The organism is Deltaproteobacteria bacterium (genome assembly GCA_030690165.1).
Classification (GTDB): Bacteria; Desulfobacterota; GWC2-55-46; order UBA9637; family UBA9637; genus JACRNJ01.
Genome location: JAUYHF010000055.1, coordinates 1 through 57671 on the forward strand (window position 1 = coordinate 1; position 57671 = coordinate 57671).

Annotated in this window: 61 protein-coding genes and 1 tRNA gene (1 of these 62 running past the window's edge); 24 read left to right on the plus strand and 38 right to left on the minus strand. The window is 43.9% G+C overall.

Annotation, left to right across the window (positions count from 1 at the left end; genetic code table 11):
* From Q8P28_08960 to pabB, 6 genes are all read right to left on the minus strand, one after another.
* Positions 1-127: transposase (locus tag Q8P28_08960; protein MDP2682915.1), on the minus strand; the 127-nt coding region annotated here is incomplete at its 3' end.
* Between the two features lie 16 nt (positions 128-143).
* Positions 144-1085 carry a DUF255 domain-containing protein gene (locus tag Q8P28_08965; protein MDP2682916.1) on the minus strand — a complete coding sequence of 314 codons (942 nt, stop codon included), beginning with the start codon at positions 1083-1085 and terminating at the stop codon, positions 144-146.
* A gap of 72 nt (positions 1086-1157) precedes the next feature.
* The gene (locus Q8P28_08970) at positions 1158-1520 is read right to left on the minus strand and encodes a hypothetical protein (GenBank protein MDP2682917.1); all 363 of its coding nucleotides are present in this window, start codon (positions 1518-1520) and stop codon (positions 1158-1160) included.
* A 19-nt stretch (positions 1521-1539) separates the two neighbouring features.
* A complete protein-coding gene (locus Q8P28_08975; protein ID MDP2682918.1) occupies positions 1540-2640 on the minus strand; it encodes a sensor domain-containing diguanylate cyclase in 1101 nt (366 codons plus the stop codon).
* A 35-nt stretch (positions 2641-2675) separates the two neighbouring features.
* On the minus strand, positions 2676-3533 hold the full coding sequence (locus Q8P28_08980) for an aminotransferase class IV (protein ID MDP2682919.1): 858 nt from the start codon (positions 3531-3533) through the stop codon (positions 2676-2678).
* 2 nt (positions 3534-3535) lie between these two features.
* Entirely contained in the window at positions 3536-4951 is a 1416-nt protein-coding gene (gene pabB / locus Q8P28_08985; GenBank protein MDP2682920.1) for an aminodeoxychorismate synthase component I, read from the minus strand.
* A gap of 148 nt (positions 4952-5099) precedes the next feature.
* On the opposite strand from pabB, the gene Q8P28_08990 reads away from it, so the two are divergent.
* From Q8P28_08990 to Q8P28_09055, 14 genes are all read left to right on the plus strand, one after another.
* Complete coding sequence (locus Q8P28_08990; protein MDP2682921.1) at positions 5100-5438, plus strand: hypothetical protein; 339 nt, start codon at positions 5100-5102, stop codon at positions 5436-5438.
* A gap of 129 nt (positions 5439-5567) precedes the next feature.
* Complete coding sequence (era, locus tag Q8P28_08995) at positions 5568-6485, plus strand: GTPase Era (protein ID MDP2682922.1); 918 nt, start codon at positions 5568-5570, stop codon at positions 6483-6485.
* On the plus strand, positions 6482-7804 hold the full coding sequence (gene der, locus Q8P28_09000; GenBank protein MDP2682923.1) for a ribosome biogenesis GTPase Der: 1323 nt from the start codon (positions 6482-6484) through the stop codon (positions 7802-7804). Before era ends, der begins: the two co-directional genes overlap by 4 nt.
* 1 nt (position 7805) lies before the next feature.
* Entirely contained in the window at positions 7806-8630 is an 825-nt protein-coding gene (locus Q8P28_09005) for a YihY/virulence factor BrkB family protein (GenBank protein ID MDP2682924.1), read from the plus strand.
* A gap of 241 nt (positions 8631-8871) precedes the next feature.
* Positions 8872-9381 carry a gamma carbonic anhydrase family protein gene (locus Q8P28_09010; GenBank protein MDP2682925.1) on the plus strand — a complete coding sequence of 170 codons (510 nt, stop codon included), beginning with the start codon at positions 8872-8874 and terminating at the stop codon, positions 9379-9381.
* A 33-nt stretch (positions 9382-9414) separates the two neighbouring features.
* The gene (locus tag Q8P28_09015; GenBank protein ID MDP2682926.1) at positions 9415-10389 is read left to right on the plus strand and encodes a Ppx/GppA phosphatase family protein; all 975 of its coding nucleotides are present in this window, start codon (positions 9415-9417) and stop codon (positions 10387-10389) included.
* A 54-nt stretch (positions 10390-10443) separates the two neighbouring features.
* A complete protein-coding gene (gene guaB, locus Q8P28_09020; protein ID MDP2682927.1) occupies positions 10444-11910 on the plus strand; it encodes an IMP dehydrogenase in 1467 nt (488 codons plus the stop codon).
* Positions 11911-11930: 20 nt separating this feature from the next.
* A complete protein-coding gene (locus Q8P28_09025) occupies positions 11931-12137 on the plus strand; it encodes a hypothetical protein (protein MDP2682928.1) in 207 nt (68 codons plus the stop codon).
* Entirely contained in the window at positions 12113-12664 is a 552-nt protein-coding gene (locus tag Q8P28_09030; protein MDP2682929.1) for a nucleotidyl transferase AbiEii/AbiGii toxin family protein, read from the plus strand. The genes Q8P28_09025 and Q8P28_09030 overlap by 25 nt, the downstream gene beginning before the upstream one ends.
* 60 nt (positions 12665-12724) lie before the next feature.
* Positions 12725-13153 carry a hypothetical protein gene (locus Q8P28_09035; protein ID MDP2682930.1) on the plus strand — a complete coding sequence of 143 codons (429 nt, stop codon included), beginning with the start codon at positions 12725-12727 and terminating at the stop codon, positions 13151-13153.
* A 197-nt stretch (positions 13154-13350) separates the two neighbouring features.
* A complete protein-coding gene (gene guaA / locus Q8P28_09040) occupies positions 13351-14910 on the plus strand; it encodes a glutamine-hydrolyzing GMP synthase (protein ID MDP2682931.1) in 1560 nt (519 codons plus the stop codon).
* Positions 14911-14915: 5 nt separating this feature from the next.
* On the plus strand, positions 14916-15629 hold the full coding sequence (locus tag Q8P28_09045; GenBank protein MDP2682932.1) for a TIGR00730 family Rossman fold protein: 714 nt from the start codon (positions 14916-14918) through the stop codon (positions 15627-15629).
* On the plus strand, positions 15626-16246 hold the full coding sequence (gene pncA / locus Q8P28_09050; protein MDP2682933.1) for a bifunctional nicotinamidase/pyrazinamidase: 621 nt from the start codon (positions 15626-15628) through the stop codon (positions 16244-16246). The genes Q8P28_09045 and pncA overlap by 4 nt, the downstream gene beginning before the upstream one ends.
* Positions 16246-17418: a nicotinate phosphoribosyltransferase gene (locus tag Q8P28_09055; protein MDP2682934.1), complete on the plus strand. Its 1173-nt coding sequence runs from the start codon at positions 16246-16248 to the stop codon at positions 17416-17418. Before pncA ends, Q8P28_09055 begins: the two co-directional genes overlap by 1 nt.
* Positions 17419-17493: 75 nt before the next feature.
* On the opposite strand, the gene Q8P28_09060 is transcribed toward Q8P28_09055, so the two are convergent.
* Together Q8P28_09060 and Q8P28_09065 are read right to left on the minus strand one after the other, a co-directional pair.
* Positions 17494-18549: a CapA family protein gene (locus Q8P28_09060; protein ID MDP2682935.1), complete on the minus strand. Its 1056-nt coding sequence runs from the start codon at positions 18547-18549 to the stop codon at positions 17494-17496.
* Between the two features lie 2 nt (positions 18550-18551).
* The gene (locus Q8P28_09065; protein MDP2682936.1) at positions 18552-19106 is read right to left on the minus strand and encodes a DUF4124 domain-containing protein; all 555 of its coding nucleotides are present in this window, start codon (positions 19104-19106) and stop codon (positions 18552-18554) included.
* Positions 19107-19124: 18 nt separating this feature from the next.
* Here Q8P28_09065 and Q8P28_09070 point away from each other — a divergent pair, with 18 nt between their 5' ends.
* The 3 genes from Q8P28_09070 (at position 19125) to Q8P28_09080 (ending at position 20911) form a co-directional block, all read left to right on the plus strand.
* Complete coding sequence (locus tag Q8P28_09070) at positions 19125-20108, plus strand: metal-dependent hydrolase (protein ID MDP2682937.1); 984 nt, start codon at positions 19125-19127, stop codon at positions 20106-20108.
* An 81-nt stretch (positions 20109-20189) separates the two neighbouring features.
* The gene (locus Q8P28_09075) at positions 20190-20483 is read left to right on the plus strand and encodes a type II toxin-antitoxin system prevent-host-death family antitoxin (protein MDP2682938.1); all 294 of its coding nucleotides are present in this window, start codon (positions 20190-20192) and stop codon (positions 20481-20483) included.
* The gene (locus Q8P28_09080) at positions 20480-20911 is read left to right on the plus strand and encodes a type II toxin-antitoxin system VapC family toxin (protein MDP2682939.1); all 432 of its coding nucleotides are present in this window, start codon (positions 20480-20482) and stop codon (positions 20909-20911) included. The genes Q8P28_09075 and Q8P28_09080 overlap by 4 nt, the downstream gene beginning before the upstream one ends.
* 116 nt (positions 20912-21027) lie before the next feature.
* Here Q8P28_09080 and Q8P28_09085 read toward each other — a convergent pair whose 3' ends face one another.
* A complete protein-coding gene (locus tag Q8P28_09085; GenBank protein MDP2682940.1) occupies positions 21028-21390 on the minus strand; it encodes a plastocyanin/azurin family copper-binding protein in 363 nt (120 codons plus the stop codon).
* 39 nt (positions 21391-21429) lie between these two features.
* Positions 21430-22656: an ABC transporter permease gene (locus Q8P28_09090; protein ID MDP2682941.1), complete on the minus strand. Its 1227-nt coding sequence runs from the start codon at positions 22654-22656 to the stop codon at positions 21430-21432.
* A gap of 233 nt (positions 22657-22889) precedes the next feature.
* Between Q8P28_09090 and Q8P28_09095 the strand changes: the two genes are divergently transcribed.
* Positions 22890-23297, plus strand: coding sequence for a bacteriohemerythrin (locus Q8P28_09095; GenBank protein ID MDP2682942.1), 408 nt, complete (start codon positions 22890-22892; stop codon positions 23295-23297).
* Between the two features lie 35 nt (positions 23298-23332).
* Here Q8P28_09095 and Q8P28_09100 read toward each other — a convergent pair whose 3' ends face one another.
* The 15 genes from Q8P28_09100 to prfB form a co-directional block, all read right to left on the minus strand.
* Positions 23333-24022: an ABC transporter ATP-binding protein gene (locus Q8P28_09100; protein MDP2682943.1), complete on the minus strand. Its 690-nt coding sequence runs from the start codon at positions 24020-24022 to the stop codon at positions 23333-23335.
* Positions 24023-24024: 2 nt separating this feature from the next.
* Positions 24025-25218 (minus strand): efflux RND transporter periplasmic adaptor subunit, encoded by a 1194-nt coding sequence (locus tag Q8P28_09105; GenBank protein ID MDP2682944.1) that lies wholly within the window; start codon positions 25216-25218, stop codon positions 24025-24027.
* Between the two features lie 21 nt (positions 25219-25239).
* Positions 25240-26535 carry an adenylosuccinate lyase gene (purB, locus tag Q8P28_09110; protein MDP2682945.1) on the minus strand — a complete coding sequence of 432 codons (1296 nt, stop codon included), beginning with the start codon at positions 26533-26535 and terminating at the stop codon, positions 25240-25242.
* A gap of 15 nt (positions 26536-26550) precedes the next feature.
* Positions 26551-27246 carry a ZIP family metal transporter gene (locus Q8P28_09115; protein MDP2682946.1) on the minus strand — a complete coding sequence of 232 codons (696 nt, stop codon included), beginning with the start codon at positions 27244-27246 and terminating at the stop codon, positions 26551-26553.
* 164 nt (positions 27247-27410) lie between these two features.
* Entirely contained in the window at positions 27411-28031 is a 621-nt protein-coding gene (locus Q8P28_09120) for a V-type ATP synthase subunit D (protein MDP2682947.1), read from the minus strand.
* Between the two features lie 85 nt (positions 28032-28116).
* A complete protein-coding gene (locus Q8P28_09125) occupies positions 28117-29502 on the minus strand; it encodes a V-type ATP synthase subunit B (GenBank protein MDP2682948.1) in 1386 nt (461 codons plus the stop codon).
* On the minus strand, positions 29502-31262 hold the full coding sequence (locus Q8P28_09130) for a V-type ATP synthase subunit A (GenBank protein MDP2682949.1): 1761 nt from the start codon (positions 31260-31262) through the stop codon (positions 29502-29504). Before Q8P28_09130 ends, Q8P28_09125 begins: the two co-directional genes overlap by 1 nt.
* A 1-nt stretch (position 31263) precedes the next feature.
* Complete coding sequence (locus tag Q8P28_09135; protein MDP2682950.1) at positions 31264-31593, minus strand: V-type ATP synthase subunit F; 330 nt, start codon at positions 31591-31593, stop codon at positions 31264-31266.
* Positions 31594-31596: 3 nt separating this feature from the next.
* Complete coding sequence (locus Q8P28_09140) at positions 31597-32667, minus strand: V-type ATPase subunit (GenBank protein MDP2682951.1); 1071 nt, start codon at positions 32665-32667, stop codon at positions 31597-31599.
* Positions 32648-33175: a V-type ATP synthase subunit E family protein gene (locus Q8P28_09145; GenBank protein MDP2682952.1), complete on the minus strand. Its 528-nt coding sequence runs from the start codon at positions 33173-33175 to the stop codon at positions 32648-32650. The genes Q8P28_09140 and Q8P28_09145 overlap by 20 nt, the downstream gene beginning before the upstream one ends.
* Before the next feature lie 73 nt (positions 33176-33248).
* Positions 33249-33458 (minus strand): ATPase, encoded by a 210-nt coding sequence (locus tag Q8P28_09150; protein ID MDP2682953.1) that lies wholly within the window; start codon positions 33456-33458, stop codon positions 33249-33251.
* 111 nt (positions 33459-33569) lie between these two features.
* Positions 33570-35459, minus strand: coding sequence for a V-type ATPase 116kDa subunit family protein (locus tag Q8P28_09155; protein ID MDP2682954.1), 1890 nt, complete (start codon positions 35457-35459; stop codon positions 33570-33572).
* Entirely contained in the window at positions 35456-35779 is a 324-nt protein-coding gene (locus Q8P28_09160; GenBank protein MDP2682955.1) for a V-type ATPase subunit subunit G family protein, read from the minus strand. Before Q8P28_09160 ends, Q8P28_09155 begins: the two co-directional genes overlap by 4 nt.
* Positions 35772-35957, minus strand: coding sequence for a DNA gyrase inhibitor YacG (locus Q8P28_09165; protein MDP2682956.1), 186 nt, complete (start codon positions 35955-35957; stop codon positions 35772-35774). Before Q8P28_09165 ends, Q8P28_09160 begins: the two co-directional genes overlap by 8 nt.
* A protein-coding gene (gene prfB, locus Q8P28_09170) for a peptide chain release factor 2 (GenBank protein ID MDP2682957.1) occupies positions 35954-37046 on the minus strand; the annotation gives its coding sequence in 2 pieces (ribosomal slippage) (positions 35954-36976 and positions 36978-37046; 1092 coding nt in all). The genes Q8P28_09165 and prfB overlap by 4 nt, the downstream gene beginning before the upstream one ends.
* 189 nt (positions 37047-37235) lie before the next feature.
* On the opposite strand from prfB, the gene Q8P28_09175 reads away from it, so the two are divergent.
* The gene (locus Q8P28_09175; protein MDP2682958.1) at positions 37236-39131 is read left to right on the plus strand and encodes an ATP-binding cassette domain-containing protein; all 1896 of its coding nucleotides are present in this window, start codon (positions 37236-37238) and stop codon (positions 39129-39131) included.
* 39 nt (positions 39132-39170) lie between these two features.
* On the opposite strand, the gene lnt is transcribed toward Q8P28_09175, so the two are convergent.
* From lnt to Q8P28_09240, 13 genes are all read right to left on the minus strand, one after another.
* Positions 39171-40712, minus strand: coding sequence for an apolipoprotein N-acyltransferase (lnt, locus tag Q8P28_09180; protein ID MDP2682959.1), 1542 nt, complete (start codon positions 40710-40712; stop codon positions 39171-39173).
* 1 nt (position 40713) lies between these two features.
* Positions 40714-41448 carry a diacylglycerol kinase gene (locus Q8P28_09185; protein ID MDP2682960.1) on the minus strand — a complete coding sequence of 245 codons (735 nt, stop codon included), beginning with the start codon at positions 41446-41448 and terminating at the stop codon, positions 40714-40716.
* A gap of 26 nt (positions 41449-41474) precedes the next feature.
* Complete coding sequence (gene ybeY / locus Q8P28_09190; GenBank protein ID MDP2682961.1) at positions 41475-41927, minus strand: rRNA maturation RNase YbeY; 453 nt, start codon at positions 41925-41927, stop codon at positions 41475-41477.
* Positions 41830-43545, minus strand: a complete 1716-nt coding sequence (locus Q8P28_09195; protein MDP2682962.1) for an HDIG domain-containing protein — start codon at positions 43543-43545, stop codon at positions 41830-41832. Before Q8P28_09195 ends, ybeY begins: the two co-directional genes overlap by 98 nt.
* A 58-nt stretch (positions 43546-43603) precedes the next feature.
* Complete coding sequence (locus tag Q8P28_09200) at positions 43604-44584, minus strand: PhoH family protein (protein ID MDP2682963.1); 981 nt, start codon at positions 44582-44584, stop codon at positions 43604-43606.
* A gap of 106 nt (positions 44585-44690) precedes the next feature.
* A complete protein-coding gene (locus tag Q8P28_09205) occupies positions 44691-46424 on the minus strand; it encodes a DUF1957 domain-containing protein (protein ID MDP2682964.1) in 1734 nt (577 codons plus the stop codon).
* A gap of 98 nt (positions 46425-46522) precedes the next feature.
* Positions 46523-49309: a hypothetical protein gene (locus tag Q8P28_09210; GenBank protein MDP2682965.1), complete on the minus strand. Its 2787-nt coding sequence runs from the start codon at positions 49307-49309 to the stop codon at positions 46523-46525.
* A gap of 24 nt (positions 49310-49333) precedes the next feature.
* Positions 49334-50020 carry a phosphoribosylformylglycinamidine synthase subunit PurQ gene (gene purQ, locus Q8P28_09215; protein MDP2682966.1) on the minus strand — a complete coding sequence of 229 codons (687 nt, stop codon included), beginning with the start codon at positions 50018-50020 and terminating at the stop codon, positions 49334-49336.
* Entirely contained in the window at positions 50017-50256 is a 240-nt protein-coding gene (purS, locus tag Q8P28_09220; protein MDP2682967.1) for a phosphoribosylformylglycinamidine synthase subunit PurS, read from the minus strand. Before purS ends, purQ begins: the two co-directional genes overlap by 4 nt.
* 7 nt (positions 50257-50263) lie before the next feature.
* Entirely contained in the window at positions 50264-51580 is a 1317-nt protein-coding gene (locus tag Q8P28_09225; protein ID MDP2682968.1) for a dihydroorotase, read from the minus strand.
* On the minus strand, positions 51573-52499 hold the full coding sequence (locus tag Q8P28_09230; protein ID MDP2682969.1) for an aspartate carbamoyltransferase catalytic subunit: 927 nt from the start codon (positions 52497-52499) through the stop codon (positions 51573-51575). Before Q8P28_09230 ends, Q8P28_09225 begins: the two co-directional genes overlap by 8 nt.
* The gene (gene pyrR / locus Q8P28_09235) at positions 52496-53029 is read right to left on the minus strand and encodes a bifunctional pyr operon transcriptional regulator/uracil phosphoribosyltransferase PyrR (protein ID MDP2682970.1); all 534 of its coding nucleotides are present in this window, start codon (positions 53027-53029) and stop codon (positions 52496-52498) included. The genes Q8P28_09230 and pyrR overlap by 4 nt, the downstream gene beginning before the upstream one ends.
* Before the next feature lie 155 nt (positions 53030-53184).
* Positions 53185-53562: a hypothetical protein gene (locus Q8P28_09240; protein MDP2682971.1), complete on the minus strand. Its 378-nt coding sequence runs from the start codon at positions 53560-53562 to the stop codon at positions 53185-53187.
* Between the two features lie 164 nt (positions 53563-53726).
* Between Q8P28_09240 and Q8P28_09245 the strand changes: the two genes are divergently transcribed.
* From Q8P28_09245 to otsB, 5 genes are all read left to right on the plus strand, one after another.
* Positions 53727-53800 (plus strand) — tRNA-Gly (locus Q8P28_09245).
* 24 nt (positions 53801-53824) lie between these two features.
* Entirely contained in the window at positions 53825-54271 is a 447-nt protein-coding gene (locus Q8P28_09250) for a hypothetical protein (GenBank protein ID MDP2682972.1), read from the plus strand.
* 132 nt (positions 54272-54403) lie between these two features.
* Positions 54404-55168, plus strand: coding sequence for a peptidoglycan-associated lipoprotein Pal (gene pal / locus Q8P28_09255; GenBank protein ID MDP2682973.1), 765 nt, complete (start codon positions 54404-54406; stop codon positions 55166-55168).
* Positions 55169-55243: 75 nt separating this feature from the next.
* Positions 55244-57505, plus strand: a complete 2262-nt coding sequence (locus tag Q8P28_09260; protein ID MDP2682974.1) for a trehalose-6-phosphate synthase — start codon at positions 55244-55246, stop codon at positions 57503-57505.
* A 76-nt stretch (positions 57506-57581) separates the two neighbouring features.
* Positions 57582-57671 carry the start of a trehalose-phosphatase gene (gene otsB, locus Q8P28_09265; protein MDP2682975.1) on the plus strand. 696 nt of this gene lie beyond the right edge of the window, so the window shows 90 of its 786 coding nt (coding positions 1-90); its start codon is at positions 57582-57584; its stop codon lies off the right edge, out of view.

Genomic DNA, 57671 nt, shown 5'->3' on the forward strand with positions numbered 1-57671 from the left:
ATAAGTTCTCATGTATTCCAAGACTCCTGGCTACTTCAGTGACCTTTCGCCCTTCTTCTGTTGCAAGTCTTACTGCTTCTTCCTTAAACTGCTTATCGTATTTCCTGTTCACTTTCCTTTCTTGCATTTCACACCTCCTTATGTTATATGATTCTACTATAACCTAACCCTTTGGTGTGTCCACTATTTCGGGGGAGGTGCACTTCGGAATAAAGCGAAACAAGCTGTGCATTGTCATATAACATTTTTTCAAAGTGAGGAACTTTCCATTTTGCATCCGTTGAGTAGCGGGCAAAGCCTCCGCCCAGTTGGTCGTAAATTCCACCGAACGCCATTTTGCTTAGAGTAAGTTTTACATGTTCAATCGCCTTTTCGTTTTTTGTGAGATGATAATAATGCAGCAGAAAAATATAATTCACTGGCATCGGAAATTTCGGAGCGCGGCTCGGTCCGCCTTCTTCATTGTCAAATGATTTTTCTAATTGTATGTAAATGGATTTTGCATCCTCCATCGTGAATGAAAATTTTTCTTCATTCAGTTTAATGACCTCCATTTTTTTTATTTCTTGTGTCAATTGCGCTGCATACTCTTCCACTTTTTTTGGTTCTGTTTTATAAAGTTCCGACAACTTTATTAATACTTGTTTCCATTGAGCGTTTGGAAAATAAGTTCCTCCGTAAAACGGTCTTCCATCAAGAAGAGTAAAACAATTCAGGGGCCAACCGCCGCTGTTGGTCATAATCTGAACAGCAGCCATGTAAGTCATGTCAATGTTAGGACGCTCTTCTCTATCCACTTTTATGCACACAAAATTTTCATTCATAAGTTTTGCCGTCTCTTCATCTTCAAATGATTCTTTCTCCATCACATGACACCAATGACAGGAAGAATATCCAATACTGACGAGAACCAACTTGTTTTCTTTTTTTGCTTTCTCAAATGCTTCATTGCTCCATGGATACCAGTCAACAGGATTGTGCGCATGTTGAAGCAAGTAAGGACTGCTTTCCTGAATAAGATGGTTGGTGTGTTTGTGAGTGGTGTCCATCGGCGAAAATATCTTTGATTTTTCTTTACGCCCCACTGTAAGATAAAAATTACAAAGTTAAAGGTGAAAAATACAAAGTGTAAAATTTTAATACCGTTCAATTTGTAATTATTTCTTCTCTTCCTGTCCGAATTTATAAGACAGAACCAACCCATCCTTTATTATAACTTCAAGGGTTATTTTTGTAATCTTACTTTGCCTTTCATTGACTATAAATTCTCCTAAATATGTAGGTGTCTGTTTTTCTGTATAAGTATAGGTCAATACATCGGTCCCATCTGTTTTTGATTCCATCTTTATTGGATTTCCAAAGGTCTCAATAATAATATTTCTGGCTGTTGAGCCTGGTTTTATCCCCTCAGCCTGCTCTTTGGTTATCTTGATGCCTTCTGTTTGAACCTTTATAGACGATATGGCCGCACAGGCTGTAACGGTAATTGCTATAGCTATAATCATTAAAATCTTCTTCATAAAAACCCTCCTCTAAAAATCATGCCAATTCAACGGCATTTCTTGTGCTGTTTTTTACACGGTACATTGCCTTGTCAGATAGATGAATGAGTTCTGCCGTATCCTTTGCGTCATCCGGTATGGAGGCAACACCAAAACTGGCTGTAATCTTCAGGTTTAATCCGTCGTCTTTTAAAAACATATGCTCATTTATGGTTGTCCGCAATTTTTCAGCAGCCAGATACGCCTGTTTTTTTGAGGTTTGCGGCATTACTATTGCAAACTCATCGCCTCCGTATCTGCAGGCCATATCCACTTTTCTAAGCCCGTTTGAAATAATTTTTGCCACCTCGGTAAGGAGTTTGCTTCCGTTCAGGTGGCCATAGGTATCGTTTACCTCTTTGAATTTATCCATGTCAAGGAATATCATGGCAATATGACTCTTATACCGCTTGGCCCTTTCTGTCTCGTAGTCCAGGAACCGGTATAGATGCCTTGAGTTGTATAACTTTGTCAAGTCATCTGTTATTGTCAGTTCCTGAATCCTCTGGAAAAACTTGGCATTTTCAATTGCAATGGCTGTGTAGTCAGCAAGGGTTGTAAGAACAAGGAGGTCTTCCTCCTTGAAACCTCCATGTTCAAACATTTTGTTTATAAGCTCTATTACACCCAAACATTTTCCCCTGCTTTTTAAGGGGACAGCGATTATTGACTTTGTGGTAAATTTACTGGATTCATCCACTTTTTTGTAAAACCTTGGGTCTTTATTAACATCCGGCACAAGAAGCGGAGCCCCTTCCTTGGCCACCCAACCGGCGATCCCTTCGCCAATCTTCAGCCTTATATCCTTTATCTTATCAGCGCCTTCTCCAACGACTATCTCAAAATAAAGTTCATCTTTCTCCTCATCCACAAGAAGAAGCGACCAGTTCTTTGGTTGAAGCAGATCGCTTATCTTCTCCATGACAACATTCAGGATTTCCTTTAAATCCAGAGTAGAGGTAATGGCTTTGCCAAGCTCGCTAAAAGTGGTGAGTTGTTTTAGCCGCTGGCTGTCCTCTGAAACAGAGCCACCGGTTGAAACTGTCGTGGGTTCACGCCTTGTTTCTCCGGCCTCTTTTTCCATATTATAAGTAGTCATTCTGTTTATAACACTATCTTATTTATTGTGAGAAATCAAGGATGTAATCTCTTTAATACCGTGTCTTTATAGGCTTGCTGGAGTCTTTTGGTCAGCGCGCCGGGTTTGCCATTGCCAATTAATTTATCCTCTATCCTTAAAAGAGGCGTTATTCCCATTATGGAATTGGTAAGAAACGCCTCTTTGCTGCGCAATAATTCATTTTTTGTTAAAGAGGTTTCTGTGATTTTTATACATAATCTTTTTGCCAGTTCTATTACAATCCTTCTTGTAATTCCTGGAAGGATGCCATCTTTTATCGGCGGTGTTTTAATGCCTTTTCCATCCGAAACGAAGATATTGGTAACAGCGCCTTCAAGTATTTTATCGCCATCCGTAAATATTCCTTCCTGCATTTTCATTCTTTTGGCTTCTATTAATCCTGCAACAGTTGGTAAAAGATTTAAAGATTTGATATAGGGTAGGCTTCGTTTGTTGGATAAAAATATAGCGCCAAGGCCTTTCTGTTGATACTGTTTTATCTTTGCATCTAATGGTTTTGTTATAATTGCTATGGTGGGCTTTAACGAGCCGGAAGGCAGCAGTCTGCCATAATCTACCCCTCTTGTTACAATCAATTTTATATAGGCATTTCCAATTGTTAGGTTATTTATTTCAAGTAATTTTTCAAGATGATGCGTTAGGTATTTTTTATTTTGTCCAATAGGGATACCAATCAGTCTGGCGCTGTCAATCAGACGCTTAAGATGTAAATCTAACGCAAATATCATTCCATTATATGAGCGCATAGTTTCAAACAGACCATCTCCATAAGTAAAGCCCCTGTCAAATATCGACACTACTGCTTTGTCCGCTGGTAAGAATCTGCCGTTTAAAAAAACCATATCATCCATAGCTAAACCAGCTTTCTAATCCCTAACCCCTGTTCTTCAATGCCAATTGCCTTGAAAAACGCCTTGGCCTTCAATATTGTCTCCTGATATTCTTCTTCCGGCTTAGAATCAGCAACAATACCGCCGCCTACATTCAGATATAAATGCCCGTTTTTTAACACAGCAGTCCTTATTGCCATTGACATATCCATATTGCCGCAGAAATCTATCCAGCCTATTGCCCCTGTGTATATGCCGCGTGGCGTGGGTTCCATCTCTTCTATTATCTCCATTGCCCTAATCTTGGGTGCGCCGGTTACTGAGCCGCCGGGGAAAAATAACCTTAAGCAATCTACAGGGCTCATCCCATTTTTTACCTTTCCAGTAACCGTGGAAACCATGTGGTGAAGCGTAGGATATGCGCATATTTTTTTTAGGGATTTTACCTTTACTGAGCCGTATTCGCAGAACATCCCCAAATCGCTTCTCTCTAAATCCACTATCATTATATGTTCTGCCTTTTCCTTTTTGCTGTTTTTAAGGTCTCTTATGAGATATTGATCTCCTGTTATGTTCTTTCCCCTCGGTCTTGTCCCTTTTATCGGGCTCGTTTCTGCGATGTTGTCTTTAATTTTAAGAAGCCTCTCAGGCGAATTGGATATTATCTGGAAATCCCCATAATTAAGGAAAGCTCCAAATGGAGCAGGGTTTATCTTTCGCAGGGTATTGTAAAGGGCTGCCGGATTCCCTTTATAATTGACAATAAATCTTTGAGACAGATTTGCCTGATATATGTCTCCAGATGCGATATATCCCTGTATAATCTTGATTGCATCAATATAACCGGTTTTAGTAAAATTTGACTCGATGTTATCTTTGTATGTGCTCGTCTGCGAAGGGAGAATCCTTTGCCTGTCATCTGCGCTGATAATGTCCAACAATCGGCTTACCCGCTCTTTTGCTAATAATTTTTCCTCTCTGCCGTCAGAAGTTAAGCCGGCGGAAATGCAATAACCTTTATTTATTTTGCAGTCATAAACAAAAATGGTATCATATACGCCCAGAATACAATTGGGGATAACAGGAAGGACGGCCTTTTTCTTTGAAAGATCCTCGATCTGATTTTTCAGGTCATATCCGAAATAGCCTGCCATGCCTCCCCCTTGAAAAGGGAAGGGGAGTGATAATCTTCTTTTGGCTTTTTTGAATTTATTGAATATAGAATTTACTGTGGTAAATACATCATCTGTTGTAATCTTTATTGAACCGCAGCCGGTAACTTCTACCTTGTTATTTTGCGCCTTTATTAAAATAAGCGGATTTGCGCCCAGCAGAGAATATCTATTTATGCCGCAGCTATCTAAGAAAAAGGGAAAAGGCTGCGCGCATATTTTACGGAAAACATCTAAAGGTTTGGCAGGACATGCCTCTATCACCATGGCTGGGCAAAAGCTTATAATCTTTTTTAAGACAGGTCAAGGCTATAAATGTCTCTAAATAGGATGTCTCTAAAAAGTATTGACATTTTGCACGGCTTGTGCAAAAAACTTCTATCTAAAATAAATAGTGAAAGGAGGTGAATATCTAATGAAAAAGATTTTAGTATTATTGGTAGCATTAACAGTCGCTGTCGCATTCAGCGCTGTTACATTTGCTGATGAGGGACATGCGAAGACAGAGCCAGCTAAAGCAGCGACATCTGCCAAAACAGCCACCAAGGGAGGCGGCGAGGTAACAGCAGTTGATGTGAATGCAATGACAATTACAGTGAAGACAAAGAAGGGCGGCGAAAAGGTCATTGCTATTACAGATGCGTCTAAGATTACTGTAGGCAAAGAGACAAAGGCAATCGCGGATGTAAAGGTCGGCGATATGGTAAAGGTAAAAGTTCTAAAGGCTGCAAAGAACCCCTGCGCAAAGAAATAAGCGCTTTTGAACCGCGCTGATTTTTAAAAGGCATTGTCCGATTGGGCAATGCCTTTTATTTTCCCCGCTCTTACTCATTGCAATTTCCTTATTTGGATGATAACCTTTTTTTGCAAATGAGGAGATTGTATGCCGCCCTTTAAATCAGGTTTTGTGTCAATCATAGGCCGTCCGAATGTCGGAAAGTCCACGCTCCTTAACACAATCCTCGGAGAGAAGATTGCTATAGTCTCCCCTAAGCCCCAGACCACAAGGAACAGGATCCGCGGTATTAAAAATATGGAGGATGCCCAGATAATATTTCTGGATACACCTGGCATACATTCTGACAAGGGATATCTGAACGAATTTATGATAAGGGAGGCAATCTCTGCAATTGAAGATGTTGATGTAATCATTTATCTTGTTGAGGCTTCAAAGACGCTTGAAAAGGACGATTCTTTGATTATTGACAATCTAAGGCGGATTAAATCCCCTGTCCTACTCGGCATAAATAAAACAGATATAACGCGGAAAGACAATATTCTGCCTTTGATAAATGAATATTCAAAACTATACCCGTTCAAAGAGATTATCCCTATATCTGCGACCCGGGGAGAGGGAATAGAGACGCTTGTAAAGCTAGTCGTGGAGCTGCTGCCGGAGGGGCCGAAATATTTCCCGGAGGATATATTAACAGACCTTCCTGAACGTTTTATAGTTGCTGAGATTGTAAGGGAAAAGATATTTAAGCTTACAAGACAGGAGATACCTTACTCAACTGCTGTGGTGATTGATTCTTTTAAAGAAAATCCGAAGCTTGTCCCTGCAGGTAATAAGCAGGGAAAGGGGCTTGTCTCTATATCTGCGACAATCAATGTGGAGAGGGACTCGCAAAAGGGGATTATAATCGGCAAGGGCGGAAAGATGCTGAAGGAGATCGGCACGCTCGCCCGCATTGATATTGAAAAACTCCTTGGCGCAAAGGTCTATCTTGAGCTCTTTGTAAAAGTGGAAAAGGACTGGACAAAGGATAAAAAACTATTAAAGGAGTTTGGATACCATTGAAACCCATTGTTGCAATAGTCGGCAGGCCAAATGTAGGAAAGTCAACATTGTTTAACCGCATCATCGGCAAACAAAAGGCCCTTGTCAAGAATGAGCCTGGCGTGACCAGAGACTTAAATTATGCGGATGTGGTTGAACAGGGGAGGGCATTTACCCTGATTGACACAGGCGGGTTTGAGCTGCCAAAAAGAGGCAGAGGGGATTTGACTATGCTTACCAAGGTAAGAGAGCAGGTTATGCTTGCAATAGAAGAGGCCGACATTATTGTATTTCTCATGGACGGCCGCGAGGGTTTCCTTTCATCTGATAGAGATATTGCAGATATATTGAGAAGGGCTGATAAAAAGCCCATTTATGCGGTAAATAAAATAGATACAGATAAGCAAGAGCAGGGGATTACTGATTTTTATGCCTTAGGCATGGAAGACCTCGCCTTTGTTTCAGCGGAAGGGGGGAGGGGAGTGTATGAACTGCTGGATAAAATAATAGACTCTATTCCTAAAACCAGCGCCAAAGAGGAAGAAGATAGGATAAAACTTGCTGTTGCAGGGAGGCCCAATGTCGGCAAATCCTCTCTTGTAAACAGACTGCTCGGATATAAAAGGGTCATTGTGAGCGATATTCCCGGCACCACAAGAGATGCAATTGACACGCCGTTCAATTATAATAAAAAAAAATATCTGCTTATAGACACAGCCGGCATAAGAAAGAAGACAAGGATTGCCAGAACGCTTGAGCAGTATTCTGTCATGTCGGCCATAAAAAGTATTGACAGGTGCAATATTGCGCTGCTCATCATAGATGCAAAGGACGGCTTGACAGAACAGGATGAGAAGATAGCAGGTCTTGCCTATGAGAGGGGGAAGGGGTGCATTATTGTTGTAAACAAATGGGACATTATTCAAAAGGAGACAAATACCATCAAGGAATATACAGAGAGGATAAGATGGAAGGCAGGCTTCTTACGGTTTGCGCCTGTGATATTCGTATCGGCATTCACAGGCCAAAGGGTCTTTAATATCCTTGAGAAAGTAGAAGAGGTGCTGGCGCAGCTTGAGAAAAGGGTGCCGACCTCACAGCTAAATAATTTTTTTGATGGTTTTAAAAAATATCACCAACCGCCTATCTATAAAAGCAAGGCCGTGAAGATTTATTACATAACCCAGACAGACATAAAGCCGCCCACATTTGTTGCCTTCGTGAATTTTACGGAAGGCATCCACTTCTCTTATGAACGGTTTCTTGTAAACAAGATTAGAGAGGCATTTGGATTGGATAAAATACCCATCAGGCTTTATTTTAGAAAGAGGCAGAGGTAAGATGAAAAAATTTTTTATTATTATAGCTGACAGCATCAAGGCATTTTCTTATGATAATTGCCTTACTATGGCTGCGGCAATATCATTTTATGCCTTATTTTCTCTGCTCCCGCTCATGTTTCTGCTGTTCTCTTTTATAGGCTTTACTCTCGGAACTGAGACACGGTTTTTTGAACAAGTTTTAGAATTTGTGAAAAAGAGTCTTCCTTATCTGAGCGACAGCATCGTGGGGGACATTAAAGGGCTTATAGCTAACCGCAAGGTCTTTGGCTGGTTTGGCATTATAACGCTCATCTGGAGCGCTGAGTTTGTAATACTTGCCATAAGAGATGCAATGAATATCATTTTTGGAGAAGCGGAGAAGATGGGCTTCGTAAAAACCAGGCTGGTTGTATGGGGGACATTCTTTATCTGGTGTGCGGTTTTTCTTATTTCCATAGGTCTTCCTCTTGCCGCAGAAATTTTAAGCAGAATAAAAATAGCCGCCTTCGGCATAGATATATCCTACTATCTTGCGAGGAGTGTAACCTTTAAATATTTCATGCCGGTTGTAATTATGGTTATTGCTGTGGCCTTTATATTCAAAATAATGGTCGGGAAAAACATAAAAGCAAGACATGCTATTTTAGGCAGCATAATATTCTCTGTTTTATGGGAGGCGGCAAAACAACTCTTTGCCTTATACATCACACATTTCGGAAGTTTTAACAAGATGTATGGCTCTCTCGGCGCTATTATGATAATGCTTTTATGGATATTTTATTCTGCAATTATATTGCTTTTCAGCGCCGAGTTTATTGCATCTGTAAAGGCGCCCAGGAAATGATACCCAAAAATAGACTTTGATTTTTGGGGAAACCTGCAAGTTGCCTGTCAGACGAGGCAGAGGCTATTTTTGCGACAAGCCGTATATCACCAATACGGTGAGGAGCAAAAATGCGCCGATAACGAAGTATGGCAGGCAAATCGCAGGTTTGTAAAATAGCGAGGTTTTTAATCGCTATTTTACAGTGATAACAAGATATTGCGCAGGGATTAGTATTTTGTTATAGTTTTTAGAATTTATTATGATAAAACCTTATAAAGACATAAATCCAAGGATAGCTCCAACAGCATATATTGAAGAGAGCGCCCGGATAATCGGCGATGTGGAGATAGGCGAATATTCCAGCGTATGGTGCAATGCTGTCCTTCGCGGGGATGTCCATTATATCAGGCTGGGCAAACGGACAAATATTCAGGACAACTGCGTTCTTCACGGCACAAAAGGCGTTTATCCTGTGATACTCGGAGATGATATTACAGTGGGGCATAATGTTACGCTTCACGGCTGTGTGGTCAAGGACAGATGCCTTATCGGCATGGGTTCAATAATACTTGACGGCGTTGAGATTGGAGAGGATTCTATAATAGGCGCAGGCGCATTGGTTACCGAAAAAAGCATTATACCGCCGCGGAGCCTTGTAATGGGTCTGCCTGGAAAGGTTGTAAGACAGCTTAAAGACGCGGAGGTTTCAAGGATTTTACAATCTGCGAAAAACTATATTGAATATTCTGAAGGCTATAAAGGAAGATAATCCCTGTCCTTCCCTATCAGGGGAGAGGATATAATGAGCATGGGCATTGCAACACGATACGCATCAATTGACATTGGCACAAATACCCTAAGACTTCTTATTGCGGAAATCGACAATAAAAAATTAAAGCCTGTTTTCCTAAAAAGGATTATCACAAGGCTCGGCGGTGATTATAAAGAAGATATTGGCATATCGCCGGCAGCAGAGGAGAGGACAATAAATACCCTCGGGATATTCGCTGAAAAGATTAAAGAGTATGGTGTCCAAGAGATTAAGGCTGTTGCAACCAGTGTGGTGAGAAGGGCAAAGAATAAAAAAGAATTTCTCAAAAATGTCCTTGAAAGAACAGGATTAGACGTGAGGGTAATATCAGGGGATGAAGAGGCAAGGCTCTCTTTGTTAGGAGTTTTGTCGGTTATCGGAAATGGGAACAAAAAGTGTCTTGTGGTTGATATAGGCGGTGGAAGCACAGAATTTATTGCAGTAGATGCCGGAAAGATGATTGGTGCGTGGAGTATGGAGATGGGAGTTGTGCATCTCACAGAAAACTATTTAAAGACAGACCCGCCGGCTCACAATGAGTTAGATGCGATGGAAAATGAGATAAACGGCATTATTGCAGATTTGAAGGATTTGATGAAAAAAGCCTGTCCCTGTGAGCTTAAAGCAGGGAACGGCTGTTTGCCTTCAGCCTTGCTGATAGGCACAGCAGGCACGATAACAACACTGGCATCAATTGATCAGAGGCTTGAAGAATATGATGCTGACAGGATAAATAATTATGTATTAAAATATGAAACTGTTAAAAAGATATATCAATGGCTTGCGTCCATGCCTTTAAAAGAAAGGGAAAAGGTGTTATCCCTTGAGAAGGGGAGGGAGGATATTATAATACCTGGGGCGGCTATCGTATTAAAGGCAATGGAAGGTTTTGGCTTTGATAAAATGACTGTAAGCGATGCCGGGCTTTTGGAAGGAATATTGTTAGATGAGACAGGTTTAGGTTGAGGGAAAGACATGCTGAGGAAAACCTTAACCTGTATCTATTAGGAGGTTTAATATATGCCAAAAAATAATAATATGAAAGAAGGTCTTGCCTTTGACGATGTTTTATTAGCGCCGGCATATTCAGAGATACTGCCAAGGGATGTGGATACATCTACACGACTTACAAATACAATCAAATTAAACATCCCTCTTTTAAGCGCTGCCATGGATACGGTTACGGAATCCCGCATGGCCATTGCCATAGCGCAGGAAGGCGGCATGGGTATAATCCATAAAAATATTACCATAGAAGAACAGGCAATAGAGGTTGACAAGGTAAAAAAATACGAAAGTGTTATCATACTTAAACCCAGAACCCTTGACCCGGAGCAGCGTTTATACGACGTATTGGAGATAAAAAAGACTGAGCAGATATCCAGTTTTCCCATAGTGAAAAACGGGAAGCTCGTAGGCATCCTTACCAACAGAGATTTAAGATTTGAAAAAAACCTCTCCAAAAAAATATCGGATGTGATGACAAAAGAGCTTGTAACAGCGCCTGTTGGCACATCCATAGAAAAAGCAAAAGCCATCCTCCATCGCCACAGGATTGAAAAGCTGCCTGTAGTGGATAAAAACGGGCAACTAAAGGGTTTGATAACCATTAACGATATTGAAAAACGAGAAAAATATCCAAACTCCTGCAAAGATAAACTCGGCAGGCTTATGGTCGGCGCAGCGATTGGCGTTTCTTTTGACCGTGAAGCAAGGGTGGAGGCGCTTTTAAACGCAGGCGCTGATATCATTGCCATTGATACGGCCCACGGCCACAGCAAGGGTGTGCTGAATGCTATTAGGGATACAAGGAAGAACTTTCCCAAATGCCAGCTTATAGCAGGCAATGTCGGGACATCTGAAGGCGCAGAGGCGCTTATAAAAGCCGGTGTTGACGTAATAAAGGTCGGTATCGGTCCAGGTTCTATATGCACGACAAGGATTGTAACAGGTGTTGGCATTCCACAGATAACAGCTATTATGAATTGCGCGGCAGTTGCCAGGAAAAAGAATATACCGGTTATTGCTGATGGCGGCGTAAAGTTTTCAGGAGATATGGTAAAGGCCATTGCCGCCGGCGCAGACTCTGTAATGATCGGCGGACTCTTTGCCGGCACAGATGAAAGCCCCGGCGAAACTGTATTATATCAGGGACGGACATATAAAATGTATAGGGGCATGGGCTCAATTGAAGCTATGAAAAAAGGCAGTAAAGATAGATACTTTCAAGATGATGTTGAGAGTGAACTTAAACTTATTCCTGAGGGTATTGAAGGAAGGGTTCCGCATAAAGGGCCGGTATCTTCAACTATATTTCAGCTTATTGGCGGCTTAAAATCAGGCATGGGGTATTGTGGTTCAAGGACTATTCCTCTTCTTCAAAAGAAGGCAAAATTGGTAAAAATAACCTTTGCAGGGCTGCGCGAGAGCCATGTCCACGATGTGATTATCACAAAAGAGGCGCCGAATTATAAGGTGGTGGAGTAGATAAAATTGCAGAGCGGAAGATGGGTAAAGGTATAGATATGAGAAAAAGTAAGGTTTTGAGGTTTGATGAAATTATGAACCTCTATGATGAATTGTTTCCTGGTAGAAAAGGGGTAAGGATTGATACCCTGCTAAAATCTGTTGCCCCGAAAACAGTAGCCGAAAGGTTAAAAGAGACCATCCGGATTTCAGAAAAATTAGTATGGAAAAGACCCTCAAAGAGATAATCAGGATTTTTGAACATGCCGGAGATGTTAAGGCTTATGCCCTTATAGGCGGATTGGCTGTCGGCGGATGGATTGCGCCGAGGGCAACAAAGGATATAGATATTCTGGCTGATTTATCCGTTACTACCCGTTCCGCAATAGAACGAGTCCTGAAGAAGTTTTTAACAGCAGGTTTTAAAGGAAGCATACAAATAGGCGCCCCTGAAGATGATATAAAATTTTGTATAAAAGCAGTATCGGGCGAGAAGGTTCCCGTTGATATAATATTTGCCAGCCGGAAATGGGAGGCGGAAATAGTTGAGGAAGGCTTGCCGGTTGAGTTGTTGAAGGGCCTCTCCATTCCTCTGGTTAGGCCGGAGGGCTTGATAACGCTTAAGCTAAAAGCTGGCAGCTTTCAAGACATTGCAGATGCATCAAAGCTTTTAGTCGAAGCCGAGTATGATTTACAAAGATTACGTAAACTGGCAAAGAGGGCAAGGGTTGATAAAAGGCTCGAAAGGCTTATGGAAAAATTAGAGCTGGCGTGAGAGCCATGTCCACGATGTTATTATCACAAAAGAGGTGCCGAATTATAAGGCGGTGGAGTAATGCAGTTAAACAAAGAATTATTCAATAGCTTTACAAAACAATATCAACTTTCCAAAACCCTTCGCTTTGAATTGGTGCCGCAGCAAGGGACAGAAAAATTAGTCAGGCAATTATTCGAAAAGCCAGAAGAAAATCATCATGAGATTATTCGAAAAGATTTAGAACTTTCCAAGAGTTACAAGCATGTAAAAAAACTAATTGATTGCAGGCACAGAAGCATTATTGATGAGGTTTTAAACAAGTTTACTTTTAATGAGAAGGAGTTAGCAATACTCAACAACAATGGCGATTTAGAGGAAGATGATGATACAGATAAAAAAGACCCGCTTAAAAAACTGCGAGAAAAAGTTGCCAGTGCTTTAGATGCAAAGTCCAAAATCATGTTTGACAACAAGTTGTTAAATCCAGTAAAATTTCTACTATTGTAGATTAAACTGGGCGCATGGAAATCTCCTTAGTCTAAAGCACCAATAAAATTTCTACTATTGTAGATGAATCGGCCTGTGCGCCCGGACAGGAGTGTCTAAAGCACCAATAAAATTTCTACTCCCCCTCCGTCATATTTTTTGATTGTTTATTCCGCTCTTTTAAGTTATATTTTCTTACCATTGCTGCAAATTCCTTTATGCCGGACATCCATCAGCAAAAAATCCTCATATTAGATTTTGGCTCACAATATACCCAGCTCATCGCAAGAAGGGTGAGAGAGGCAAAGGTATATTGCGAGATACATCCTTATAATATCGGCATGGACGGGATAAAGGGTTTTAATGCCAAAGGCATTATCCTCTCAGGCGGACCGTCAAGTGTCTATGACAAAGATGCTCCTCTTATTCCCAAAGAGGTCTTTAATCTAAATATTCCAATCCTTGGCATCTGTTACGGAATGCAGCTTACAGCCCATCTCCTTGGCGGCAAGGTGGAGAAATCTGCTCACAGGGAATACGGAAGCGCTGAACTTGTAATTGATGATGGTTCGGATTTGTTATCACGCATCACGCATCACGCACAACGCATCACACAAGTTTGGATGAGCCACGGCGACAGGGTTATTAAGATGCCGAAGGGATTTGTATCTATTGCCCACAGCAAAAATTCGCCTATATGCGCAATGAGTGATGACAGAAGAAAAATATTCGGCGTTCAGTTTCATCCTGAGGTTGTCCATACACCAAAAGGCCGGCAGATTATCAAAAACTTCCTTTTTAAGATATGTGGATGCAAGCCTGTATGGACTATGGAATCATTCATAGACACTGCTGTAGCAGATATAAGGGAGCGGGTGGGGAAGAGAGGTATCGTGTGCGGTATAAGCGGCGGCGTTGATTCTGCCGTTGCAGCTGTTTTGCTTCATCGCGCAGCCGGTAGGCAGCTAACCTGTATATTTGTTGATAACGGTCTTTTGAGGGCAGGGGAGGCGGAGAAGGTGGAACAAGCTCTCAGGAAAAACTTCCGCATGAGGCTTATTTGTATAGACGCCTCCAAAAGGTTTCTTAATAAGCTTACGGGAGTGGAAGACCCTGAAAAAAAGCGAAAGATTATCGGAAATGAATTTATAAGGGTTTTTGAAGAAGAGGCCATGAAATTAAAAAATGCGGCCTTTCTCGGGCAGGGGACATTGTATCCTGATGTGATTGAAAGCATATCATTCAAAGGCCCTTCAGCTACTATAAAAAGTCATCATAATGTAGGCGGGCTCTTAAAAAAGATGAAGCTCAAGCTGGTAGAACCGTTAAGAGAATTATTTAAGGACGAGGTTCGCATCCTGGGCAGGGCATTGGGTATGCCTGAAGAGATAATAAACAGGCATCCATTTCCGGGGCCAGGCCTTGCTATAAGGGTTTTGGGTGAGGTTACAAAAGAGCGGTGTGAGATTCTGAGAAAGGCCGACAGTATAGCGCTGGAGGAGATAAAGATTGCGGGACTTTATATAAAGATCTGGCAGGCATTTGCAGTGCTTTTGCCGATTAAAACAGTTGGCGTAATGGGAGACGAAAGGACTTATGAAAATGTAATTGCAATAAGGGCGGTAGAGAGTGTGGACGGAATGACAGCGGATTGGGTAAGATTGCCTTATGATATTATGGCAAGAATTTCAACGAGAATAATAAATGAGGTAAAAGGTGTAAACAGGGTGGTTTACGATATAAGCACAAAACCCCCGAGTACAATAGAATGGGAGTGAACAAAATGGTAGAGGATTTAAAAGGCCAGGAGACTTGGCGGATATTCAAGATAATGAGCGAATTCATAGAGGGCTTTGAAGAACTCTCAACAATAGGGCCGGCGGTATCCATATTCGGCTCTGCAAGATTTCACAGGAACCACCGCTATTATAAGAAGACACTGGAAATATCCACTCTTCTTGCAAAGGATGGCTATACCATCATAACCGGCGGAGGGCCTGGAGTCATGGAGGCAGCCAATAAGGGGGCGATAAATAATGCCGGTATCTCGGTGGGACTTAATATAGTTTTGCCGCAGGAACAAAAACCAAATCAATTTCAGAATAAATCCTTATCCTTTAAGTATTTTTTTGCCAGAAAGGTAATGTTCATAAAATACGCCATGGGTTATGTCTGTATGCCGGGCGGGTTCGGGACATTGGATGAGTTTTTTGAGGCGCTGACCCTTGTTCAGACGCACAAGATATATCCGCTGCCTCTCATACTGGTTGGGAAAGATTACTGGAGCGACCTGCTCAAATGGATGAAGACAACCATGTTAATAAAAGAAAAAACAATATCTAAGATAGATTTAGACCTCGTCAAAATAACTGATGACCCCAAAGAGGTTTTGGCAATAATAAATAAACACAGAGACTGGAAAATAAAAATTATAAAATCCGCCATAAAGAAAAAAAGAATAAAAATCCACACAGATAGAAAAAGGGAGATGATATGAGGATGGTTTCAAAAGACTTTACTCCCTCTTGTGCCGCCCTGATCATTGTAGATGTTCAAAACGATTTTTGCCCGGGTGGTGCGCTGCCTGTTACAGATGGAGATAAGGTGATCCCTATCTTAAATGTCTATATCAAGAGGTTCCGGGAAGAGGGGGCTCCGGTCTTTGCAACAAGGGATTGGCATCCTAATGACCATAACTCTTTTAAGGAGAATGGCGGGATCTGGCCCCCCCACTGTGTTCAGGGGACAAGCGGGGCAGAATTTCATCAAGGTCTTGACCTGTCAGGAGATGTTGAGATTGTATCAAAAGGCGCAGGCCCGAAGGATGAGGCCTATTCAGGTTTTCAGGGAACAAATCTCACAGCAGAATTGAAAAAGAGAGAAATTAAGACGCTATATATCGGGGGCCTTGCCACAGACTATTGTGTGAAACATACCGTTCTGGATGCCCTTAAGGAGGGATTTTCAGTCTTCTTCCTTGAGGATGGGTCAAGGGGTGTGGATGTAAATCCCGGTGACAGCAAAAAGGCGATAGATGATATGATATCGGCAGGCGCAAAGAGGATTGTTTTCTCAAATCTCTCTAAAAAGATACTGGAGGGGAAAAGTATATGATGTTCCATACAGCCGATCCAAAGGATATAAAAGAAGGGAAAATAACTGATGTCTATTTTGTCAGGACTATGGAGGTCCTTAAAGCAAAAGGGATTGACAAATGGGTAAAGGCGGAGTTTATTGCCAAAAATCTTCCAGATAACTGGGAGTGGGGTGTCCTCGCTGGCATTGAAGAGGCAGCGAACCTCCTCTCCGGGATAAAGGTGAATGTCAGGGCCATGAACGAGGGGACAATCTTCTTCCCCTATCAGCCTGTCATTGAGATAGAGGGGATGTATTCTCAGTTCTGTGTTTATGAAACCGCCCTGCTCGGTCTTATCTGCCAGGCCTCGGGGATTGCCACAAAGGCAGCAAGGTGCAAGAGGCTGGCCGGCGATAGAGGCGTGATAAGCTTCGGTGCAAGGCGCATGCACCCGGCCCTAGCGCCTATGATAGAAAGGGCTGCCTATCTGGGCGGGTGTGATGGTGTGGCAGTAATAAAATCCGCAGAATTGATAGGAGAAGACCCTTCCGGAACCATGCCCCATGCCCTGATCATCATGCTTGGTGATACAGTAACAGCTATAAAGGCATTCCACGAGGTAGTAGACAAAAAGGTCAAGAGGGTCGCCCTGATAGATACCTTTAATGATGAGAAGTTTGAGGCCCTTAATGTGGCAGAGGCTATGGGGCCAGATCTTTTTGGGATCAGGCTTGATACCCCTGCGTCGAGGCGCGGGAATTTCAGGAGGATCATTGAAGAGGTGAGATGGGAGCTCGACTTAAGGGGATATAAGGATGTAAAGATATTTGTAAGCGGCGGGATAGATGAGAAGCATATACCTGATCTAAATCCCATAGTAGATGCCTACGGTATAGGTACATCCATCAGCAATGCGCCTGTGATCGATTTTGCAATGGATATCATGGAGGTAGAAGGAAAACCGATTGCCAAGAGGGGGAAGATGTCCGGGTCAAAGTCTGTCTTAAGATGCAGGGGCTGCTACCATTATTACCTTGTTCCATCCATTGATAAACCGGATCTGTGCAAATGTGGCGGTAAGCTTGAGGAACTCCTTGTTCCTTTTCTAAAAGAAGGTGAACTTATCTCTCCTTTGCCTAAAGTAAGAGATATAAAAAGCTCTGTGCTATCACAGGTTAAACGGCTTACTTCTTATACTCATCAGCCTTGAGATCCTTGTGAGCCACCGACTGAGTAATAGAAATATCTTTGTCGCATAAGGTATATTATGTCAAATTATCCAGAGCTATGGAAGTGAGGCTGATTTTAACTCCTCGTCAAGCCGTATAAAGCCCTTCCCTTCTTTAGCCATAAGGCTTAATTGGAATCTATCCGATACTTCCCGGATATTTTTAATTGCATTTTCAGCCCTCTCTCCCTGCAATGGCTTTGCCTGGAATAAAACCTCTTTATTGTTCACATTTAAAGGTATTATCTCAGCCGAAGAAATCCTATTATTGCTGAATTTCACAATGGCTATCATGCCTTCAGGTATTGATTGACTGACAGACCCGAAGGCAAAATTCCCAAGGCTGTAAAATATAAGGCCATTTTTATACCTTTCAATCCCCTGGAGAACATGCGGATGGTGGCCTATGATTACACTTGCGCCGCTGTCTATTGCAAGATGCGCAAGTTTTATCTGATATTCCTTTGGATATTTCGTCAGCTCTTCACCCCAGTGGAATGAAACTACAACAAAATCAACATGTTTCTTTATTTCAATAATGTCGTATCTCACATATTCAAAAACACCTTGGGCAGTCCCGCCAGACTCTTTTGTGGCATAAAATTCCTCTGGAAAGACCTTTGAATATGCAAGAAAAGCAATCTTCTTATTTTTTATGCTAATAATTACGGGCATCCTTGCGTCCTTTAAATCCTTGCCTGCGCCAGTATGTTTTAAATCTGCCTTATCCAGAAAATTTATCGTATCCTGCAATCCATCCTGGCCATAATCCATAATGTGGTTATTTGCCAGTGTTACAACATCAAAACCAGCGGCCTTTATTGCGCCCGCTGCATCGGGGTCTATCTTTAAGATAAATTCCTTTTCCATAAATGCATCTCGTCTGTGCGTCAAAGGCGCTTCAAGATTGGCCACTGCAATGTCTGAATCCTTTAATATGCTTTTAGTCGGCTCAAATGGGTATAAATAACCGTTCTGCTTCAAATATGGAGCGGCAGAACCGCCAAGATAAATATCCCCTACTGCAAGGATTGTTATAACATCGTCATCGGCGCAAGATATTGCCGGAGCGGTTAAGAAAAGGAGGTATAAACATAAAATGTGTTTTATCATATTTATTCTCTGATTGACCTTGGAACGCCGTAAATTTGCGCCTTGCGCCTGAGTTCTTCCAAGTCTGATTTTAGTTTATTCCGCTGGTTTTCGTTATCAGGCAGATTCTTTTTATAGGTTTCATATTTCTCTGCATCTTCCTTACTGTATAATCTATAAAGCCTCCTGCCCCGGTCATAATCTGCCATAAAATTTTTCTCTTCCTCAATAGTTTTTTCAAGTTCCCCAATTTCTTTTTTACTGGCATCAAACTCTCTCTTCCACCACTCCAAAGGATAATCGCCATAAAGCTCTTCTTGTTGCTTTGCAGGAGGTTCCGATGGTTTGGGCGGTTGAATGGGTGGTTGGGAAGAAGAAGGCCCTTGCTCAGAAGGTTTTGCTTTCAGCGCCTTTACCTTATCTTTATATTTGGGCGGGACAAGAAGAATGTCGTCAACTACATGGATATCCCCTTTCTCATCCTGCCACTGGTAAAGGTCTGCAAACACGCCTGACGGCAGAATAAAGGCACAAAAAACAAAAACTACACAAAACTTTTTCTTAGTGCTAAAATACATCGCACACCCTTTATCTATATGGACCCGCTAACACACAGCCTTTCCGGCGCTATACTTTCCAGAACAGGATTTTATCAAAGATTCGGCAGGATGGCTACAATAATCCTTGTTGCAGCCGCGATCATCCCTGATATTGACCATTTAACCCTGAGACTTGCAGGCCCCCTCGCCTATCTCAAATATCATCGTGGATTTACGCACTCCATTTTTGGCGGCTTTGTAGTTGCTGCTATCATGGCCGGCATTGTCTGTTCAATAAAACGATTTAGAGAAAAATTAGGCTATCTAATAACCTTTGGCCTATTTTTATTAGGCATATATACCCATATCTTCCTTGACCTTATTACATCTTACGGAACACAGATACTTTTCCCATTCAGCGGCAAAAGATATTCCCTCGATCTCGTTTTTATCATAGACCTTTATTTCACCGCCTTGATGCTCATCCCGTTAATCGTCATAAGATTCAAGCGGAAATGGGCAAAGGCTATAGCCTTAATTTCTGTAGCGGGTATAATAATCTATCTGGGGGTTGCCTACGCAGGGAGAACCATTGCTATTGAAAGCGCTAATGCCTGGGCTCACAAACTTGGTATAATCAGCAAAAAAGTTGAGGCGCTCCCCCTCCCCTTCTCCCCTTTCAGATGGTCTGTGTATATAGAAGATGATAAAAGGTTTTATCAGGTTGATGTTGATGCGCTGAAAAACAGCGCAACATTTAATTCTTTTGAGAAAAAGCATGTCCCTGAAGGATTAAATCAGGAAACAGAGGGAAATAACATCATTGAAAAGGTTGAGAATCTGGAGATTGTAAAGACATATCTCTGGTTTGCCAGATTTCCCGTAGTGAGTATAAAGAAGGAAACTGAGGGCTATTCGGTGGAATATTTTGACCTTCGCTTTAATTCCCTGCCGCCGAGAAGGCCGTTTCTCTTGAAGTTGTTTGTTGACAGAAACGGGACGTTAAATAATGCGGAGCTTATGTTTCATACGACAAAATAACACCATGCTATTTTTCATTTGACATAGGCTATTTAATTAGACTATATTAGTCATATCCATATAGATATGGAGGACAAATCTATGAAGACCGCAAAGGTTTCTGAATTAAAGGCATCTATCAGCGAATACCTGTCAAAGGTAAAGGCAGGCGAAGAGGTTATTGTCACTGACAGGGGAAAGCCTGTCGCCAAGATTATTCCTTTGAAAAGAGGAGATATTGAAATACCGGCGCATCTATTAACGCTGGAGAAGGCAGGGCTTGTCCGCATCGGCGCAGGCAGACTGCCGGCAGGTTTTTGGGATATGCCGAGACCAAAGGATAAAAAAGGCCTGGCACTCGGCGCCCTTTTAAAAGAGCGGGAGGAAGGGAGATGATGTTCTGGGATTCTTCAGCCATCATCCCTTTATGTATTGACGAGCCGCAGACCAAGACCATCCGGCAGATTGTCCTAAAAGACAGCGCCATAGCAGTTTGGTGGGGCAGTTTCATAGAATGCTGTTCAGCCTTTGCCCGCTTGCGGCGCGATGGGTTCCTCAAGCCTGATGAGGAAGACGGTGTGCGGCATCTCCTCACCCTTCTCTCGGATACATGGACAGAGATTGAACCCGGCGAAGATATACGGGATATTGCAGGCAGACTTCTTATGCTGCACCCTCTCCGCGCTGCAGATGCCTTGCAGCTATCCGCCGCGCTTGTATGGGCTGGAAAGAGGCCAAAAGGTCATTATTTCGTCTGCCTTGATTCAAAATTGAGAGATGCGGCAAGAAAAGAAGGGTTCACGCTGCTTCCCGCCCAAATATAATTCCATGTCCGAGCTTTTTTAAATTATACCAAACAAATGCCTGCCCGCAAACCACAACCCAAAATATACATTGTTTTTTTATGGACACCCTCTGCCAGTAAGGGCTATGAGAAATATTACTTCTGAATCACAGTGATAGTTCCTTTCATACCAAAAACTTTATGATATATACAGTAATAGCTATATTCCCCGGGCTTATCAAAGGTAATGGAGAACTGACTTCCGGACCTCAGATTGTTTTTACCCTTGATTGCCCCGTCATCAAAGGTAATCGTATGCGCTACGTAGTCGTCATTTACCCACGAAACTGTATCGCCGGCATGAATCTGGGCAGTAAAGTTAGCAGTATTATCTATCCAGTCTTTCATGACTATCTTGACCTCATCAGCCATTACAGTTCCAGAATAAAATATAACAAACCACAAAGACACAAAGAATAAAATAATTCTTCCATAAAATTTGCAGATTAGAGAATACATATCGGCACCTCCTCTTTTATATCTGCCAGCAAACTACAACTACTCATACCTCAAACACTCCACCGGGGCCAGGAGAGACGCCTTTCTGGCAGGATAAAAACCAAAGAATATGCCGACTAATGCGGAAAAACCAAATGCCAGAAATATAGCGACAGCAGATATGGAAACCTCCCAGCCGGCAAAGTATGAAATGAGCCATGAGCCTCCCATGCCGAATAAAATACCTACGCCGCCGCCGATAACGGCCAACACTACCGCCTCTATCAAAAACTGCATGAGTATGTCCGCTCCCCTTGCGCCCACTGCCATCCGTATGCCTATCTCCCTTGTCCTTTCCGTAACCGATACCAGCATGATATTCATTATGCCTATGCCGCCGACTATCAGAGAAACAGATGCGATTGAACCTAAAAGGATTGACATTATCTTTGCCGATTGTTCAGCCGTTGCCAGCATCTCTGTAAGATTGCGGACAGTGAAATCATCCTCCCTGCCTGTGGGAATGCGATGCCGCTGCCGGAGGAGGGCCGCAATATTCTTTTCAGCATCTTTAAGTGCCGAAGGAGCTACCGCCTTTACAGTAATCATCCTTACCATGCCGGGAAATGTTGTGCCGAAAAGTTTTTTCTGCGCGGTGGTAACGGGGATATAGACGCTGTCATCCTGATCCTGACCCATTGGCGATTGCCCCTTTCCCGATAAAACGCCGATAACCTTAAACGGTATCTTTTTTATCCTGATAATCTTACCCAGCGGGTCTTCATCGCCAAAGAGATTTTTAACTACGATATTGCCCACGAGCGCAACCTTTGTGGCTCCGTCAACATCCCGCTGGGTAAACACCATGCCTGATGCAACTGGCCAATCCCGCAAATCAAAGAAGCTCGGCGTCGTACCGGTAATAATCGTGCTCCAGTTCTGGTTTCCGTAAACCACCTGCGCCGTGCCGGGCAGAAGCGGCGCAGCATACGCCACATCCGGCATCTCCTGCGCTATAGCCTTTGCATCGTCTGATGTGAGCGTGGGAGTTGATCCGAAACCCATTCTAAGTCCGCCGCTGGTGGCAGTTCCAGGCAGTATAATTAAAAGATTGGAACCTATGCTTGCAATCTGTTTTGCAACCTGTTCTCTTGCCCCTGAACCCACGGATATCATGGCTATCACCGCGGCGACGCCTATGATGATGCCGAGCATGGTAAGGCCTGAACGCATCTTGTTGATGCTCAGGGCATTGACTGCTATTTTTACGGTTGCGATGGTATTCATAAACTAACATCCTCCGGACTGTGATGTTGGCAAGAAACTGGTTAAGCGCGCAAAATGGATGTTATCCAACTATGTAAATATAATGAAATTTGATAGTTGCGTCAAGTTGATTTTAAAATTTGTGATTTTAAAATTCGCTTGACCGATCTCAAAATTTGGGATAAAGTCCAGAAAACTGCTCAATAACTGGTTAGCCCGCCATAGCTGGCATGCTGGCGACCAGGGGGTCGGACATGGAGAAGATTGTTTGGAATCAGTCGTTCAGTGTTGGCGTTGCGAGGCTCGATGAACAGCACAAGAAGATCATTAATATGATCAATCTGCTACGTTCGAAGCCCGAAGTGGACGTTCGTTCTGAGACGGTGTCCGAACTGCTTACGAGGTTGACGAGGTACGCAAGCGACCATTTCGCTACGGAAGAGCAACTTCTTGTGGAATACGGGTACCCTGAGGTGGCTACTCACAAAGAGGCCCACAGGGCCTACCGCATGAAAGTCGTGGCCCTCTGTCAAGATACAATGGATCACAACGCAGCAGTTCCTGATGAACTTCTGCGCTTCTTAGGTGACTGGTGGGTAAACCATATCCTCGGAGCCGACATGAGATATAGCTCGTTCCTCATGGAACGAGGCGTGACATGAATGCCGTTGTCAGCCCAGAGAGTTAAAAGAGGATTTTAAGGGGTTTTATCGTCTTTTACCACAGTTCCGTCTTTAAAAATGATATGCCTGTCAGCATAAGCGGCAATATCGGCCTCATGGGTTACCATAACAATGGTGATGCCGTTTTCTTTATTCAGCTTCTTAAAGAGCATCATAATATCAACGCTGGTTTGGGAATCAAGGTTGCCGGTCGGTTCATCCGCTAAAATCAGAGAGGGACTATTGATCAATGCACGCGCTATGGCAACCCTTTGCTGCTGTCCGCCTGACAACTGGCTGGGTCTGTGGTATTCCCTCCCCTCCAAACCAACGGAGTGTAATGCCGCCAAAGCCTTTGTTTTTCTTTCGTTTGATGTAGAATTGTTGTAGAGGAGCGGAAGTTCCACATTCTGGAGTGCGGACATGCGCTGGAGGAGATTAAAACTCTGAAACACAAAACCTATCTTTTTATTGCGTATGGCTGCAAGATTGTCCTTGCTTAAAGTCCCCACCTCATGTCCATCCAGCATATAATTGCCGGCAGTGGGTTTGTCAAGACAGCCGATGATATTCATGAATGTGGATTTGCCTGAACCTGACGCCCCCATCACTGCCACAAACTCTCCTTTATCTATAGCAAGGGAAACGCCGCTGACGGCATGAAAATCCACATTGCCCATCTTGTATATCTTTACAAGATTTTCAACCTCTATAAGCTCCGCCATAGTTATCTCATTAAGCCATGAGGAGATCTGCCGGCGCCGGCCCGGCCCGGCTGATTATTATTTTTGACAGCGGTGTCGGTAATTACCTCATCCCCCTCCTTTATTTCCCCTTCCATAATCTCCGTAAAATTGCCGTCGCTGATGCCTGTCTTTATTGACACCGGTTTTATTTGTTGACCGCCTTGCAGCCATACCTTTGAGCCTCTTTCCTGCTTGGCTGATTTATGATTGGCATATTCCTGTTCCTGCGGCTTAAACCGCAAAGCGGCATTGGGTATCTTAATTACATTATCTTTTCTTGCTGTTACGATAGACACATTGGCAGTCATGCCAGGTTTTAATTCCATGTTTTTATTGGACACCTCAATAATAACATCGTATGTAACAACATTCTGGACAATAATAGGGGCGTTGCGTATCTGTGAAACCTTTCCATTGAAAACCGATTCAGGAAAGGCGTCTACAGTAAAGTGCCCCTCCTGTCCCAACTTTACCGTTCCGATATCGGCCTCGTCAACATTGGTATTAACCTGCATCTTTGTCAAGTCTTTGGCTATGGTAAAAAGCGTAGGGGTCTGAAACGATGCGGCCACAGTCTGGCCTATGTCAACATTTCTGGATATGACTATGCCGTCAACCGGTGATTTGATAATCGTGTATTCAAGATTTACCTCTGTAAGCTCCAAAGCCGCCTTCTGCTGCTCCACCTGAGCTTCGGCCGATTTCACCTGAGCCTTGGCGGAAAGATACGCCGCCTCTGCGCTGTCCCTGTCGCTCTGGCTGGCAAGACCCTCTTTGAATAATTTTGACGATCTGTCAAATTTATGCTTTTTATCAACAATGTCTGCATTGGATTTTTCCACATTGGCCTTTGCATTGATCAGATTCGCCCTTGCCTGATCCCGCTGGGCTGTGAATGTCTTTTGATCAAGCATGGCAATTAGCTGACCCTGTTTGACACGGGAATTAAAATCAGCATACAGTTCCTTTATTGTCCCTGAAACCTGACTGCCTACCTGAACAGTAACAACGGCATTGACCGTGCCTGTTGCAGAAATTTTTGATTCTATGGAACCAACTTCAACCTTAGCAGTTTTGTATTTTATTATCTGATGACTTGTCTTTATCAGGAAAAACCATATGCCGGAAGCAACGGCTGCAAAGAGTGAAATAGCTATGATTATTTTCTTGAACATAAAGTTAGATAACCCCTCTCCCTATCTCTTAAACACCCTCTTAAGTATATAATCCATATTTTTAACATGCCTTGAAATATCGAAACATGCTTCAATATCCTTTTGAGAAAGCCGCTCTGTCACTTCTTTATCTTTTAACAGCAATCCTTTAAATTCTTTCTTTTCCTTCCATGCCTTCATGGCGTTACGCTGGACTATCTGGTATGCATCCTCTCTTGCAGCGCCTTTTTCTGTAAGGGCGAGCAAAACGCTTTGCGAGAATATCAGACCATTGAGTTTATTTAGATTCTCTTTCATATTTTCAGGATAGACAACAAGGTCTCTAACAAGCCCTGTCATCCGTGTCAGCATGAAGTCAACGAGGATTGTTGCATCCGGCGCAATAACCCTTTCAACAGAAGAATGGCTTATATCTCTTTCATGCCATAGCGGAATATTCTCCATTGCTGCGTTAGCATGACTTCTTACAAGCCTTGCAAGGCCTGTAAGATTTTCAGACAGGATGGGATTTCTCTTATGCGGCATAGCAGATGAGCCTTTCTGTCCATCGGTGAACGGTTCTTCTGCTTCAAGAACCTCTGTTCTCTGAAGATGCCTTATCTCCACTGCAATCTTTTCAATGGATGAGGCGATGATGGCAAGGGTTGTGAAATATTCCGCATGTCTGTCTCTCTGGATAATCTGAGTTGCAACAGGCGCAGGCTTGAGCCCGAGTTTTTTGCACACATATTCTTCAACAGACGGCGGGATATTGGCAAATGTGCCTACTGCGCCGGAAAGTTTTCCGTATGAAATTATCTCCCTTGCCCTTTCCATCCTTGCAAGGTTTCTCTTCATCTCCTCATACCATAAGGCCATCTTAAGGCCAAAGGTTATGGGCTCTGCATGGATGCCATGGGAACGGCCAATCATCACGGTATTTTTATGCTCAAATGCCCGTTTTTTGATTACCTCCATAAGCTTCTTTATATCTGTGATAATCAAATCCGCAGCCTCTTTTAAAAGCAGGGCAAGGGATGTGTCAAGTATGTCAGAAGACGTCAGCCCTCTGTGGATATATCTTGAATCAGGCCCGATAAACTCGGCAACAGAGGTAAGAAACGAGATTACGTCGTGCTTTACCATTCTTTCAATCTCGTCAATTCTCCGAATGTTAAAATCTGCTTTGGTCTTGATGTTATTCAACGCATTCTTTGGAATCTCACCAAGCTTTGCCCATGCCTCGCATGCAAGGATTTCCACCGCAAGCCATTTTTTGAATTTATTTTCTGGCTCCCAGATTCTTGCCATTTCTTTTCTTGAATATCTCTCTATCATAAAAAGATCCTTTCTTTAATGTCCCATAATTGCTTCTATCATAAATATCAGAACGAAACCGGATAAAACAGATAGTATCACATTTATATTAAACTTTCTGTGGGCCTCAAGCAATAAGTCACCCACGCCTATATAAATGAATGCCCCTGCAACAAACGCAATAACAGGTTCGTGGAACGTCTTTGGGATAAAGACCGCTGTATATGAGCCGATGGGATAGGCAATTGCCGCAAGTATAATGGGGACAAGCATTTTCCTGGCGCTGTAACCAATGTCCTTCATAAGAATAGTTGCAGTGATATCCTGCGGGATCTCATGGATAACAACAGCGACCATAATGATAAACCCGATATGCGGGTCTGTCAGATAGCCTATGGTTATAGCAACGCCATCAGTTATATTATCCAGAGCCATGCCAAATATAGAAACCATGTTTATGCTGTGCTGCTCGCATTCCATCTCTCCGCATGAATGAAGAACAGTAAGTTTTCCGATTAAATAGAATGACAGGAAACCGAGGGCGAGCACCCATGCGTCTTTTTTGAGATTTGCTTCAGGAAGAAGGTCCAGAAATACTGTGGCAATAACAACCCCGGCAGAAACAGCGATTATGTAGCGGATGCCTTTAAAATCAATAAAAAGCGGAAGAAGGCCGGCTATGAGCGTAACAATACCGGCAAATAATCCATATAAGACATACATTTCAAGCATATATTTTACGCCAATACGAAATGAGGCAAGATTAGTGTAATCAGCCTACTTAACTAACATAAACCTGTTTGATATGCAAGAGGTTACCAATTTCCCTTTGTGAAACCCCTGTATCTTTTCTTTCTGTTCTTTTAATTTTAATTCATAAATCCTTGACCTCAACCTTAACCTTGCCTCCTTCTTTTATATCTCTTCAGCCTATATATATCTTCTCTTTCCCTTTCTTCCAGCACTCTCTCTATGGTCTTTATGCCGTTTTTTATGGATGGCACAAGAATCTCCTCCATGGCGTTTATCTTTCTCGTATCAGCCCTTATCTCCTCGCCAACCCTCTTGAGCCTTATCTCGCAGGAGGCAATGGCAACAACAGCATCCATCACCTTTTCAAAGCCCTTTGCAGCCTCAATTGCCAACGTCCCTTCTCCGGCCGGTGAAATATCCCTCGCATCCATAGTCCTTACAAATGCCTTCTGCTCTATACTGGGGACATTTACGCCCCATATATTCTTCACCTTTATATCAAGGGATATATCCCTTTTTGACGCATAGGCTGTTGAATAAAGCGCATCGCCAAGAAATGCCCTTGCAAGATGCAGTTCGTAAGCTGCATCTCTAATCTGTGAGTTCAGTTTAGTCCTGAGTTTAAGACATTCTCCAAGACACCTGAAAAAATCCTTCATCAGGGCTTCACGTTTGCTTCTTAATAGTTTCGCCCCGCTCTTTAGCACAAGAAGCCGCGCATTGAGAAGCAGAAGGTTTATTCTTGTAGATGAAAACTTTTCCATAGTCAGTTCATGCGAAAATAGATTTTTTAATACAGTAGGGGCGACCCTTGTGGTCGCCCGAAAGCGGGAGGGGCAAGCCCCTCCCCTACGGGGAATGGGAATAATATTTCTCTACAAACTCCTCTTTTATCCTTATAAGCTCGGTCTTTGGCAGCATTGATAAAAGCCGCCACCCTAGTTTCAAAGTATCCTCTATTGACCTGTCAACATCTCCCTGCCCCACGAACACCCTTTCAAATTCATCCGCAAATTTCAAATATCTCTTATCCATATCCGTAAGACCTTCTTCACCAATAATTGTGGCAAGCCTTCTCGTATCCCTGCCCTTTGCATAAGAGGCATACAACTGGTCAGCCAGACCCCGATGGTCTTCTCTCGTCTTTTCTCTCCCGATGCCGAGATTCATAAGCCTTGAAAGCGACGGAAGCACATCCACTGGCGGATTGATGCCTTTCCTGAATAATGTCCTGCTCAAAACAATCTGCCCCTCTGTTATATAACCGCTCAGGTCTGCAATAGGGTGTGTTATATCATCATCAGGCATTGTAAGTATAGGGATAAGTGTAATGGAGCCGCTTCTGCCCTTTATCCTCCCTGCCCTCTCATAAATTGCCGCAAGATCCGTATACATGTAGCCGGGATAGCCTCGCCTGCCTGGTATCTCCTCCCTTGCGCTCCCGATTTCGCGCATGGCCTCGCAGTAGTTTGTCATATCCGTCAGTATTACCAGAACATGATGCCCTTTTTCAAACGCAAGATATTCTGCCGCAGCCAATGCGCTCCTCGGCGTGAACATCCTTTCAATAGTCGGATCCTCTGCCTTGTTTATAAACGCAACTGTCCTTTCCATTGCCCCGCTCTCTTCAAATACATTCTTAAAGAAAAATGCCTCCCTTGAAGTAATTCCCATAGCGCCAAAGACAATGGAAAACTGCTCTCCGCCGCCGACCTTTGCCTGCCGGACAATCTGCGCCGCTATCTCATTGGCAGGAAGCCCTGCGCCTGAGAATATGGGCAGCTTTTGCCCGCGCACCAAAGTGTTCAAACCGTCTATGGTTGATATGCCGGTTTGGATAAAATGGGCAGGCTTATCCCGCGCAGCAGGATTTATGGGAAGGCCGTTTATGTCCGGTCTTGCTTCGGGTATAATCTGGGAAAGGCCGTCTGCAGGCTCTCCAAGACCATTAAAAATCCTTCCGAGCATATCAAGGGATACGCCAATCTTCGCAGTCTCGCCTTTAAGTATAATCTTTGATGATACAGTATCAATACCCGATGTGCCTTCCAGCACCTGCACCACAGCAAGGCCTTCCATAATCTGGAGTATCTGCCCTTTTCTCGCTTCACCGGAAGCCAAACACACATCCACCATCTCTCCAAGACTACCGGCGCTAACGCCTTCAACAAATATAAGCGGGCCTTGTATGCCGGTTATGGATTGGTATTCGTAGGTTAATAAATTCATAGCCATTATTTGGAAGTAATTTCATCCATCTCTTTTATCATCTCCCCTGCCCTTTGCTTGAACACATCACTTGGTATATCCTGCATCCTCATAAGCCTTGCAATCACCGGGCTTGCAATGAGCTTTTCCAGATATACCCCTTGCTCCAATGCCGTTTTAGCCATATTATAAAATTCAATTATGCACTTCATCATCCAGTATTGCTTTTCCATTGTGCAGAATGCGTCTGCCTCATTAAATACGCTCTGCCGTAAAAACACCTCTTTGATAACCCTTCCCATCTCCATGGTGAGCCGGTCTATATCCTGCAATGCCTCAAGACCGATGACCTGAACCACCTCTTTTAGCTCTCCTTCTCTTTCCAGCATTTTCATAATATCATCTCTCAACAAAACCGCATCCTCTGCCATCTCCTTGCCAAACCAATCTTTAAGTAAATTGTAATAGAGGCTAAAACTCTTATTCCAATCAACCGCCGGAAAGTGCCTTCTGTATGCAAGGTCTGTGTCTAATGCCCACAGAGCGCCTGCAACTCTGAGTGATGCCTGCGTTACGGGTTCGGAAAAATCTCCTCCCGGCGGCGATACTGCGCTGACAATAGTAACAGAGCCTGTTCTTTCTTCATTGCCGAGACATTTTACCTTGCATGCCCTTTCGTAAAAATTTCCGAGCCGTGTTGCAAGATACGGCGGATAGCCTTCTTCGCCAGGCATCTCCTCCATCCTTGATGAAATTTCTCTCAAAGCCTCTGCCCACCTTGAGATGGAATCGGTCATAAGCGCAACGCGGTATCCCATGTCCCGGAAATACTCGGCAATAGTTGCGCCTATGAAGATAGACGCCTCTCTTGCTGCAACAGGCATATTTGATGTATTCACTATAAGAACGGTTCTTAAACTCAAGGGCAAACCTGTGGATGGGTCTGAAAGTTTAGGAAAGTCCGACAGCACCTCTGTCATCTCATTGCCCCGCTCTCCGCATCCGACATAAACAATAATATCCGATTTTGCATACCTTGCGAGGGTCTGCTCCACAATGGTCTTGCCGGTTCCAAAACCGCCCGGCACAATTGCTGCGCCGCCTTCTGCCACAGGAAACATGGTATCAAACACACGTTGACCTGTAATAAACGGCGTATTCGGCAATATTCGCTCTTTAAACGGCCTTGGCTGTCTTACCGGCCATTCTTGAAAGAGCGATATGGTGGAGTTATCCTCAAAGATGACAACAGGCTCATCGCCTGTAATCTCACCTTTGCGAACTTCTTTGACAATCCCTCCCACCACCCCCTTATGAAAGGGGGGGATTGGGGGGGTTAGGATTCTATGTTCAATCCTCTCATTTTCCTTGACAATGCCGACAACATCTCCTGATTTAATTGCATCCCCTTTTTTTACCTTTGGGATAAACTCCCATTTTTTATCCAGCAACACATTAAGGCTTATCCCCTTTTTTATAAAATCGCCTGACTTTAGCCTCAATGCTTCAAGCGGTCTTTGTATGCCGTCAAACACATTAGATAAAAGGCCTGGGCCGAGTCTTATGGTTAATGGTTTGCCATGGCTTATCACTTCTTCGCCCACAGAAAGCCCTGTCGTATCTTCATAGACCTGCAATATTGCCTGTTCGCCCTGAATCCTTACAATCTCCCCAAGAAGGCCGTCCCTGCCGACAAGGGCGGTAGTATGCATCTTAGAACCGTTCATGCCCTTTGCGGTAACGGTGGGACCGGAAACCCCTGATATCGTGCCTTTGATGATTTGCATATTACCTCTTTATCTTCACCTGATACCCTATCGCCCTTCTTATAAGCCTGGCCACATACGACTCCATCTCTGCCTCGGCTTGCCATGATTTTGGAGTGTCTATCGGAACTATTACAGGGACGCCGGTTTTTCTAACCCTTTTCAAAATTCCTTCATCAACCTTTGCCAAAAACTTTTCCTCAACAACCAGAAGGCCGTATTCTCCGGTTTTGATAATATCGTTTAAAACAGCCGTAATATCCCAGCCCTCTTCAACCTCTTTGACCTCAACGCCGGCAAGCTTAAACCCAAGAGATGTGTCAGGATACGTGATTACAATAAGTTTGGACATATTTTAAATAATAATAAACCTCTTTACTTCAATTGACGGCATATCAAAAATCTTTGACCTGGCAATGATTCTCAGGTTTTTTATCTCGCGTATCTTTTTATAAACAAAGCAGACGGCAAGGGCAATGCTCAACGGCTCTATCACAGCAAGTCTGCACATCTCCTTTCTCGTCAATTCTTCAAGCTGTTCTTCCAGAAAAAATGCCTCGTCATGGTCTGCTGCGCTGATTGCCTTTTTCCAAATGCTGTCTTTAACCGAATCTGCAAGCCCTCGCAGGACTGTTTTTTTATCCTTGCTCGCTGAAAGCTGTAAAAACCCATCCTTATTAATCCTTTCGCCTCCTTCAAGAAAATAACCGGCGGCTCTGGCAGCAGATAGCCCTTCACCGGCCAGCTTTAAGAGCGTTGATATGTTTATGCTGTCTATCCTTTGTATTACAAATCTTTTAATTATTTTTTTGTTCAGCTCATTCCCCTCTGCTGCAGAAAGGCAATATTTATGGACAAAACGGTCCAGCGCAAGCTCAATGATTATAAGGTCTCTTTCTCTCAGGTACTGCTCTATTGCGTCTTTGAGCGGCGTTGCATACGGGCTTCTCCATGTATGAAGGAGCTTTGCCGCCTCCTGTATATCTTTTTGCAGATTTAATTCCTTCAATGCAGATTCGTCCATCTCGCCTGCCGGGATAAGAACAGATATGCTGTCGTCAGGCGAAATCCCGTTTGCCCTGGCCCTTGCAATAGCCTTTAAGTCATAGGCCTCCCATATGGAAAATACAGCGCGCAGCAGAATCCTTGCATCCTCAGGGGAATAATCCCACAACTGCCTAAATGCCCTTGCAAGGTTTACTCTGAATGCGCCTTCCGCAATATCTGTTTCATTTTTATATCTTGCTGAGGCAGCCTCTATATCCCTTGTGTAGACGGTATCTTTTAAGCAATATAAAAGAGCCTGAATACCTTCTGCGCCAATCAGTTTATCATAGGCCGCTTGAGTTAAGCATTCGCCCTTCCATGCCTTTATTCTGGCGTTTAGATAGCTTAAGTCCATTTTTTTAAAAAAGAATCTTATCAATCATTGAAACAAGTTCCGGTCTTGCTTTTTCTAATCTTGAGTTCAAGGTATTTATTATCTTAAATCTTTTATCCCTGCTCATAATAACAACCCCTGGCAGCATATCTCCCGCATCAGAAAGAATTTCGAAAGCCTTCTCATCTTTCATGGAATCATCCCATCCATCCATTGCCTCTTTGCAAAGCCTTTTCAGTATGTCAGGATAATCTTTTCCCTTCCTCAGTTCACTCAGCCTCCCTGCCACGCCCTCAAAAACCTTTGTTACGGCAAGCTGCCTTTGCCTCAGGATAATTTCATTTGCATGCAATCTCGCATCAGCCAGCCTTTTTATCCTTTCCTTTTGCAGAGAAGCCTTTGCCTGCTCAAGCCTTTCTCGCTTCATCTTTTCCAATTTTTCTGCAGCCTTTTTTATAATATCATCCGCCTCTTTTTGAGCATCCTCTATGATAGAGGCGCACTCCCGCCTTGTGTCTTCCTCAAGCGTTTTTAATAATTCTTTTTCAATCATTTGTGCGCCTTTGACAACACTCAAGGCTAAAGCCTTGAGCTACCATGTAACTCAATCTTTTAGGATTGAGCCTCTAAGACAAAATCAGATAGGCTATAACAAAACCGAGTATCACCATAGTCTCAGGTATAGCCACCAGGATAATAATAACGCCGCCCAACTCAGGCTTTTCTGCCACGGCGCCGGCGCCGGCAGAACCGATTCTACTCTGGGCCCACGCAGTTGCCAGCGCAGGGATTGCTATAGCCATGGCCGCAGCCAACGCAATAAGACCTTTTTCCATAAAACACCTCCATTATTAAAGTTTCAGAGTGTCAAAGCGTCATAGAGTCAAAGTTTTTTCTCCGCCTTTTCTCTGATACTCTGATACTATGACTCTCTGATACTTTGACTCTTATTTATGTTTTCTGAACGGTTCATATCTCCTTCCGCCTGTCTCGTAAAACTTGCTGAAAAATTCCACATAATGAAGCCTCAATGAATGCATGGTCGGGCCGAGAACGCCGAGGAATATGTTTATGGTGTGGATTATACCTGCGATAAGAATGCCGAGGATTATATTGCCTGCCAATCCGCCCAGTTTATTCGCCACAATGGCCAATACGACCGACGCCGTTCCTATAGCCATGATACGGGCATATGAAAGGATATTGCCGAGCGCCTTTATTACCTCCAATGGCCCAATGATCCCTTCAAGCAGTATAAGGATAACTAAGGCCGCTGTCATAACTGCTGCGCCTGGGGTCATTAATCCCTTCGGCAGATATTTTGCCAAAACTGCAAGTATAATAAGAAAGGCAAGCATCAATATTAATGCAGATGCCTTTGCCGCAGCCTGTCTGGCCTTGCCCCTGTGGATATAATTCGTTATTGCAAGCAAAAAACCAAGGATTACATGACCTAACCCTATTCCAATTGCCAGTATTAAAAAGACCTTTAATGCCTTTAATCTGTCAAAGATTATGGGATGTAAAATGCCGAGCCTTTCTCCCAGATCGCCGAAAAACTCCCCAAAGAGCGCCCCAAAAACAATTGCAAAAACACTGGATATTGTAAAGACAGAGGCAAGATTAGTGATAAAATCCCGCTCCTTAAATCTCCTTTTCATATAAATGCTGACAACGAAAAGTATGCTGCCATAGCCGATGTCGCCTAACATAAGGCCGAAAAAAGTCGGAAAGAACAGCGCAAGATAGGGTGTCGGGTCTATTGAGCCGTATTTGGGCGGCGGCAGGATATTGATAAAGACCTCAAACGGCCTTAAAAATTTCGGATTCTTTATATAAACAGGTATCAAATCCACCTCGTCTTCTCTTACCCCCATCTCCCGAACCATAACCTTGTCCCCGAATTTCTCTCTAACAGCATTGGAAAGCGTATTGTATTCATCCTTTGGAATCCATCCTGCAATGACAAACGCAAATCTCGTATGGCCGCAGTATGCAAGAACCTTGAATTCATCAAGGGTGCTCAGCAAGAACTCCATGAGACCTTCAAGTTTTTTATACCATTCCTCTGATAACTCCTTAAATTTATTGTCAATATCTCTTATGAGAAGCGGTATCTCTTCTCTCCTCTTTATCATATTTTTGAGCGCATCAAAGAGTGTCATGTCAACATATCTGTGCGGGAGCTTTATCTCTGATATGGCCTCGGTGGAAATAAGCGCCTTTACTCTCGTATCATATTGCCGCGGATAGGTAATAACAATGCCTATTATATCTTTATCTATATCCTTTACAAAGAACTGATACCTTGTTTCTGTAATGCGGTTTATCTCATTTTCGAACAAAGGTATAATATCTTCTTTGGCCAGCTCAATGGTAATGCCGATCGTCTCAAAATTATTGAGCCCCTTTAATTTTGCCACAAGCGGCGCAATGCCTTTTAATATTTTTTCATATCGCGCAATAGATGAAATCTCCTCTGTAAGCTCCGCCTTTTCAGCATGGAGCCCCTTGACCTCCTTTTCCAATCCATCTACTTCATGCAGAAAGGCATCGGATGCAATGTCGGCAATTACGAACCCATCTCCTCTTTCAACCCCGGATGCAGGAAGAAGGAGATATATCCCCTTCAATCTATCCGCTATCCTCTCAAGCCTTTCCTTAAGCAAAGCCTTTTCCTTCTCAACAGGCATCCTCCTCATATATGAATCTTCAAAGGCAATCCTTGCGGGCATGCTCTCTATATGAACAATGCCAAGGTTATGAAGCAGTCTTATAACCTCATCCAGCATGCCCTTTGAGCCGATAAGCTGCACCTTGCTCATTGCCTTTATCATTTATATCCCTCTATTACATAACGCACCACCATATCAACAGCCTTTCCTTCTCTCTCCTCTGCCGGCTTCTTTAAATCCTGAGCCTTTTTAAAAGCATCTTGCTTTATCGTCTCGGCCTCTTTATCAATCTTCGCCATTTCCTGTTTTTTATAATCTTCCAGAGCAGTATCAAGTTCTTTTAACATTGACAGCCTTATCTCATCTGCCTTGATAAGGGCGTTTTTTTTAATATGTGCGGCCTTTCCCCTTGCCTCATTTAAAAGATTATCAAGCTCCTCTTCTTTTTGCTTTAAAGATTCTATGACATCAAATTCATTCATTATCTTTGCCCTCTTCCATATCTTCTTCCCCTTCCTCGGCTTTCACAGAATATTTTCCATCTGCCCACTTGCCGAGGTCAATCAAACTGCACCTTTCTGAACAGAACGGCCTATAGGAATTGCCTTCCCACACAGCATCCTTTTTGCATACAGGACATTTGATTTTTTTCTCTGTCATTTGTTTAAAAGATACGCCTCTATAAACTCATCTATCTTTCCATCAAGCACTGCGTCTACATTGCCTGTTTCCACACCTGTTCTATGGTCTTTTATCAAACGGTACGGCTGCAATACATAGGAGCGGATCTGACTTCCCCATGTAATCTCCTTTTTCCCTTTGTGAAACTCCTGCATCTTTTCTTCCTGTTCTTTTAATTTTAATTCATAAATCCTTGACCTCAGTATCTTCATGGCCAGTTCCCTATTTTTATGCTGGCTCCGCTCGGCCTGACACGCAACGATTATACCAGTCGGAATATGGCTTATCCGCACTGCTGTCTCCACTTTATTTACATTCTGGCCGCCTGCGCCGCCTGACCTGAAAGTATCTATCTTTAGGTCTGCTTCTTTCACATCAACCTCAATATCGTCTTCAATCTCAGGATAGACAAACACGGATGCAAACGACGTGTGCCTTCTCTGATTTGCATCAAATGGCGATATTCTGACAAGACGGTGCACGCCAACCTCTGCCTTTAGATAGCCGTAGGCATACTCACCCTCTACAGTCAATGTAACGCTCTTTATGCCTGCTTCTTCTCCGGGCTGATAATCGACCACAGTAACGTTATATCTCTTTTTCTCAGCCCATCGGGTATACATCCTGAAGAGTATCTCTGCCCAGTCCTGCGCCTCTGTGCCGCCCGCGCCAGGATGGATGGAGAGGATGGCGCTCAGTTTGTCATGCTCTCCGCCAAGCATCCTCTGGATATCCAATTGATGTATGTAGTTTTCAGTATCGGATAATTTCGCCTCCGCCTCTTTTGCGGTTTCAGGGCTGTTCTCTGAATTGGCAAGTTCCAGCAGGATAGACGCATCTTCCAGACCTTTTTCAATATCGGCTACTGCTGCAATCTCTGCCTTGAGCGCTGCCTGCGTCTTGAGAAGGCTCTGCGCCTCTGAAGCCTTTTCCCATAAGGCAGGATTTGCTGCGGCCTTTTCTATCTCGCTTAATTTTTTACCCTTTGCATCCAGGTCAAAGATAACCCCGGATTTCAATCAATTTATTCTGAAGCCCTTTCAGTCTTTCCTGAATCTCGTCAAACATTCAATCCTCCGCAAAATCATGATAATCATATTTTACACAGAAGATGAGACAAATCAAGTTGTTTATGGGCGTTTTTCTTTGCCTGCCCTCCTTTTCGTTTTCCAGTTAATCCATGTTTTCGGTTGCAATTCAGCAGGCCATGGAGTACATTGTGCGGGCGCAACAAGTTGATAAAGAACGGGGTATTGCATGGCATTAGTGAGTTTACAGAACGTCAAGGTCAGCTTCGGCGGGCCGCTCCTGCTCGAAGGAGTCGATCTCTCCATCGACCGCGGTGAGCGGGTCTGTCTGGTCGGACGGAACGGTACTGGCAAGTCCACGATCATGAAGCTCATCACCGGAGAGATAAAGCCAGACGGCGGCAATATCGTGTTCCAGCAGGGCGTGCGCATCACGCTTCTGACGCAGGAGGTTCCCAATGCGCTTTTCGGCAGCGTGTTCAACGTGGTATCGAGCGCCTTCGGCGAGCAGGGGAAACTGCTTGCCGCTTATCATCACGTGAGCGCCAAACTGGCCCATGACCACAGCGAGAAGCTGATGTCCGAGCTCGAGGATGTGCAGCACAAATTCGAGGCAGCGGGCGGGTGGCAGATGCAGCAGCGCGTTGATGAGATACTGACGCGATTGCAGCTTCCCGAAGACGTTGAGTTCTCGGAACTTTCGGGCGGTCTCAAGCGACGTGTTCTGCTGGCCAGGGCATTGGCAGACGCACCGGACCTCTTGCTCCTCGACGAGCCAACGAACCACCTGGATATAGATGCCATTGCCTGGCTCGAGGAATTTCTGCTCTCATTCGGCGGGACATTGCTCTTCGTGACCCACGACCGCATGCTGCTACAGAAGCTCGCAACACGGATCGTTGATCTCGACCGGGGCAGACTCACGAGCTGGCCCGGCAGTTACCAAACCTATATAGAGCTTAAACAGGCGGCGCTCGATGGAGAGGCTGTAGAGAATGCTAAGTTTGACAAGAAGCTTGCCGCTGAAGAGATCTGGATCCGCCAGGGTGTCAAGGCGCGCAGGACGCGCAATGAAGGCCGCGTGCGTGCGCTCATGGAACTGCGCAGAACAAGGAGCGATCGGCGAGAGTTGATTGGCGTGGCGCGCATGCAGACACAGGAAGCAGAACGCACAGGCAAGCTGGTTATAGAGACGACTGGGGTAAGCCACAGCTACAACGGGAATGTGGTTATCCGCGATTTTTCAACGACCATCATCCGTGGGGACAAGATCGGTATAATCGGGCCGAACGGCTCGGGCAAGACCACGTTGCTCAAGATACTGCTTGGCGACCTGAAGCCGCAAAAGGGTACAGTGAAGCACGGCACGAACCTCGAAGTGGCCTATCTCGACCAGCACCGTGGACAGCTTGATGATGCAAAGACCGTTCAGGATAATGTTGCGCACGGCAATGACCATGTGATCATTAACGGCAATAGGCGGCATGTCATCGGCTACCTGCAAGATTTTCTGTTCGCGCCTGCCCGTGCCCGCAGTCCCGTGAATGTTCTATCCGGCGGAGAGCGGAACCGTCTGTTGCTCGCGAAGCTCTTTACCCAGCCGTCGAACGTGCTTGTGCTCGATGAGCCCACGAACGACTTGGATATCGAGACACTCGATCTGCTCGAGGAGCTCTTGATGGATTACCCCGGTACGGTGCTGCTCGTGAGCCACGACCGCGCGTTCATCAACGATGTCGTCACCAGCACTCTCGTGTTAGAGGGCAATGGCAGGGTGAGTGAATATGTCGGAGGATATGACGACTGGCTTCGCCAGAAACAGCCGATGAATGTGGTCCATGCTGTCCCGTCAAAGGTTGAGGTTAAAAATGTGGAGCCGAGTCCTCAAAAAAAGAACCCGCGCAAACTGAGCTTTAAAGAGCAGAAAGAGCTTGATACTCTGCCGAAGCGTATTGAAGATCTTGATGCGGAGCAGCGGCAGATCCTGGCGACCATGGCTGATCCGGTCTTTTATCGGGAGAGCGGCAAAAAGGTCACTGTGTATAAGGCACGGCATGAAGTGTTGGAAAAAGAACTTGCCGAGGCGTATAAGCGGTGGGATGAACTGGAGGCAGTGAAGGGTTAAAATTGATAGCATGGTCTGGGCCTCTTGCAAAATACATTGTCATTTTCTTTTTCTCTTCACAACCAACAAGCAAAAACCAACAACAAACAGGAAGCACCCAATTGCAAATATATCACCATATCTTGAATAAAATGTAAACAGGCGCGCATCTCTTAATTTTACTTCATCGCCTATTGTTTCCCTTGTAAAAATGCCGCTTTGCGCCCTAACCCTGCCAATAGGGTCAATCACGCCGCTTATGCCTGTATTGGCCGACCTTATCAAAAAAACCTTATTTTCCACAGCACGAAAGATTGCCTGAGAAAAATGTTGATAAGGCGCGGATGTCTTGCCGAACCATGCGTCGTTGGTGATGTTGATTAAAAAACCGGCGCCATCTTTTATAAAACCTCTTGCAAGTTCCGGAAATATTGATTCAAAACATATCAGGACGCCAAAACTATTACCTTCAAATTCAAGCGGCTCAAGCCATTTACCCGGAGTAAAATCACCCACGCCAACAACAAGTTTATGGATAAATGGTAGATATTTTTTAAGCGGCACATATTCACCGAAAGGCACAAGGTGGATCTTATCATATTTTCCAATGATTTCACCCTCTGGCGATATGAGAAATGCGCTGTTGTAATATTTTACCTCCCCGCCAAAACCTGGTCCATACGCAGGGCTGCCGGTAAGTAGATAGGTATTGGTTTGTTTTGGCACGTTAAATATCTCCATCCCCAAATCTTTATCAGACTGAAGGTAGAATGGAACCGCTGTTTCCGGCCAGATTATCAGCCTTACGCCTTGCTTCGCCGTATCAAGGCTTAAATTTCTATAAATATCCACTGTTTGTTTTTGAAAAGAGGCGTCCCATTTCCTGCCCTGGTCAATATTGCCCTGGACAATGGCAATCCTGAGGGTTTTCCAATGCTCAGAAACTTTGTCTATTTCAGAAATTCTGAAAAGGCCGTATATTAAAACCACCATCAGAATAATAAAAACAAGAAGCCCCTCTTTAACAGGCAGCCTCTTTTCTTTTCCAATCCAGTACGACAGCGCAAAAAAGATTACCGCGTTGACCATGACTATTAAAAAAGATATTCCATATACGCCTGTAATATCCGCTATCTGAATCAACGGGAGAAAGGTAGACTGAGAATAACCGAGGAGAGCCCACGGAAAGCCGAATGTAATCATGTTGCCCCGCAGGTATTCCAGCGCCACCCACAATGATGGGGCAAACAGGATTGTGAGCATTGGGCTCATGCTGACTGATGACATCGCCGCCATGCCAAGCCCAAACATGCCAAAGAAGAGACTTAGATACAAGGCAAGGAGCATGAGAATCAGCACTCCGGTAAAGAATGGAATGCCTCCGTAACTGACCATTGAGTTGACAACCCAATAGATTGTTCCCAGGAAAAAAATAAATCCCCACAGAAGGCCGAGAAAAAAACCGCTTTTCTTATTATTGCCGTCCAATGCAAAAAAGAACGACGTCATACCGATCCACGCCAGAAATTCCAGATCAATGGGCGGGAATGCGGCAGCAAGCGCTATTGCCGAAAGTAAGGTTAAAAAAATATTACGCCACATTTTATTTTGATACAAAAGAAAAGATATAGAAGATAAAAAAGGTCACACCTGTTCCAAGAAGGGCGCCGAGTAGTATCTCAAATTTTGTGTGTATGCCTCCCACGAGACGGCTGTGGCTCACCATTAGCGCCATAACAAAGGTGAGAACCGTTACAACAGGGTCAAGCGTCAGGAGAACAACAGCAGCCCAGATGGAAAAGGCAACAGCAGAATGACCGCTCGGCATACCACCGTGAAGCGGAGCGCCCTTTCCCAAATATGCCTTTGATACAACAACATTTATAAGCACAACAAGCAGCGACACAACGGCAATATGGACTTTAAACGCGCTGCCGGTTCGCAATACCTGAGAAAACGGGATGGTCAAATATTTGGAAAAAATAATATAACCCATAATAAACACGCCAATGGATGATATTAAAACAGCTCCTGCTGAAACATCCTTGGCTATCTTTGCCAGCGCATGATATTTTTTGCCGCAGACAATATCTACCGCAGTTTCAATGGCGGTGTTTACCATCTCTGCAAATAACAATATTACAATGGAGAGCGAAAGAAGCGCAAACTCGGCTGCGGGAAGATTTAAGATAAGGCTTAAAAAGAGAGATGCCGCTGCTGCAGCAAAGAAGTACCTTATATGCCTCTGATGTCTTACTGCATATATGACGCCCTCTATGGCGCAATTGAGGCTTTCAAAAATATTTTTTGGTTTTACGAGTTCTTTATCTTCTTCCAATTTATAATCTCCAGATATATTACATTTTACAATCTGCACTTTGCAATCTTCATTAGTCTCTTCTCCTCTTTCTTCATCCTCAAAGCCTCTTTGCGTCCTTTTTCGTGGTCAAAACCCAATAGATGAAGTATGCCGTGAATCAAAAGCCTTGCCATCTCTTGATTCAGAGTTACGCCATTTTCTTTCGCCTGTGTTTTTGCAGTTTCTACTGATATGACAACATCGCCCAAAATGAGTTGGGAGTTGGGAGTTCGGGGTTCGGAGTTAAAATCCCACATGGGAAACGAAAGCACATCCGTAGACTTATCCTTTTTTAAATAACGTTTATTCAGTTTCTGAATGCCGGCATTGTCAGTCAGGAGTACGCTCAACTCCGCATTGTCACGGCAGCCCAAATCTTTTAATACCTCTCTTGCCAGCCTCTTTATCTCCTTTATCCCAGCCCCCGCCTTCTGCTCTTTTTGTATCAATACCTTCAATAACTCCCCCTTGATATATAAAATCTGTTCTTTCCGGATATTCTATTCTCTGATGGAACATGCCGATGAGCGCCCTTTTAAAATTCCTTGCAATGGCATTAATGTCTTTTACTGTTAATTCGCATTCGTCTAATTGGCCGTCCATAAATACCCTGTTTATTATCCTTTGAACCATAGCCTGAATATTTGCCGATGTCGGGTCAGGGATGGTCTTGGATGCGGCCTCCACCACATCGGCCAGCATCACCAGACCTGCCTCCTTGCTTCTCGGTTTAGGTCCTGGGTACCGAAAATCCTTTTCGTCAACCTCGTAGATATTTATACCCTCCTTAGCCTTTGCCTTCTGATAAAAATAGCTTATGAGAGATGTGCCGTGGTGCTGCCGGATTATCTCTGTAATCTCCTCTCCAAGCCTGTGATCGTTTGCAAGCTCTACGCCTTCGGTTACATGCGATATAAGTATCCTGGCGCTCACCTCGGGCGCAAGACTGTCGTGTTTATTTTCACCCCGCATATTCTCAATAAAATATAATGGGTTTTTTACCTTGCCGATATCATGATAATAGGCGCTTACCTTTGCCAGAAGAGGATTGGCATTCACTGCCTCTGCTGCCGCCTCCACCATGCTCCCTATAATAATTGAATGGTGATACGTGCCAGGGGCATGGAGCGCAAGTTCCTTTAACAGCGGGTGGTCCATCCTTGCCAGTTCAAGATGCCTTATATTGGTTGTGTATCCGAATACAATCTCAAATACAGGCGCCACGCCTGTAACTATCACTGATGTTATCTGGCCGCCAATGAATCCAAAGAGGATTGTAATGACACCTTCTGTTAATGACCAGTTGCCTTTGAGAATGATAAAACTTGCAATGACAAGCACATTTATACAACCCAGGATAAGACCTGCCTTTGTTATGGTAGCCCTTTGCGTGGCATGGCGGACAGCTTTGGCCGCTGCAATTCCGCCGATAAAAAAATATGCCGCAAGACCCAGGCTGCCTTCTAAAAACACGCCTGATATCAGACTTATTACTGCGGCAAAAATCAGCGCGGTCTCTGAATTCAGGAAAAGCCGGACAAGCATCGGCCCTGCGGCTGCCGGCAGGAGATACAGATACGGATGAAATGGTATGACAGGAAATGCTGTTTCAATGGACTTTGCAATAAATAACGAAAGCCTGACAAGCGTGAGAATGGTTATCAGTATAACACCCATGAGGAGGATGTCCTTGGGTGATGACGCAAATTTTCTTATATTCCGCGCAGAAAAGGTGTAGGCGGTGTAAAAAAGAATTATGCTAAAAAGAAAGACGCCAACGGTAGAAATTAAAAAACCTTTGCCGTAAGAGGCATCCTGCACCGCCTTCAGTTTTTTAACCGCATCTTCTGTAATCCTGTCCCCTCCCCTTACAACAATCTCCCCCTTTTTTATATCTGTCCCCTCCAATGTGATATCATGGTCAGCCATAACATCTATGACCGCAATATCACCGGCCTTGTAGGAATAACCAAAAAGCGAAATGTTTGTAGAAAATAAAAGAGCCACAATGCCGCTAATTAGAACAGCAGTGGCCCATCTCTGAAAAACAGGGGATTTTATTGATGCTGTGTGCATAACTAAAAATAGGTTGAGGTTGAGTAATTACTATGTTGAGTTTTTCTTAACCTTAACCTTATGTCTCCTCTTTCTTCCTCCCCCTTCCCTCGTATGCCTTAATTATCTCCTTAACCAGCGGGTGCCTCACCACATCCTTCTCGGTAAAATATGAAAACCCTATGCCTTCAATGCCCTGCAATACCTTCTGGGCATCTACAAGGCCGGACGGCTTTGCAAGGGGGAGGTCTATCTGAGTTATGTCTCCTGTTATAACTGCCTTTGAGCTGAACCCAAGCCGCGTCAAAAACATCTTCATCTGCTCGGATGTAGTGTTCTGGGCCTCATCCATGATTACAAAAGAATCATTGAGCGTCCTGCCGCGCATAAATGCGAGCGGGGCAACCTCTATCATCCCCCTCTCTATGAGTTTTTCCGCCCTTTCAAAATCAATCATATCGTGAAGCGCATCGTAGAGAGGTCTCAGATATGGGTCAACCTTTGCAGCCAGATCGCCCGGCAAAAATCCGAGTTTTTCTCCTGCCTCTACAGCGGGTCTGGTGAGTATTATCCTGTCCACCTCTTTTTTCGACAGCGCAGCCACTGCCATCGCCATCGCCAGATATGTCTTGCCTGTCCCTGCCGGTCCTATGCCAAAAACAATATCGTATTTTCTTATCATATCTATATACTTTTTCTGCGCAGGACTCTTTGGCGAAATAATCTTTTTCTTAAATGATATATAGACAGTATCGGTGAATATATCGGCAAGGTGGACTTCTCTATCCGTCTCAATCGCCCTTATGGCGTAGTCTATATCAGTTGGATGAAGGGCATAGCCCTTTTGGAGCAGTTCGCACAGTTCTTTTAAAAGCCTTTCTGCCAGTTGAACCCTTTGACCCTCGCCGTGGACTACAATAAGATTTCCTCTTGTATCAAGCTTTACCCCAAGTTTTTTCTCCAGACGCTTCAGATTTTCACCTGTCTCGCCGAACAGAGAAGCGGCAATAGCATTATCCTCTATCGTAATGTGCTTAAAGATTTTTTCTTCTATGTTCAACAAGGCCTGACTCCTCAAAAAAATAGCATCACAGAGTCAGAGGGTCATAGTGTCAAAGTCTTTTCTCATACTCTGACACTTTGACTCTTTGATACTTTGACTCTTGTTATTTAAACTCCAGCTCTTTAAACCATGCAATATCAATGTCAGGAAAAAGGTCATCCCTTTTCTGGCACATATCAAGAAAAATTTTATCGCTATTTGAAATATCCTTTCCTTCGCCTTTATCCCTTGCCAACCCGGCAAGCCTTTTAAAATCCTCGTAATGCCTTACAATCCTTGCCTCTGCGTAATCCTTTGCAGAAAAGGTGCTTATAAGAAACTGCCAATCAGAGGCCTCAAGTATGAGAAGCTCTCTGGCAGCCTGTTTAAGAATATCCTGCAGCAGGTTGTCTTCTTTTTTGTTGCCGTATTGCCTTGCGATTTTTATCATCTCTTCCTCTGCCTCGTAGATATGCTTCCATGTCCACTGGTTAGTGTCATTGAGCCATATCCAGTGATAGCCTCCCTCTCCCCACGAACCTTCAGGCAGTGATATGACCTCTGTTGGTCTTTGCCTGTCAAGATATTCGCCTGCAGTTACCATGTCTATACTTCCATCAAGATGAACGGCCTTTATTACGCTGTAAAGCCATTCAGGCCCTTCAAACCACCAGTGGCCAAATAATTCCGCATCATATGGAGATACAACAATGCCGGGCTCATTTTGAGCCTTGAGATACTCAGATAGATTTACCTTTATAAGTTCTTTAAAATGCTCAGCCTGCTCTGATGTTCTCGCGTAAGCAATTTCAGGCACATATCTTTCTTTATCCGCAAGGTCTGCCTTTGCGCTGGTAACCCTCCAGTATTTCATGCCGCCAGGAAATCGCTTTTTATGAAAATCAAGGTAATTGCCATCCCCCGGATAGCCCCACTCCCCGCTCCAAACCTGAAGGCCGGTCTTTGGATCTCTTGTAAAAACAGCCACAGGCATTTTTCCCTCTGCCGCGGAACCAACCCAATAGGCCTTATAAGGCGTCTTCTCTGCAGCCTCAGGCAGCGGCTTATACTGTTCAGAAAATCTTGCCCAGAGATTTTGCAGGGCCTCAAATCTGTCAAGATAGACGCCTATTGCCTTTCCGCCCTTTAACAGGTGCGCATCTATAAAGAAATACTCAATATGATTCTCGCTTAAAAATTCTTCCACACCCTTTCTGCTATAAGCCTCCACTTTGACGCCTGTATCAACCGGCGGCGACCATTTATAACCCGGCCTGTAGGCGCACTCCGGCAGCCATATACCCCGGGGCTGTTTTCCAAAATGTCTTTTATACGACGATACCCCTTGTTTGACCTGCGCCTGTATGCTTATATCCTGTGAAAGGAGCGGAAAATATCCGTGGGTTGCCCCGCAGGTGATTATCTCTATATGCCCCTCTCTCTGCATATCTGCAAAAGCCTTTACAATATTCTGTTCATATTTTTCCATGAAATCCTTGTATATGTTCCGGTAAAAGTCTTTCCACATCCTGGCGAGCTTTGCGAAATCAGCCTGGCCAAGGGCCTCAAACTCCTCTATATCTTTACCTGCCGCTTCCAATTTCTGGCCAAGGTATGTCTTAAACTCTGATTTAAAGGACTGATTTACAAGCATCTCTGTTAAAACAGGCGTAAGCCCAAGGGTCACCTTCGGGCTAATTCCCTCTGCAATTAAACGGTTAAAGACGTTCAAAAGCGGTATATATGTCTCTGCCGCCGCCTCATTCAGCCAGTCTGTTCCGTGAGGCCATCTGCCGTGCGATAGAACATAAGGAAGGTGGGAATGTAAAACAAAGGTAAATGAACCAATCTTTTCCATAAGCCTCCTATGAATAAAAGGGTCGAGAACCCTCTAACCCTTATCCATTTTATGTTATTTTGATTTCTATCATAAGGCTGCGCCTTTTGCAATTTCAATCAATATCCAACTCCCCTTGCCTCTTCATACCACTTATCAAAGTGATGCGCTAACAGAAGTTTTGAAAAATCTGAATCCTTATTAACTATCTCATAGACAATTGTAGGGGTTGCCGACTCAAAACCCTTAAATATTATTTCTCCTGCCTTGCATATCACATCTATCTGTTTAATCCCCTCTGTCATAAACACGCCAAACCACAATTCCAGCGCCTTAAACGGAAAGAAGAAGGTATTTTGTGTTTCTTTGTTCAATTCAGTTATCCGAACCTCCCGCTTAAAAAAGAACCCCCTTCCGCTGTTCTCTTTAATATATGCCTTTAACGCATCCGCGCTCAATGCCTGGCCTTTATTATATATATCGCTGGCAGCGCTCAATATCCTTAGAGAGGAAAGGGGCTCGCCGGAAATAATTCTTCTAAAATCTCTGAAACATTCCTGGGCCAGCGCAGAAGCCAGGTCTTTTGCCTCAGACATATCTTTACGGATAATCATGCCTTCCAGATGCTCATCCATGCTTGGAGGCACAAGGAAACCATATGTCTTATCTATATAAACATCAAGCGGATATTTGAGGCTTGGGTTGCGCCTCTTAATCCTTTCTTCTTCAAGAAGCCTCTCCATCTTTGCCCTTACTATAGAACTTCTCGCAGTGCCTCTGGCTGCTTCATTTATCTTTTCTCCAATAGCCACCTTTAACTCGCCCCAGAAAGCGTCTCTCATTACAATAATCTCAGCCTTGCTGCCATAGGTAATAAAGAGACCTGCCTCCATCTCCTGTCCTATCGCAGCCTCCAATTCATCTTTATATGTTTTCTCCAGCCTGTCCTCCTTCTCCTTCAATTCTATTGCCCTGGCCTCTAATCCTTTACCGCCGGCAGCCACAGCCTTCTCCAATTCAGCCATTTCCCTGCCAAACTCCTCTTTCATTGCCTCAAAGTTCTTATGGATGCTGCGGAGAAGCTCTTCTTCTGCAATATGATGAACCCTTCTCTCTAATTGCTCTTTATACCTCTTCATAACCAGCCGAATATCCTTTGCCAAGGCAATAAGATTGCTGACCCCGCCGGAAAATACCACGGCGTCGCCAAGCAGATTGTTCAATTTTATGTTCTTTTCATCATATGCCAAACCAGGGGCTGAAGAGCCGTATCTGCCTGCGGCCCTGAGGATGGGCTTATAGAAATTTGATTCCATAAAGTCCGCCATTATGATCTCCTTTGCCCTCAGGGTCTTCCTTGTAAAATCCTTCATGTCTACAAAGAGATGTCCTTCATCCTCTGCCTCTAACTCCTTTAATATTGCCATACTATCAGAGGAAAACCGGTAAAGCCTTCCCCTTTCATATTCCATTTTCAATGTCTCGATAGAAAACTCACCGCGCCTGTCAACCATCAATTCACGCATGGGACCGGCAAACCTCTCCACATCTTCATCAAATCTGTACGCGGTAAATGACTCTAATATGTCCCTAACGTACATGCCCCCTTTTCTTATTCCTAATAAGCCGCTAAAGGTGGTTTTTTTAACGGAGTCTATAAACTCCTCTATTGCATCTATTCTCTCTATTCTGCCTATATCCTTTTGAAACTGCGCCTTTATATTTTCTAAACCTTCCTTCAGTCTCGTCGTTATCTTTGTATCCGTAAAGAGCATCTGAATAAATCTATTGTCCTGATATAATTCGGCAAGCATCTGGTTAATCCCCATTCCAGGGGTGTCGTAATCCAGAAGGTAATCGCCTATCAGCTGTCTTAAATGGTTTATATTGGAGAACCTGAAAAGCCCTTCTCTGAGAGACGAATCCTTTTTTATCTCATTTTCCATCATCTGGATAATACTTGCGGCATCCTGATTGGGGACAGATTTCAAATCTGTCCCCAGTGCATTGTCATAAAATGGCTTTAATAAAGAGACTACATCGGCCTGAAGCCCGTATGGATTTAAATCGCTTAAAATAATATTCCCATGAATGGTCAAAAAACTTCTTGGTGTAAACCATTCCTCAAAAACCATCGGCGCTGCAGAGCTATTAGAAGCCGTTATTTGTCTTATTTCAGACGCCACATCCTTTACAGCAGCCTTAAAAACAAAATACAGGGCAAGCCCTGCTATCTGATCCAGCCTTTCATAACTAAGGCCTTTTATCTTTGTATTTCTTATAATGGCCTCTTTCTTCCGTATGGCAATATTTATCATAGCCATAATCGCCAGAACAGATGTCTTCTCCACGCCTTCCAAGCGCACCTCTTCAAGCACGGCCTTTCCCAATATTCCCTTGACCAGCGCATAAAATGTCTTTCCATAACCATCCGGAGAAAGCCATGCCTTTAATATCCCGCTGTCAATAAAGGGTGTTGTTGTTAATATTTCGCAGGCAATATTTTTTTCTACTGAGCCGGGCAGGAAATAATCTGTCCTATAAGTCTTCTCTGAGAGGGTTGTTTTTATATCAATGGTGGAAGGAAGGCTGCCTTTGATTTCGTGTTCAGAGCCTGGTTCAAAACGTCTTCTTAAAAGTATCAGCAGCGCAAGAATGGCTCTTTCTATTACAGACTCATCTTCTACGCCGAACAGGCAGGGTATCTTTAAGTCTTTTATAGACTCCCCTAAACGGAATCTCGTATAAGAAGGCTCTATCATCCACAATCTGCCTGTTTTAAGTTCAAATCCTTTTTGTAAAATACCATCAAGGACTTTGAGCCTCTCTTTGACGAATGTATGGTAGGTATCTGTCGGCATAGAATTAGCAGGCAGCTTACAACAGATGGGTGCGCTTCGCTTCATCCATCCTACGAAACTCCTTACTGCTTACTGTCTTTTAATAATTCCCTCAAAAATCCCTCTCCCATCCTCTCCCCCAAGGATTGATTCACAAACCCTTTCAGGGTGAGGCATAGCTCCGAAGACATTTCCTTTTTCGTTGATTATGGCTGCAATATTATTGACTGAGCCGTTTGGGTTGATATTCTCTGTAATTCGGCCGTCCTGAGTAGAATATCTGAAAATTATCTGGTTATTATCCTCCAGCCTTTTGATAGCGTCTTTATCCGCAAAATAATTTCCGTCAGCATGGGCAATAGGGATGTTTAATATCTGGTTTTTCTGATATGTATTTGTAAACATGGTCTGGTTATTCTCTACCTTTACATAAACATTCTGGCAGATGAACTTAAGGCTCCTGTTTCTCATCAAGACCCCCGGCAAAAGCCCTGCCTCTGTTAATATCTGAAAACCATTACATATGCCTATAACACGACCGCCTTTATTTGCAAAACGAATCACCTCATTCATTACCGGTGAAAATCTGGCAATAGCTCCGGTCCGTAAATAGTCTCCATATGAAAATCCGCCTGGCAGGATAATACAGTCAAACCCTTTGAGGCTTGTATCCTTATGCCAGATATATTCAGCCTCCTGGCCCATAACATGCTTGGCCGCATGATAGCAGTCGTGGTCGCAGTTTGAGCCTGGGAATACGATTATGCCAAATCTCATTCTATCTCTACCCTGTAGTCTTCAACAACAGTATTTGCCAGAAGTTTTTCGCACATTTCCTTAAGGCTTTTTTCCGCATCTTGTTTAGATGAGGTGTCAAGCTCAACTTCAATAAACTTGCCTATTCTTAAACCCTTGACCTCACTGTATCCCATAGATGCAAGGGCATCGCCCACAGCCTTTCCCTGCGGGTCAAGCACGCCTTTTTTTAATGTCACAAAAACCTTTGCCTTCATAAAATCTCTATCTTTCATAGACTACCCTTCCTGCAACTATTGTCTTTACAGCCTTCCCTTTCATTTTCCACCCGTCAAACGGCGTATTCCTGCTCTTTGATTTTAATTCTTTGGCATCCACAATCCACTCCTTGTTCAAGTCAACAATTGCTATATCAGCATCGGCCCCGACTTTTAATTGCCCCTTGCTGTCAAGCCCAAACAGTTTTGCCGGATTTGCGGATAATTTTGCAATCAATTCCGACAATGTTAAAACATTATCGGAAACAAGCCTTAAACACAGAGGCAGGGCTGTTTCCAGACCGATAATCCCGTTTGCCGCCTTATCAAACTCAACATCCTTTTCATCAAGCGTTTGCGGTGCATGGTCGGTTGCAATCGCATCTATTGTTCCATCCTCAAGCCCTCTTTTTATTGCATCAATATCTTGCATGGTTCTAAGCGGTGGGTTCATCTTTGTATTTGTATTATAGCCTATAACAGCCTCATCCGTCAGGGTAAAATGATGCGGCGTAACCTCTGCCGTAATATTTAATCCTCTTTGTTTTGCATTTCTTACAAGCGCAACAGATCCTTTTGTGCTTATATGGGCAATATGCAATCTTCCTTCTGTAAGCTCCGCCAGTGCAATGTCTCTTGCCGCCATAATATCCTCTGCTGCATCGGGAATGCCTTTAAGTCCGAGTTTTGTTGACACAAAACCTTCATTCATAACGCCATCCCCTGCAAGACCTGTGTCTTCGCAGTGGCTTATTACCAATAAGTTAAACTGCTTTGCATATTCCATTGCCAGTCTCATAAGCCCGCTGTTTGCAACAGGCCTTCCGTCATCAGATATTGCAACGCATCCTGAATCTTTTAATTCTCCTATCTCTGCAAGGGTTTCACCTTTCAGTCCTTTGCTTATTGCGCCAATGGGAAGAACATTTATAACACCTTCTTCCATTGCCTTTTTAAGTATATACCGTGTAACCGATGTATTATCATTTACCGGGTTTGTATTTGCCATGCACGCAATTGAGGTAAATCCGCCTGCTGCTGCCGCCATTGTGCCTGTCCTGATGGTCTCCTTATATTCATAACCAGGTTCCCGCAGATGCGTATGCATATCAATAAAACCCGGGCAGACAAGTAGTCCAGAGGCATCAATGGTTCGGAGTCCAGTGTCAGAGTCTTTAACCCTTTGCCCCTTTGACACTTTGACTCTTTGACCTTCTATTCTGATTTCTTTTATCTTTTCCCCCTCAATCAATACATCCCCTATCCCATCAACCCCATTTGCAGGGTCTATCACCCTTCCGCCTTTGATTAAGAACTTATTCACGGCTGCCTCCAAGCAACAGATAAAACAGCGCCATTCTCACAGCAACGCCGTTTTTGACCTGACCTAATATCAGTGAATACGGCCCGTCAGCAACATCAGATGAAATCTCAACACCCCTGTTTATTGGCCCCGGGTGAAGTATGACAACATCCTTTTTTGCATTTGCAAGTTTTACAGAATCAAGGCCAAACAACCTTGAATACTCCCTCACTGTCGGGAACAGTCCTGCCTTCTGCCTTTCCAGTTGAATCCTTAATATCATTATAACATCCGCATCTTTTATAGCATCTTCTATTTTGTAAAATACCCTGCACCCGGTTTTTTCAATGCCGGAAGGCATCATTGTAGGAGGCCCTGCAACCATGACCTCTGCACCAAGTTTTATGAAGCCGTATATATTGCTTCTCGCAACCCTTGAATGAGAAATATCGCCTATTATTGCAATCTTTAAGCCCTCTATCTTTTCAAATCTTTCCCTGACAGTCAATAAATCAAGGAGCGCCTGGCTTGGGTGTTCATGGCTGCCGTCCCCTGCATTTATCACAGAGCACTTTACAAGCCTTGCAAGTATTTCAGACGCGCCGCTTGAAGGGTGTCTCAAGACTATGCAGTCCGGGTGCATTGCCTCAAGATTTTTTGCAGTGTCTTTTAATGTCTCGCCCTTTACAACACTGCTTGTTGACACAGAGATATTTATCGCGTCAGCGCTCATCCTCTTTGCGGCAATCTCAAAGGATGTCCTTGTCCTTGTAGATGCCTCATAAAAAAGATTTATGATGGTTCTGCCGCGAAGCGTCGGAACCTTTTTTATCTCCCTTTCAGAGACCTCTTTAAAGGACTGCGCAGTTGATAAGATAAGTTCTATCTCGTCTCTTGCAAGATCTTCAATAGTTAATATATCTTTTCTCTTAAGCCTCATTCAATCTCCACAGTCACATCATCCTCGCCATCTGTCTCTTTCAAGCGCACCTTTACCTTTTCCTGTACTGAGGTGGGCGCATTCTTGCCGACATAATCCGGTCTTATGGGAAGTTCCCTGTGCCCCCTGTCTATCAGGACGGCAAACTGGATATTGGCAGGCCTTCCGAAGTCCATTATCACATTCATCGCAGCCCTGATTGTCCTTCCTGTAAAAAGCACATCATCAACAATAATAACCTTTTTATTATCAAGGGGAACGGGTATATCTGTTTCTTTTAATACCGGCTGGTCATGCTTCATCCCGATATCATCCCTGTAAAGAGTTGCGTCAACAGCGCCGACCGGCAGGTTAACATCCTCTGTTTTATTTAATATCTCCCTTAATCTTCTGGCAATATATACGCCGCGGGTCGGAATGCCAAGGATGACGATATTTTCAACACCCTTATTCTTTTCAATAATCTCGTGCGCTATCCTTGTCAGCGCCCTTTCCATGTCCTTTTCATCCATTATATGTTTTCTATGCATATCAACCTTCCCCGTAAGACGGCTCTGACGCAAAAAAATACCCCCTTATTTTTTAATAGCCTGATTAAGGAGGTATCAAAAACATTTAAGTTATATTTTATCATTTCCAATCCCTTTCTTAACCTCTCCGGGTCAAATTAAAAGGGGAGGTAGAACTACTGCTTTGCCCTTATCAGCCTAACAGCGTCTATATTAAAATAAAGCGTCCTGGTGTATCTGTCAAAAAAATTTACATCTATCTTATAGCGAAGAGAAACCTCTATGTCGGAATCCCTTCTATCCACAATAATATCCTTCTCCTCAATGGGAAGCCCAAACTCCTTAACCCTGATCATGATATATTTTACTATCTGCTCGTCAGTGTACAGATGAGCGTTATCGGCATCATTTGCAACCTCTGTATTTATCATGTAGTAAGTAATGTATGGCGGGGCAAATTTGATGCCGATATAGACCGCGGCAACTATCAAAATAACCCAAAAGAGGGTCCCAATGCTTATCTTGCCGTCTTTATTCTTCCATCTCCTCCCCATTTTAAACATTTATACACTGTTATTATTATGAGAGTCAATGTAAATTTTCCAAATTCCCTTTAATCGGTTGACTTTTGTAAATCGGTATAGTATATAAAAACCTCAGTTTATTAGTTTGTAATCCTGAAAAAGGCAGTTATTCCCAATTCAGAATTTGTTCACTGGCGGGCGTAATTCAATGGTAGAATGGAAGCTTCCCAAGCTTCATACGAGGGTTCGATTCCCTTCGCCCGCTCCAAAAAATAATATTACAGCCGTGAAAATGAAAAAGAGATATCATATTTTCTCCATATTATTCTCCATCTATTTTTCTGTCTTTGCCATATCTCCACTTACATGCGCCTACAGCTATAATGATATTGCTGCACAAACGGATATCTCAATAAAAAATATAAGGTTATTTGCCATAGACCTGCTCTTATCATCGCTTGCCAAAAAGGAAAGCAGGGAACAGAATAATGACAACAATCCCGCATCTTCTTTCCATATTTTGCTGAAAAAGAAGAAGGCAACTTTATCTTCAAATAAGATAGAAATATCAAGCAATGTTTTTTTAAAGACCGGCCATGCAACAGAGGTTTTTACCTTCTTGACGGAAACATTTTCTGCAATGTCAGCGCCTCAGGGTAACAAATCTGTATTTCGAAACGGCTTTTATCTGCCCCATTCCGGCCTTTCGCCGCCTTTCATCACATCGCGCTTATCGTGACCATATAACTTAATAATCTCATCCAACATAAGATATGGCTTTATTAATCCGCAATTTGTATCAATTTGTTTTTTCACGTTCACATTGATTTTATCACAGAGAGTTAATATATTTTACATAGGAGGAAATATTATGAAGAGATTTTTACTTTTTATGACAATCGCTATCCTGTTTACTGTTTGGGGATGCAGTAAAAAAGTCGTGACATCAGAGACAGCCGTTGGACAGATACCAAAGAAAGAGGCAGCCCAGACAGAGGCGGTCAAGGAGAAAGAAACCGCCGCAGTTACCGCGCCTGTTGAGGCTCCATCCATAACACCAGAAGCCGTGAAACAAGAGGAAGCTGTTACAGAGGAGAAAGAAGCCGCCGCAGTTGCCGCGCCTGTTGAAGTTCCATCCATAATACCAGAAACCGTGAAATCAAAGGAAGCTGCTATAGAGGAGAAAGAAACTGCCGCAGTTACTGCGCCTGTTGAGGCTCCATCCATAATACCAGAAGCCGTGAAATCAAAGGAAGCTGCTATAGAGGAGAAAGAAACTGCCGCAGTTACTGCGCCTGTTGAGGTATTAAAGCTGCAGGACATATTCTTTGATTTCGACAGGTTCCTTATCAGGGAAGAGGCCAGGCCGGTTCTTGAGACAAATGCGGATTACTTGAAAGCCAATAAGGATTCTAAAATTCTTATTGAAGGCCACTGTGATGAAAGGGGAACCTCGGAATACAATATGGCCCTTGGCGAGAGAAGGGCGCAGTCTGCAAAAAAATACCTTATTGATCTGGGTATAGACCCATCGAGGATATCCACTATAAGTTACGGTAAAGAAAAGCCATTCTGCACAGACCACAACGAGGGATGCTGGCAAGAAAACAGAAGGGCGCATTTTACCATAAAGTAAGAATCCTATCTGCATTTCTTATACAAGATTTTATACACAACGTCACCGTAAAGGGAAGAACGTGGAGGTCTAATCATGAAGATTACAATCCGACTTATTATTTCTCTCCTTTTTGCGGTGGCGCTCGTGGCTGCTGTCTTCTCATATTATCAGGTCAGCGCCGAAAAGGACCGTCTTACAGGCGAGCTGGAGCGGAGGACCATTATTCTGGCCGAGGGCATGCATGAATCCATAATCCCACTTATAACATCCAATTCCCTTTCTAAACTAAACCGTCTCGTGACGCGGTTCGGAAACCGCGGACGGCTCAAAGGGGTAGCTGTATACGACAGGCAGGGCAATATCATGGCAATAACACCTGATCTGGCGCTGAAGATTGAGAAGCCCCTTCCAGAGGTAGTAAGCGCCATCGAAGAAAAAAGTCCTGCGGGGATGTTTGTCCGTATTGATGACAATAATATGTATCTTTATGTCCTTCCTGTTCAGCAGGATGACGAGGTTATAGGCGCCATAACACTATTTCACGAGGCCTCCTATATAGATGTGAGGATCAGGGAGATATGGAGACACAATCTTATCAGGCTTCTGATCCTCTCGTTTATGATCGTTATAATTACCCTTATAATCGTGCGCTGGAGTATCACAGGCCCAATAGCCCGGATTGCGGAATGGATGAGTGAGTTAAGGAAAGGAAAGATAAACAGACCTATGAATTTTATAAAGGGAGACATACTGGCTCCCCTGATTTCTGAGGTTACGCATCTGGGCAGAAGCCTTGCCATGGCGCGCGCGAGGGCAGATGAGGAGGCAAAACTGCGTTTCCATGCCGAGTCACTCTGGACAGCGCACAGGCTAAAGGAGCATATGCGTGTTGAACTCGGCGGCAAAAAATTGTTCATGGTCTCAAACAGGGAGCCTTACATGCACACCAAAGAGGGACGCATGGTCAAATGCATCGTACCGGCAGGCGGGGTGGTTACTGCGCTGGACCCTGTAATGAGGATATGCGACGGTATCTGGATCGCCCACGGCAGCGGAGATGCGGACAGGGAAAGAGTGGATGGCAATGACAAATTGCGTGTGCCGCCGGAAGAGCCCGCGTATACGCTCAAGAGGATATGGCTCACAAAAGAGGAGGAAGACGGCTATTATTACGGGTTTGCAAATGAGGGCATCTGGCCGCTTTGCCACATTACCCATACCCGCCCTGTCTTCCGTCTGGAGGACTGGGGGTATTATCAAAGGGTAAACGAAAAGTTTGCCGAGGTGCTGCTGGAAGAGATCTCCGGAGAAGAGTCGCCGCTGGTTTTAATCCAGGACTACCATTTTGCCCTCCTTCCGCTTCTGGTCAAGGAAAAGCGGCCTGATGCGAAGGTATCCCTTTTCTGGCACATACCCTGGCCAAATCCTGAGGCCTATGGGATATGTCCATGGCTGCGGGAGATACTGATAGGCATGCTCGGGGCTGATATTATCGGTTTCCACACACAATTCCACTGTAATAATTTTTTGGATACCGTTGATCGTTTTCTCGAATCAAAGCTCGACTGGGAACAATTCTCGGTAGAGCGGGGCGGCAGCACGACTATCGTCAAGCCATTTCCCATAAGCGTCGATTTTGATGGTTTAACACTGAATACCCCGGCTGCCCATGATAAAGAATCGCTAAAGGAAAATCTGCTCAAAGAGATTGGGGCGCAGGGCAAGATTATCGGCATAGGGGTCGATCGTGTTGATTATACAAAGGGTATCCCTGAACGGTTCAGGGCAATTGAGAGATTTCTGGAGAAATACCCTGATTTTATAGGCAGGTTTACCTTTGTAGAATTAGGGGCCCCGAGCCGGCTTCATGTAAAACGATACAGAGACCTGATGACTGAGGTGGAAGAGACTGTGGAGAAGATCAACTGGCGTTTTCAGACCAAAGGGTGGAAACCTATTGTCTTCCTTAAGGCACACCACAGCCATGATGAGATTAACCAATTTTATAAGATTGCTGACCTCTGTATGGTTACTTCCCTCCATGACGGAATGAATCTGGTTGCGAAAGAGTTTGTCGCCTCCCGAAGCGATGAAGACGGTGCGTTAATCCTCAGCCAGTTTACCGGCGCTTCCCGCGAGCTAAAGGATGCGGTTATCGTAAACCCTTATGATATAGAAATGATGGCAGATGCCATATATATATCGCTCAACATGGATTCCTCTGAAAAGTCTGAGCGAATGAGACGGATGCGCGCTGCGGTAAGGGAACAAAATATTTACCGCTGGGCAGGGAATTTAATTACAAGCCTGGCGCGTCTAAGGCTGCCTGACACTTCAAATGAAAAGGCCGGATAATACCTTAAAACCGATTTATATTTTTGGAAGGAATAGTGCTCAAGCCTGGCTTTCTGGAGCAGAAGGCTGCCGCAAGATGGCATTGTTTTTGGATTATGATGGCACATTGGCGCCTATTCAGAAAAACCCTGCCGAATGCATCCTGCCGGATGGACTGAGGAGACAA

Coding starts and splice junctions, on each gene's coding strand:
- guaA (MDP2682931.1), top strand. CDS start 13,351: ATGCCGGACATCCATCAGCAAAAAATCCTCATATTAGATTTTGGCTCA.
- Q8P28_09025 (MDP2682928.1), top strand. CDS start 11,931: ATGGGTAAAGGTATAGATATGAGAAAAAGTAAGGTTTTGAGGTTTGAT.
- Q8P28_08975 (MDP2682918.1), bottom strand. CDS start 2,640: ATGACTACTTATAATATGGAAAAAGAGGCCGGAGAAACAAGGCGTGAA.
- Q8P28_09260 (MDP2682974.1), top strand. CDS start 55,244: ATGAAGATTACAATCCGACTTATTATTTCTCTCCTTTTTGCGGTGGCG.
- Q8P28_09205 (MDP2682964.1), bottom strand. CDS start 46,424: ATGGAAAAGATTGGTTCATTTACCTTTGTTTTACATTCCCACCTTCCT.
- Q8P28_08980 (MDP2682919.1), bottom strand. CDS start 3,533: ATGGATGATATGGTTTTTTTAAACGGCAGATTCTTACCAGCGGACAAA.
- Q8P28_09065 (MDP2682936.1), bottom strand. CDS start 19,106: ATGTATTTTAGCACTAAGAAAAAGTTTTGTGTAGTTTTTGTTTTTTGT.
- Q8P28_09090 (MDP2682941.1), bottom strand. CDS start 22,656: ATGAATACCATCGCAACCGTAAAAATAGCAGTCAATGCCCTGAGCATC.
- Q8P28_09115 (MDP2682946.1), bottom strand. CDS start 27,246: ATGCTTGAAATGTATGTCTTATATGGATTATTTGCCGGTATTGTTACG.
- Q8P28_09165 (MDP2682956.1), bottom strand. CDS start 35,957: ATGACAGAGAAAAAAATCAAATGTCCTGTATGCAAAAAGGATGCTGTG.
- guaB (MDP2682927.1), top strand. CDS start 10,444: ATGCCAAAAAATAATAATATGAAAGAAGGTCTTGCCTTTGACGATGTT.
- Q8P28_09005 (MDP2682924.1), top strand. CDS start 7,806: ATGAAAAAATTTTTTATTATTATAGCTGACAGCATCAAGGCATTTTCT.
- Q8P28_09230 (MDP2682969.1), bottom strand. CDS start 52,499: ATGAGGCTTAAGAGAAAAGATATATTAACTATTGAAGATCTTGCAAGA.
- Q8P28_09070 (MDP2682937.1), top strand. CDS start 19,125: ATGGACCCGCTAACACACAGCCTTTCCGGCGCTATACTTTCCAGAACA.
- Q8P28_09010 (MDP2682925.1), top strand. CDS start 8,872: ATGATAAAACCTTATAAAGACATAAATCCAAGGATAGCTCCAACAGCA.
- Q8P28_09055 (MDP2682934.1), top strand. CDS start 16,246: ATGTTCCATACAGCCGATCCAAAGGATATAAAAGAAGGGAAAATAACT.
- Q8P28_09130 (MDP2682949.1), bottom strand. CDS start 31,262: ATGCAAATCATCAAAGGCACGATATCAGGGGTTTCCGGTCCCACCGTT.
- Q8P28_09145 (MDP2682952.1), bottom strand. CDS start 33,175: ATGATTGAAAAAGAATTATTAAAAACGCTTGAGGAAGACACAAGGCGG.
- Q8P28_08970 (MDP2682917.1), bottom strand. CDS start 1,520: ATGAAGAAGATTTTAATGATTATAGCTATAGCAATTACCGTTACAGCC.
- Q8P28_09240 (MDP2682971.1), bottom strand. CDS start 53,562: ATGGGGAGGAGATGGAAGAATAAAGACGGCAAGATAAGCATTGGGACC.
- Q8P28_09060 (MDP2682935.1), bottom strand. CDS start 18,549: ATGATAAAACACATTTTATGTTTATACCTCCTTTTCTTAACCGCTCCG.
- pncA (MDP2682933.1), top strand. CDS start 15,626: ATGAGGATGGTTTCAAAAGACTTTACTCCCTCTTGTGCCGCCCTGATC.
- Q8P28_09250 (MDP2682972.1), top strand. CDS start 53,825: ATGAAAAAGAGATATCATATTTTCTCCATATTATTCTCCATCTATTTT.
- Q8P28_09105 (MDP2682944.1), bottom strand. CDS start 25,218: ATGTTCAAGAAAATAATCATAGCTATTTCACTCTTTGCAGCCGTTGCT.
- purB (MDP2682945.1), bottom strand. CDS start 26,535: ATGATAGAGAGATATTCAAGAAAAGAAATGGCAAGAATCTGGGAGCCA.
- Q8P28_09015 (MDP2682926.1), top strand. CDS start 9,415: ATGAGCATGGGCATTGCAACACGATACGCATCAATTGACATTGGCACA.
- Q8P28_09075 (MDP2682938.1), top strand. CDS start 20,190: ATGAAGACCGCAAAGGTTTCTGAATTAAAGGCATCTATCAGCGAATAC.
- pyrR (MDP2682970.1), bottom strand. CDS start 53,029: ATGCATAGAAAACATATAATGGATGAAAAGGACATGGAAAGGGCGCTG.
- Q8P28_08990 (MDP2682921.1), top strand. CDS start 5,100: ATGAAAAAGATTTTAGTATTATTGGTAGCATTAACAGTCGCTGTCGCA.
- Q8P28_09210 (MDP2682965.1), bottom strand. CDS start 49,309: ATGAAGCGAAGCGCACCCATCTGTTGTAAGCTGCCTGCTAATTCTATG.
- era (MDP2682922.1), top strand. CDS start 5,568: ATGCCGCCCTTTAAATCAGGTTTTGTGTCAATCATAGGCCGTCCGAAT.
- lnt (MDP2682959.1), bottom strand. CDS start 40,712: ATGTGGCGTAATATTTTTTTAACCTTACTTTCGGCAATAGCGCTTGCT.
- Q8P28_09095 (MDP2682942.1), top strand. CDS start 22,890: ATGGAGAAGATTGTTTGGAATCAGTCGTTCAGTGTTGGCGTTGCGAGG.
- Q8P28_09150 (MDP2682953.1), bottom strand. CDS start 33,458: ATGGAAAAAGGTCTTATTGCGTTGGCTGCGGCCATGGCTATAGCAATC.
- purQ (MDP2682966.1), bottom strand. CDS start 50,020: ATGAGATTTGGCATAATCGTATTCCCAGGCTCAAACTGCGACCACGAC.
- Q8P28_09030 (MDP2682929.1), top strand. CDS start 12,113: ATGGAAAAGACCCTCAAAGAGATAATCAGGATTTTTGAACATGCCGGA.
- Q8P28_09120 (MDP2682947.1), bottom strand. CDS start 28,031: ATGGAAAAGTTTTCATCTACAAGAATAAACCTTCTGCTTCTCAATGCG.
- Q8P28_09125 (MDP2682948.1), bottom strand. CDS start 29,502: ATGGCTATGAATTTATTAACCTACGAATACCAATCCATAACCGGCATA.
- Q8P28_09135 (MDP2682950.1), bottom strand. CDS start 31,593: ATGTCCAAACTTATTGTAATCACGTATCCTGACACATCTCTTGGGTTT.
- Q8P28_09035 (MDP2682930.1), top strand. CDS start 12,725: ATGCAGTTAAACAAAGAATTATTCAATAGCTTTACAAAACAATATCAA.
- Q8P28_09085 (MDP2682940.1), bottom strand. CDS start 21,390: ATGTATTCTCTAATCTGCAAATTTTATGGAAGAATTATTTTATTCTTT.
- Q8P28_09195 (MDP2682962.1), bottom strand. CDS start 43,545: ATGCACACAGCATCAATAAAATCCCCTGTTTTTCAGAGATGGGCCACT.
- Q8P28_09175 (MDP2682958.1), top strand. CDS start 37,236: ATGGCATTAGTGAGTTTACAGAACGTCAAGGTCAGCTTCGGCGGGCCG.
- Q8P28_09080 (MDP2682939.1), top strand. CDS start 20,480: ATGATGTTCTGGGATTCTTCAGCCATCATCCCTTTATGTATTGACGAG.
- Q8P28_09045 (MDP2682932.1), top strand. CDS start 14,916: ATGGTAGAGGATTTAAAAGGCCAGGAGACTTGGCGGATATTCAAGATA.
- Q8P28_09155 (MDP2682954.1), bottom strand. CDS start 35,459: ATGATAAAGGCAATGAGCAAGGTGCAGCTTATCGGCTCAAAGGGCATG.
- pal (MDP2682973.1), top strand. CDS start 54,404: ATGAAGAGATTTTTACTTTTTATGACAATCGCTATCCTGTTTACTGTT.
- Q8P28_09160 (MDP2682955.1), bottom strand. CDS start 35,779: ATGAATGAATTTGATGTCATAGAATCTTTAAAGCAAAAAGAAGAGGAG.
- pabB (MDP2682920.1), bottom strand. CDS start 4,951: ATGGTGATAGAGGCATGTCCTGCCAAACCTTTAGATGTTTTCCGTAAA.
- Q8P28_09100 (MDP2682943.1), bottom strand. CDS start 24,022: ATGGCGGAGCTTATAGAGGTTGAAAATCTTGTAAAGATATACAAGATG.
- purS (MDP2682967.1), bottom strand. CDS start 50,256: ATGAAGGCAAAGGTTTTTGTGACATTAAAAAAAGGCGTGCTTGACCCG.